General features: G+C 66.2%; 56 protein-coding genes (2 of these 56 cut by a window edge). 23 read left to right on the plus strand and 33 right to left on the minus strand.

Annotation, left to right across the window (positions count from 1 at the left end; all coding sequences use genetic code 11):
• On the minus strand, positions 1 to 233 hold the beginning of the coding sequence (locus R4P95_RS04035) for a hypothetical protein (RefSeq protein WP_213573465.1). The gene continues 355 nt to the left of window position 1, outside the view; 233 of the gene's 588 nt are visible here — the first part of the coding sequence; the start codon lies at positions 231 to 233; its stop codon lies off the left edge, out of view.
• A 485-nt stretch (positions 234 to 718) separates the two neighbouring features.
• On the opposite strand from R4P95_RS04035, the gene R4P95_RS04040 reads away from it, so the two are divergent.
• From R4P95_RS04040 to phoU, 4 genes are all read left to right on the plus strand, one after another.
• Complete coding sequence (locus R4P95_RS04040) at positions 719 to 1675, plus strand: acyl-ACP desaturase (RefSeq protein ID WP_109327265.1); 957 nt, start codon at positions 719 to 721, stop codon at positions 1673 to 1675.
• A 78-nt stretch (positions 1676 to 1753) separates the two neighbouring features.
• Positions 1754 to 2896, plus strand: coding sequence for a tRNA dihydrouridine synthase DusB (gene dusB / locus R4P95_RS04045; protein ID WP_109327263.1), 1143 nt, complete (start codon positions 1754 to 1756; stop codon positions 2894 to 2896).
• A gap of 118 nt (positions 2897 to 3014) precedes the next feature.
• On the plus strand, positions 3015 to 5042 hold the full coding sequence (locus tag R4P95_RS04050) for an LCP family protein (protein WP_317743660.1): 2028 nt from the start codon (positions 3015 to 3017) through the stop codon (positions 5040 to 5042).
• 81 nt (positions 5043 to 5123) lie between these two features.
• A complete protein-coding gene (gene phoU / locus R4P95_RS04055) occupies positions 5124 to 5819 on the plus strand; it encodes a phosphate signaling complex protein PhoU (RefSeq protein WP_109327259.1) in 696 nt (231 codons plus the stop codon).
• Positions 5820 to 5878: 59 nt separating this feature from the next.
• On the opposite strand, the gene pstB is transcribed toward phoU, so the two are convergent.
• The 6 genes from pstB to R4P95_RS04085 form a co-directional block, all read right to left on the minus strand.
• Positions 5879 to 6655 carry a phosphate ABC transporter ATP-binding protein PstB gene (gene pstB, locus R4P95_RS04060; protein WP_109327254.1) on the minus strand — a complete coding sequence of 259 codons (777 nt, stop codon included), beginning with the start codon at positions 6653 to 6655 and terminating at the stop codon, positions 5879 to 5881.
• Between the two features lie 31 nt (positions 6656 to 6686).
• Positions 6687 to 7595: a phosphate ABC transporter permease PstA gene (gene pstA, locus R4P95_RS04065; protein WP_109327250.1), complete on the minus strand. Its 909-nt coding sequence runs from the start codon at positions 7593 to 7595 to the stop codon at positions 6687 to 6689.
• Positions 7596 to 7599: 4 nt separating this feature from the next.
• Positions 7600 to 8679 (minus strand): phosphate ABC transporter permease subunit PstC, encoded by a 1080-nt coding sequence (gene pstC / locus R4P95_RS04070; RefSeq protein ID WP_159919661.1) that lies wholly within the window; start codon positions 8677 to 8679, stop codon positions 7600 to 7602.
• Positions 8680 to 8743: 64 nt separating this feature from the next.
• Positions 8744 to 9862, minus strand: a complete 1119-nt coding sequence (pstS, locus tag R4P95_RS04075; RefSeq protein WP_159919659.1) for a phosphate ABC transporter substrate-binding protein PstS — start codon at positions 9860 to 9862, stop codon at positions 8744 to 8746.
• Between the two features lie 218 nt (positions 9863 to 10080).
• A complete protein-coding gene (mshD, locus tag R4P95_RS04080; RefSeq protein WP_317743662.1) occupies positions 10081 to 10992 on the minus strand; it encodes a mycothiol synthase in 912 nt (303 codons plus the stop codon).
• Positions 10992 to 11747 carry a winged-helix domain-containing protein gene (locus tag R4P95_RS04085; protein WP_109327247.1) on the minus strand — a complete coding sequence of 252 codons (756 nt, stop codon included), beginning with the start codon at positions 11745 to 11747 and terminating at the stop codon, positions 10992 to 10994. The genes mshD and R4P95_RS04085 overlap by 1 nt, the downstream gene beginning before the upstream one ends.
• 204 nt (positions 11748 to 11951) lie before the next feature.
• On the opposite strand from R4P95_RS04085, the gene R4P95_RS04090 reads away from it, so the two are divergent.
• The 5 genes from R4P95_RS04090 to R4P95_RS04110 all read left to right on the plus strand — a co-directional run bounded on the left by R4P95_RS04090 (position 11952) and on the right by R4P95_RS04110 (position 15101).
• A complete protein-coding gene (locus R4P95_RS04090; protein ID WP_109327246.1) occupies positions 11952 to 12731 on the plus strand; it encodes an LmeA family phospholipid-binding protein in 780 nt (259 codons plus the stop codon).
• On the plus strand, positions 12728 to 13207 hold the full coding sequence (locus tag R4P95_RS04095; RefSeq protein WP_317743664.1) for a thioredoxin family protein: 480 nt from the start codon (positions 12728 to 12730) through the stop codon (positions 13205 to 13207). The genes R4P95_RS04090 and R4P95_RS04095 overlap by 4 nt, the downstream gene beginning before the upstream one ends.
• Positions 13208 to 13443: 236 nt before the next feature.
• Positions 13444 to 13896: a DUF4395 domain-containing protein gene (locus R4P95_RS04100; protein ID WP_317743666.1), complete on the plus strand. Its 453-nt coding sequence runs from the start codon at positions 13444 to 13446 to the stop codon at positions 13894 to 13896.
• A 60-nt stretch (positions 13897 to 13956) separates the two neighbouring features.
• Entirely contained in the window at positions 13957 to 14793 is an 837-nt protein-coding gene (locus R4P95_RS04105) for a sulfurtransferase (protein WP_109327243.1), read from the plus strand.
• Positions 14794 to 14795: 2 nt separating this feature from the next.
• Positions 14796 to 15101: a DUF1416 domain-containing protein gene (locus R4P95_RS04110; RefSeq protein WP_159919651.1), complete on the plus strand. Its 306-nt coding sequence runs from the start codon at positions 14796 to 14798 to the stop codon at positions 15099 to 15101.
• Between the two features lie 63 nt (positions 15102 to 15164).
• On the opposite strand, the gene R4P95_RS04115 is transcribed toward R4P95_RS04110, so the two are convergent.
• Positions 15165 to 16454 carry a cutinase family protein gene (locus R4P95_RS04115; RefSeq protein ID WP_397517661.1) on the minus strand — a complete coding sequence of 430 codons (1290 nt, stop codon included), beginning with the start codon at positions 16452 to 16454 and terminating at the stop codon, positions 15165 to 15167.
• Between the two features lie 325 nt (positions 16455 to 16779).
• On the opposite strand from R4P95_RS04115, the gene R4P95_RS04120 reads away from it, so the two are divergent.
• Complete coding sequence (locus tag R4P95_RS04120; protein WP_213578283.1) at positions 16780 to 17421, plus strand: FABP family protein; 642 nt, start codon at positions 16780 to 16782, stop codon at positions 17419 to 17421.
• A gap of 19 nt (positions 17422 to 17440) precedes the next feature.
• Here the strand turns inward: R4P95_RS04120 and R4P95_RS04125 are convergent, their stop codons facing one another.
• The 6 genes from R4P95_RS04125 to R4P95_RS04150 form a co-directional block, all read right to left on the minus strand.
• A complete protein-coding gene (locus R4P95_RS04125; RefSeq protein ID WP_317743667.1) occupies positions 17441 to 18493 on the minus strand; it encodes a hypothetical protein in 1053 nt (350 codons plus the stop codon).
• Positions 18494 to 18861: 368 nt separating this feature from the next.
• Entirely contained in the window at positions 18862 to 20541 is a 1680-nt protein-coding gene (gene cydC, locus R4P95_RS04130) for a thiol reductant ABC exporter subunit CydC (RefSeq protein ID WP_317743668.1), read from the minus strand.
• Entirely contained in the window at positions 20531 to 22234 is a 1704-nt protein-coding gene (gene cydD, locus R4P95_RS04135) for a thiol reductant ABC exporter subunit CydD (protein WP_317743669.1), read from the minus strand. The genes cydC and cydD overlap by 11 nt, the downstream gene beginning before the upstream one ends.
• Positions 22231 to 23268: a cytochrome d ubiquinol oxidase subunit II gene (gene cydB, locus R4P95_RS04140; protein WP_317743670.1), complete on the minus strand. Its 1038-nt coding sequence runs from the start codon at positions 23266 to 23268 to the stop codon at positions 22231 to 22233. Before cydB ends, cydD begins: the two co-directional genes overlap by 4 nt.
• Before the next feature lie 11 nt (positions 23269 to 23279).
• Entirely contained in the window at positions 23280 to 24776 is a 1497-nt protein-coding gene (locus R4P95_RS04145) for a cytochrome ubiquinol oxidase subunit I (protein ID WP_317743671.1), read from the minus strand.
• Between the two features lie 165 nt (positions 24777 to 24941).
• Entirely contained in the window at positions 24942 to 25814 is an 873-nt protein-coding gene (locus R4P95_RS04150) for an aminodeoxychorismate lyase (protein WP_317743672.1), read from the minus strand.
• Between the two features lie 61 nt (positions 25815 to 25875).
• On the opposite strand from R4P95_RS04150, the gene R4P95_RS04155 reads away from it, so the two are divergent.
• The 4 genes from R4P95_RS04155 to R4P95_RS04170 all read left to right on the plus strand — a co-directional run bounded on the left by R4P95_RS04155 (position 25876) and on the right by R4P95_RS04170 (position 29009).
• Positions 25876 to 26997 carry a folate-binding protein YgfZ gene (locus R4P95_RS04155; protein ID WP_317743674.1) on the plus strand — a complete coding sequence of 374 codons (1122 nt, stop codon included), beginning with the start codon at positions 25876 to 25878 and terminating at the stop codon, positions 26995 to 26997.
• Positions 26994 to 27677 (plus strand): MOSC domain-containing protein, encoded by a 684-nt coding sequence (locus R4P95_RS04160; protein WP_317743675.1) that lies wholly within the window; start codon positions 26994 to 26996, stop codon positions 27675 to 27677. Before R4P95_RS04155 ends, R4P95_RS04160 begins: the two co-directional genes overlap by 4 nt.
• On the plus strand, positions 27674 to 28627 hold the full coding sequence (locus R4P95_RS04165) for an asparaginase (RefSeq protein ID WP_317743676.1): 954 nt from the start codon (positions 27674 to 27676) through the stop codon (positions 28625 to 28627). The genes R4P95_RS04160 and R4P95_RS04165 overlap by 4 nt, the downstream gene beginning before the upstream one ends.
• Positions 28628 to 28808: 181 nt before the next feature.
• The gene (locus R4P95_RS04170) at positions 28809 to 29009 is read left to right on the plus strand and encodes a DUF3073 domain-containing protein (protein ID WP_109327228.1); all 201 of its coding nucleotides are present in this window, start codon (positions 28809 to 28811) and stop codon (positions 29007 to 29009) included.
• 109 nt (positions 29010 to 29118) lie between these two features.
• Here the strand turns inward: R4P95_RS04170 and purM are convergent, their stop codons facing one another.
• Both purM and purF read right to left on the minus strand, forming a co-directional pair.
• Entirely contained in the window at positions 29119 to 30198 is a 1080-nt protein-coding gene (gene purM / locus R4P95_RS04175; protein ID WP_109327226.1) for a phosphoribosylformylglycinamidine cyclo-ligase, read from the minus strand.
• 118 nt (positions 30199 to 30316) lie between these two features.
• Positions 30317 to 31900: an amidophosphoribosyltransferase gene (purF, locus tag R4P95_RS04180; protein ID WP_109327225.1), complete on the minus strand. Its 1584-nt coding sequence runs from the start codon at positions 31898 to 31900 to the stop codon at positions 30317 to 30319.
• A gap of 293 nt (positions 31901 to 32193) precedes the next feature.
• Here purF and R4P95_RS04185 point away from each other — a divergent pair, with 293 nt between their 5' ends.
• Both R4P95_RS04185 and R4P95_RS04190 read left to right on the plus strand, forming a co-directional pair.
• Complete coding sequence (locus R4P95_RS04185) at positions 32194 to 32649, plus strand: class I SAM-dependent methyltransferase (RefSeq protein WP_317743678.1); 456 nt, start codon at positions 32194 to 32196, stop codon at positions 32647 to 32649.
• Positions 32621 to 32800 (plus strand): hypothetical protein, encoded by a 180-nt coding sequence (locus R4P95_RS04190; RefSeq protein WP_317743680.1) that lies wholly within the window; start codon positions 32621 to 32623, stop codon positions 32798 to 32800. The genes R4P95_RS04185 and R4P95_RS04190 overlap by 29 nt, the downstream gene beginning before the upstream one ends.
• On the opposite strand, the gene R4P95_RS04195 is transcribed toward R4P95_RS04190, so the two are convergent.
• From R4P95_RS04195 to malQ, 9 genes are all read right to left on the minus strand, one after another.
• Positions 32801 to 33184, minus strand: coding sequence for a sterol carrier family protein (locus tag R4P95_RS04195; protein ID WP_213573481.1), 384 nt, complete (start codon positions 33182 to 33184; stop codon positions 32801 to 32803).
• 4 nt (positions 33185 to 33188) lie between these two features.
• Positions 33189 to 33833 carry a CPBP family intramembrane glutamic endopeptidase gene (locus R4P95_RS04200; RefSeq protein WP_317743682.1) on the minus strand — a complete coding sequence of 215 codons (645 nt, stop codon included), beginning with the start codon at positions 33831 to 33833 and terminating at the stop codon, positions 33189 to 33191.
• Complete coding sequence (locus R4P95_RS04205) at positions 33830 to 35599, minus strand: alpha/beta hydrolase (protein WP_213573483.1); 1770 nt, start codon at positions 35597 to 35599, stop codon at positions 33830 to 33832. Before R4P95_RS04205 ends, R4P95_RS04200 begins: the two co-directional genes overlap by 4 nt.
• Positions 35600 to 35602: 3 nt before the next feature.
• A complete protein-coding gene (purL, locus tag R4P95_RS04210) occupies positions 35603 to 37912 on the minus strand; it encodes a phosphoribosylformylglycinamidine synthase subunit PurL (RefSeq protein WP_317743683.1) in 2310 nt (769 codons plus the stop codon).
• Positions 37913 to 38058: 146 nt separating this feature from the next.
• The gene (locus R4P95_RS04215) at positions 38059 to 39345 is read right to left on the minus strand and encodes a M18 family aminopeptidase (RefSeq protein ID WP_317743685.1); all 1287 of its coding nucleotides are present in this window, start codon (positions 39343 to 39345) and stop codon (positions 38059 to 38061) included.
• A gap of 25 nt (positions 39346 to 39370) precedes the next feature.
• Positions 39371 to 39724 carry a VOC family protein gene (locus tag R4P95_RS04220; RefSeq protein ID WP_213573486.1) on the minus strand — a complete coding sequence of 118 codons (354 nt, stop codon included), beginning with the start codon at positions 39722 to 39724 and terminating at the stop codon, positions 39371 to 39373.
• 56 nt (positions 39725 to 39780) lie between these two features.
• Positions 39781 to 39945: a hypothetical protein gene (locus R4P95_RS04225; protein WP_213573487.1), complete on the minus strand. Its 165-nt coding sequence runs from the start codon at positions 39943 to 39945 to the stop codon at positions 39781 to 39783.
• A 54-nt stretch (positions 39946 to 39999) separates the two neighbouring features.
• Positions 40000 to 41178: a glutamate--cysteine ligase gene (locus R4P95_RS04230; RefSeq protein WP_317743686.1), complete on the minus strand. Its 1179-nt coding sequence runs from the start codon at positions 41176 to 41178 to the stop codon at positions 40000 to 40002.
• Between the two features lie 394 nt (positions 41179 to 41572).
• Positions 41573 to 43723 (minus strand): 4-alpha-glucanotransferase, encoded by a 2151-nt coding sequence (gene malQ, locus R4P95_RS04235; RefSeq protein ID WP_317743687.1) that lies wholly within the window; start codon positions 43721 to 43723, stop codon positions 41573 to 41575.
• A 179-nt stretch (positions 43724 to 43902) separates the two neighbouring features.
• Between malQ and R4P95_RS04240 the strand changes: the two genes are divergently transcribed.
• The 3 genes from R4P95_RS04240 (at position 43903) to R4P95_RS04250 (ending at position 45902) form a co-directional block, all read left to right on the plus strand.
• Entirely contained in the window at positions 43903 to 44550 is a 648-nt protein-coding gene (locus tag R4P95_RS04240) for a HemK2/MTQ2 family protein methyltransferase (protein ID WP_159919613.1), read from the plus strand.
• 471 nt (positions 44551 to 45021) lie between these two features.
• Positions 45022 to 45330 (plus strand): ANTAR domain-containing protein, encoded by a 309-nt coding sequence (locus tag R4P95_RS04245; protein ID WP_213573491.1) that lies wholly within the window; start codon positions 45022 to 45024, stop codon positions 45328 to 45330.
• Between the two features lie 203 nt (positions 45331 to 45533).
• A complete protein-coding gene (locus tag R4P95_RS04250) occupies positions 45534 to 45902 on the plus strand; it encodes a hypothetical protein (RefSeq protein WP_213573492.1) in 369 nt (122 codons plus the stop codon).
• Positions 45903 to 45917: 15 nt separating this feature from the next.
• Here R4P95_RS04250 and purQ read toward each other — a convergent pair whose 3' ends face one another.
• Positions 45918 to 46595, minus strand: a complete 678-nt coding sequence (gene purQ, locus R4P95_RS04255; protein ID WP_213573493.1) for a phosphoribosylformylglycinamidine synthase subunit PurQ — start codon at positions 46593 to 46595, stop codon at positions 45918 to 45920.
• The gene (gene purS / locus R4P95_RS04260) at positions 46592 to 46831 is read right to left on the minus strand and encodes a phosphoribosylformylglycinamidine synthase subunit PurS (RefSeq protein WP_109327158.1); all 240 of its coding nucleotides are present in this window, start codon (positions 46829 to 46831) and stop codon (positions 46592 to 46594) included. The genes purQ and purS overlap by 4 nt, the downstream gene beginning before the upstream one ends.
• A 115-nt stretch (positions 46832 to 46946) precedes the next feature.
• On the opposite strand from purS, the gene R4P95_RS04265 reads away from it, so the two are divergent.
• The gene (locus R4P95_RS04265; RefSeq protein ID WP_213573494.1) at positions 46947 to 47594 is read left to right on the plus strand and encodes an MBL fold metallo-hydrolase; all 648 of its coding nucleotides are present in this window, start codon (positions 46947 to 46949) and stop codon (positions 47592 to 47594) included.
• 50 nt (positions 47595 to 47644) lie between these two features.
• On the opposite strand, the gene R4P95_RS04270 is transcribed toward R4P95_RS04265, so the two are convergent.
• From R4P95_RS04270 to R4P95_RS04280, 3 genes are all read right to left on the minus strand, one after another.
• Positions 47645 to 48349: a DUF2334 domain-containing protein gene (locus R4P95_RS04270; RefSeq protein WP_213573495.1), complete on the minus strand. Its 705-nt coding sequence runs from the start codon at positions 48347 to 48349 to the stop codon at positions 47645 to 47647.
• A 96-nt stretch (positions 48350 to 48445) separates the two neighbouring features.
• Positions 48446 to 48940 (minus strand): glutathione peroxidase, encoded by a 495-nt coding sequence (locus R4P95_RS04275; protein WP_317743688.1) that lies wholly within the window; start codon positions 48938 to 48940, stop codon positions 48446 to 48448.
• An 85-nt stretch (positions 48941 to 49025) separates the two neighbouring features.
• Entirely contained in the window at positions 49026 to 50411 is a 1386-nt protein-coding gene (locus R4P95_RS04280) for a cation:dicarboxylate symporter family transporter (RefSeq protein ID WP_317743690.1), read from the minus strand.
• Between the two features lie 160 nt (positions 50412 to 50571).
• Between R4P95_RS04280 and R4P95_RS04285 the strand changes: the two genes are divergently transcribed.
• Together R4P95_RS04285 and R4P95_RS04290 are read left to right on the plus strand one after the other, a co-directional pair.
• Positions 50572 to 52155 carry a sensor histidine kinase gene (locus tag R4P95_RS04285; RefSeq protein WP_317743691.1) on the plus strand — a complete coding sequence of 528 codons (1584 nt, stop codon included), beginning with the start codon at positions 50572 to 50574 and terminating at the stop codon, positions 52153 to 52155.
• On the plus strand, positions 52152 to 52841 hold the full coding sequence (locus R4P95_RS04290) for a response regulator (RefSeq protein ID WP_213573499.1): 690 nt from the start codon (positions 52152 to 52154) through the stop codon (positions 52839 to 52841). Before R4P95_RS04285 ends, R4P95_RS04290 begins: the two co-directional genes overlap by 4 nt.
• Positions 52842 to 52865: 24 nt before the next feature.
• On the opposite strand, the gene R4P95_RS04295 is transcribed toward R4P95_RS04290, so the two are convergent.
• Together R4P95_RS04295 and R4P95_RS04300 are read right to left on the minus strand one after the other, a co-directional pair.
• Positions 52866 to 54149 (minus strand): NADH:flavin oxidoreductase/NADH oxidase family protein, encoded by a 1284-nt coding sequence (locus R4P95_RS04295; protein WP_249353999.1) that lies wholly within the window; start codon positions 54147 to 54149, stop codon positions 52866 to 52868.
• Positions 54150 to 54176: 27 nt separating this feature from the next.
• Positions 54177 to 55742, minus strand: coding sequence for an MFS transporter (locus tag R4P95_RS04300; protein WP_317743944.1), 1566 nt, complete (start codon positions 55740 to 55742; stop codon positions 54177 to 54179).
• Positions 55743 to 55968: 226 nt separating this feature from the next.
• Between R4P95_RS04300 and R4P95_RS04305 the strand changes: the two genes are divergently transcribed.
• The gene (locus tag R4P95_RS04305; protein WP_317743692.1) at positions 55969 to 56583 is read left to right on the plus strand and encodes a TetR/AcrR family transcriptional regulator; all 615 of its coding nucleotides are present in this window, start codon (positions 55969 to 55971) and stop codon (positions 56581 to 56583) included.
• Here R4P95_RS04305 and R4P95_RS04310 read toward each other — a convergent pair.
• Positions 56580 to 57671, minus strand: partial view of a M20/M25/M40 family metallo-hydrolase gene (locus R4P95_RS04310; RefSeq protein ID WP_317743693.1) — the 3' portion only. Its footprint extends 255 nt past the window's final position; only the last 1092 of its 1347 coding nucleotides appear in the window; the start codon falls outside the window, past its right edge; it ends in the stop codon at positions 56580 to 56582. The genes R4P95_RS04305 and R4P95_RS04310 overlap by 4 nt on opposite strands.

The following is a 57671-nucleotide window of genomic DNA, read 5'->3' on the forward strand; positions in this document are numbered from 1 at the left end:
GGAATGAGAGTGCACAGGAATCCGAACAACAAGCCCCAGAGAATACCGGCACCGAAGCTGCCGTCGGCCAGCCCACCGACGTTCTGCGCCCACGCCCGCGGAAGGTAGGCCGCCAGAATGAAATAGGCGATGACCAGGACTACGACGACCGCAGCGACAGCGATAGCCTTCTTCGCCCAGGCGGGCAAGCCCGGCTTCGCTGGTGTGGTGGAACCGCTGATGTCTGCCGTCATCGTTCGTCCCCCTGCGTCGGCACAGTTGCCATGACCCGATTGTTGGCTGTGCCGGGGTCCAGCGCAACCACGTGCGCCGACGTCGTGACGAAGCCTGTTGTTTCGTGGAGAAGCTGCACGGCGTGTCGGGATTCACATCACGGCACGACACACCGAAGAAATCGGACACGGAACGGTCAACGAGAGCACCGCCCACGACTCGGGCACGTAACGACGACCTCGGCAAACGCCGCAATCTGTGACCGCCCACAGTGCCGGGCAGCCGACGTGATGACCTTTCCCGCATAACCGCGCAGGTCACTGCCCATCGGCGTCTCCCAGTACACTGTCTGTAACGGTCGGCCGTGTCGCGGCGACAGACCCCGGAGATTCGATTACGGATCGGTAACTTCCTCGGTCTCCGGCGCACCGAAAGCGTTTACCGACGTACTTACGGTGCCGTAGGCTGAACGACAGTCACAGTGAGCTATATGGAGGCTAAACACATGGCGAGGGATCTGACCCAACTCGAGCTGCTGCAGGAGCTGCTGCCGGTCGCAGAAGAGAACGTCAACCGCCACATCTCCATGGCCAAGGAATGGCATCCGCACGACTACGTTCCGTGGGACGAAGGCCGCAACTTTGCTGCGATGGGCGGAATCGACTGGGATCCGGAGCAGTCACAGCTCGACGAGGTCGCCAAGGCCGCCATGATCACCAACCTGCTCACCGAGGACAATCTTCCCTCGTATCACCGTGAGATCGCCGAGAACTTCTCCCAGGACGGCGCGTGGGGCACCTGGGTCGGCCGCTGGACCGCCGAGGAGAACCGTCACGGCATCGTGATGCGCGACTACCTCGTCGTGACCCGCGCCGTCGACCCCGTCCAGCTCGAGCGCTTCCGCATGGAGCACATGACGAACGGCTTCGCCTCCCCCGCCGACGTCGATGCCGGCTTCCTCCACTCGGTGGCATATGTCACCTTCCAGGAGCTGGCCACCCGGGTGAGCCACCGCAACACCGGTAAAGCCTGCAAAGACCCCGTCGCCGACAAAATGCTGCAGCGCATCGCGGCCGACGAGAACCTGCACATGATCTTCTACCGCAACATGTGCGGTGCAGCCCTCGATCTCGCGCCCGACCAGGCACTCGAGGCCATCAACATGATCGTCCAGAACTTCCAGATGCCGGGCGCGGGAATGCCGAACTTCCGCCGCAACGGCGTGCTCATGGCCAAGCACGGCATCTACGACCTCCGTCAGCACCTCGAAGAGGTCGTCATGCCGGTCCTGCGCAAGTGGAACATCTTCGAGCGGTCCGACTTCACGGCACGTGGCGAAGAAATCCGCGAGTCGCTCGGCGCCTTCCTCGAGAACCTCGAGGGCCAGGCCACCAAGTTCGAGGAGCAGCGCGACCGCATGCTTGCTCGCGAGGCCAAGAAGCGCGAGCAGAAGGCTTCCTAGCCGAAACAGCTATCCTGTGCCCGGTACCGGATTCGGTGCCGGGCACGCTTTTTGTCAGCACATTCCCAGAGGTCGTCAATGTCTACCCTTCGTATCGGTTCGCTCGAGCTGCGCAGCCCGGTGGTGCTCGCCCCCATGGCAGGCATCACCAACGTCGCGTTCCGCACGCTGTGCCGGGAACTCGAGACGGAGCGGGCGGGGAGCACGTCCGGCCTCTACGTCTGCGAGATGGTGACCGCCCGGGCACTCGTCGAACGGCAACCCGCAACTCTCCACATGACCACGTTCGGGCCGACGGAGACGCCGAGGTCGCTGCAGCTGTACACGGTCGATCCCGACACGACATACGCGGCGGCCAAGATGATCGTGGACGAGAACATGGCCGACCACATCGACATGAACTTCGGCTGCCCGGTGCCCAAGGTGACACGCAAGGGTGGCGGCGCGGCCTTGCCGTATAAGCGCAACCTGTTCGGCCGGATCGTCGCGGCCGCCGTCAAGGCCACCGAGGGCACCGACATCCCGGTGACGGTCAAATTTCGTGTCGGCATCGACGCAGAGCACCACACGCATCTCGACGCCGGCCGCATCGCCGCGGCCGAGGGCGCCGCCGCTGTCGCCTTACACGCGCGCACGGCGTCCCAGCGGTACTCGGGTACGGCCGACTGGAACGAGATCGCACGGCTCAAGGAACACGTCACGGACGTTCCGGTGCTCGGAAACGGTGACATCTTCGACGCCGGGGACGCGGCCCGCATGATGGACCAGACCGGGTGCGACGGCGTCGTCGTCGGCCGCGGATGCCTCGGCAGGCCGTGGCTGTTCGCCGAGCTGAGCGCCGCGTTGAACGGACTACCACTGCCGACGCCGCCCACCCTCGGTGAAGTCGCGACCATCATCCGGCGCCACGCCGAACTCCTCGCTGCTCACCACGGCGAAGACAAAGGCCTCCGGGAGCTACGCAAGCACGTCTCCTGGTATCTGCGCGGATTCCCGGCCGGCTCCGATCTGCGCGTGGCCATGGCCCTCGTCAGCACCCTCACCGAACTCGACGGGCTCCTCGCCCAGCTCGATCCGTCGATCCCCTTCCCCAAGGACGCCGAGGGACCCCGGGGCCGACAGGGCTCGCCGGGAACCGTGGCCCTCCCCGAGGGCTGGCTCGACGATCCCGAGGACTGCCTGGTTCCGGCTGGAGCGGACATGATGCACTCGGGCGGTTAGCAGCAGGGGGCGAGTCGCATCGCTTCCCGAGTGGAGCGCCGACGTTCGATAAGTACTATGACTGGAATCCGTCGGCCCCGACGGAGGTCCGGGTCGGCGGAAAGGGCAGGTTGTATCGGTGGGTGATGATCACAGTTCGGACGCCCCGGCGCCCGAATCGCGCGCCCCCTGGGAACGCCCTCTCGCCGATCAACGCTATCGGGAAGCGCAGTCGGGACGACAACGTCGGCTGCCTCCACGCCAGACACCTCCGGAACAGCGGCCTCCCGAACGTCCGGCTCCGTCGGACCGTCGTCCCCCGATCGAGCGCACGGACGCCATCCGCCAGGACAGCGGGCGCATCGGCCGGCGCGCGGCCGGCGGACCCACCGAAGGCCTCTCCGTTGCAGACCTCGTCAAGAAGGTCGCCGGAGACGAACCACAGCGACCGGATGATCCGGACAAGACCGAGACGATCGCCCCCGTCGACGAGCGACATCCCCCACCCGGTGCCGTCGCGCCACCGGAGCCGACGTTCAGTCCTCCGCCCTCACAGCTCGCCACCGGCGACGCAGAGACCGGCTGGCATGTCGACGCCGAGACCACCGCGACTCCTCAGGTGGTCGGTAATCCGGGATTGACTCGTCTGGCGTTGAGCAAGAGCCGTCGACGCCGCCGCCTGCGGGCGGTGGGGCGCGCGTTCGTCGCGTTGGTGGCAGTGATCGCGCTCGCCGGAACAGGAATCGTGTGGGGCTACCTGCGTTCCACCGAAGGCAAGTTCGATCAGATCGCCGCCCTCGACACCGAGTCGACGGACATCGTCGACGCAAGTGGGCAGACCGGTGACGAGACTTATCTCATCGTCGGCACCGACACCCGAGCCGGTGCCAGCGGCACGATCGGCGCCGGAACGGTCGAGGACGCCGAGGGTTCGCGCGCCGACACCGTGATGCTCGTCAATATTCCTGCTGATCGCAGCCGCGTCGTGGCGGTCTCCTTTCCCCGCGACCTCGACGTCGAGCGCCCTGTCTGCCAGGGCTGGGACAACGCCACCGGGACGTACACCGAGGAAACGTTCCCCTCCGCCGAGGGCGACAAGCTGAATGCCACCTACGCCCTGGGCGGGCCGAAGTGTCTGGTGAAGGTGATCCAGAAGATGTCGGGCCTGAAGATCGGCCACTTCGTCGGCATGGACTTCGCCGGTTTCGAGTCGATGGTGAACGAGATCGGTGGCGTCAAGATCTGCACCACACAGCCGCTCGAGGATTTCGTCCTCGGCACCGTGCTTCCCGAGGCCGGCACCCAGGTGCTCGACGGAAAGACAGCGCTGAACTTCGTCCGCGCCCGCCACGTGGAGGCGGAGGGCAACGGTGACTACGGCCGCATCAACCGTCAACAGCGGTTCCTGTCTGCGCTTCTCAGGGGAGCACTGTCCAGTCAGGTTCTCCTCAACCCCGGCAAGCTCAACGGGTTCATCAACGCCTTCACGCGGGACACGTTCGTGGAGAACATCGACACCAAGTCCCTGGTCACACTCGGCCGTTCGCTACAGAACGTCGACGCCGGCGCGGTCACCTTCCTGACGGTCCCGACCGCAGGAACTACCGACTGGGGAAACGAGATTCCCCGTACCGATGACATCAAGGCCATCTTCCGCGCCATCATCGACGACGCCCCGCTTCCCGGGGAGAAGCGGGCCGAACCGATCGAGGCTGCAGCCTCGGCCCCCACTCCGACGCCGAGCGCACCACTTTCCGTTTTCGCGGTCGACCCGACCAGCGTGTCGGTGCAGGTATCGAACGCTTCCGGCGAATCGGGGCTGGCCGCGACCACCGCGGACGCGCTGGCCGCGCAGGGTTTTCAGATCTACAACGTCGGAAACTACACCGCCACCAGTGCCGAGACGGTCGTCCGGTTCTCCCCCGGGCACGAAGCCGAAGCCGCCACCCTCGCGTCGGCTTTCCCCGGCGCGATCCTCGAGTCGACCTCCGGGTTGGGCACGGTGACCGAGGTTGCCGTCGGGTCGAACTTCTCCGGGACCGTGCAGGCACCGAGCGCGATCGACACCCCGCTGGACATGTCCGGGGTGCGTGTCGGCCAGCCGGAGGACGTCGAGATCCCCGCCGATCTTGCGGTGGTCAATGCCGGCGACGCGTCCTGTGATTGAGCGCTGATCAGGCACGTCGTTCACCCCGCGTTCACCCTGCGATCGTGACTTGGACTCCCGTGCACCGTAGGCTGTGACCTCATGCGCGTGGCTTACAACGAACAAATGACCGAGCTTGCCGACCTGCTCGGTGAGATGGCGGGGCTTGCGGGGGCCGCCATGGAGCGGGCCACCCAGTCACTGCTCCAGGCCGACCTCTCCCTTGCCGAGCAGGTGATCGGAGAGCACGACAAGATCACCGATCTCAGCACCATCTGCGAGGAGCGTGCGTTCGCCCTCCTCGCCCTTCAGGCACCTGTTGCCGGCGACCTCCGCTCCGTCGTCAGCGGAATTCAGATCGTCGCCGATATCGACCGCATGGGAGCCCTCGCCCTCCATGTCGCCAAGATCGCGCGCCGCCGACATCCCAATCACGTTCTGCCCGAAGAGGTCAACGGATACTTCGCCGAGATGGGGCGCATCGCCGTCTCCATCGGTGCAGCAGCCCGTGAGGTTCTCGAGACCCGGGACCCCGAGCGGGCCGCACGCCTCCGCGAGGAGGACGAGGCGATGGACGACCTGCACCGCCACCTGTTCACCGTCCTGATGGATCGTGAATGGAAGCACGGCGTAGCCGCGGCCGTCGATGTCACGCTGCTGGGCCGTTTCTACGAGCGTTTCGCCGACCATGCCGTCGAGGTGGGCCGTCGCGTCATCTTCCTGGTCACCGGCAAGCTGCCCGACGAGACCGGGCCTGTGGCCGATGCCGACAACCTGACCACCTACCCTGATCTGTAAGAGCCTTTCCAACACGAACGCCCCGACCGAGTTACGGTCGGGGCGTTCGTCTTCGAGCTCTACCCGAAGCGGCCGGAGATGTAATCCTCGGTGGCTTTCTGCGTCGGGTTCGAGAAGATCTTCTCGGTGTCGTCGATCTCCACGAGACGGCCCGGCTTGCCGGTCGCCTCGAGGTTGAAGAACGCCGTCTGGTCACTCACCCGCGCTGCCTGCTGCATGTTGTGGGTGACGATGACGATGGTGAAGTCCTTCTTCAACTCGGTGATGAGGTCTTCGATCGCGAGCGTCGAGATGGGGTCGAGAGCGGAGCAAGGCTCGTCCATCAACAGCACGTCGGGCGATACCGCGATGGCACGGGCAATGCACAGACGCTGTTGCTGGCCACCCGAAAGGCCGCCACCGGGCTTGTCGAGACGGTCCTTCACCTCGTTCCACAGGTTTGCGCCGCGCAGTGAGCGCTCCGCCACCTCGTCGAGTCGCTTCTTGTTGCGCTCGCCCTGCAGTTTGAGACCGGCCACCACGTTGTCCTTGATGGACATCGTCGGGAACGGGTTGGGACGCTGGAACACCATGCCGATGGTCTTGCGGACACCGACCGGGTCGGTACCGGAACCGTAGATGTCCTCACCGTCGAGGAGGATCGAACCCTCAACGCGCGCACCGGGAGTCACCTCGTGCATACGGTTGAGGGTGCGCAGGACAGTCGACTTGCCGCAGCCGGACGGTCCGATGAAGGCAGTCACGTTCCGCGGGGGAACCGACAGCCCGACATCGGCGACGGCATGGAACTTGCCGTAGTAGATGTTGACGTCCTTGAGATCCAGACGCTTGGCCATTACCGGCTCCCTACTGATGTATGTGTATGTGTCACTTGCTACGAACCTGTGAGAAGTGGCCGATGACCTTGGCCAGAACGTTGAGGATGGCGATGAGCAGGATCAGCGTCAGCGCCGCGCCCCAGATGCGGTTGGTGCCCGCATCGGTGGGGTTGTTCATCTCGGACACCATGACGCCGGGCAGCGTCCCCATCTCACCACCGAACAGATCGAAGTTGATGAACGGTGCGTAGCCGACGAGGATCAGCAGCGGAGCCGTTTCTCCCATCACGCGGGCGAGGGCCAGCATGACACCCGTGATGATGCCGGGAAGCGCAGTGGGAAGCACGATCCTGGCGATCGTCTTCCACTTGGGAACACCGAGTGCGTAGGACGCCTCCCGCAGGTCCTGGGGGACGATGCGGAGCATTTCCTCGGTACTGCGGATGACGACGGGAACCATCAGCAACACCAGCGCGAGCGACACCGCGAATCCCGACTTCGGGAAGCCGAAGGTGGCGATCCACAGCGCATAGATGAACAGGGCGGCCACGATCGACGGGACACCGCTGAGGATGTCGACCATGAAGGTGGTGAGCTTGGCCAGCCGCGACTGCCGGTCGGCGTACTCGACGAGGTAGATCGCCACGAAGAGGCCGAGCGGGATGGACAGCAGCGCGCAGACGAGTCCTTGCAGAATCGTGCCGATCAGCGCATGGTAAACGCCACCGCCGGCCGCCGAGGACGTCAGGCCACTGAGCGAGTGGGTGAACCAGGTGGCCGAGGTCAGGGCGGGAATTCCCTTGGCGATCGCGGTGAACAGCACCCACACCAACGGAATCAACGCTATGAGCACGGCCAGCGTGACGAGCACGGTAGCGGTGACGTCCGTGATACGGCGCCGGGTACCGACACCCCGGAAGGTGGGCGCCTTGACCGGCTTGTCGAGGGTCGCGGTCATGGGATCAGTCCTTCTTTCCTGCGATCACGGCGCGCGCAGCGGCGTTCACGACGAAGGTGAGCACGAAGAGCACGAGACCGGCGGCGATGTAGGCGCCGGCCTGGATGTCGTTGTTGAACTCCGCGTAGCCGAGAGCGATCTTGGAGGCGATGGTGGCGCCACCGTCGAACAAGGACCAGGAGAACGACTGCGAGGTGGTCCGCAAGATCAGGTACAGCGCCATGGTCTCACCGAGAGCGCGGCCGAGGCCGAGCATGGAACCACTGATGTAACCGGACTTGCCGAACGGGATGACCGTGGTCCGGACGACCTCCCACCGGGTGGCACCGAGCGCGAGCGCCGCCTCGATGTGCGCGGTGGGCGTCTGGACGAACACTTCCCGGGTGACCGCGGTGATCACCGGCAGGATCATCACACCGAGAACGATGCCCGCGGTGAAGATGGTGCCGCCGCCGAGGATGGATCCGCTGCCGGTCGCGAACAGCGGAAACCAGCCGAGGTTTTCGTTCAGCCAGATGGCGAACGGCTTGATGGCCGGGGCGAAGACGAGGAGGCCCCACAGCCCGTACACGATCGACGGCACCGCGGCCAGCAGGTCGATGACGTATGCCAGCGGGCGCTTGAGCCAACTCGGTGAGTACGCCGTGAGGAAGATCGCGATTCCGAGAGCAACAGGCATTGCGAGCACCAGCGCGAACACCGACACCAGCAGGGTCACCTGGAAGAGGTCGAGCACACCGAACGCCATCGCATTGATGTCGACGGTGACCCACTCACGGCTGGTGAGGAAGTTCACCTCGTTCCGGCTCAGAGCAGGAACCGCGCGCCACACGAGGAAGATGCCGATCGCCCCGATGAGAACGGAGACAAAGATCGCCGAACTGGTCGCGAGCGAGCGGAAGACCCGGTCTCCGGGCCTGGTGACCGCCTTGCCGGGGGTCCCTCCCGCCGAAGTCGGGGTCGGGGTCTCGGCCTGGGTAGAACTCAACTCGGCCTCCGGGGTGCCGTTCGGACCGCCCACCCCGGCCCCGCCTGAAGCGGAGCCGGAGGTGCGAGGTGCTGATTCGGTGGGCGCTTCACTCATCTGCGCTCGCATTCTTTCTCGTCAGGATATAGAGACATGAGCGGTCCGAACGAACTGCGTGCTATCAGCCGATGGCGGCGATCGACGCGTTCAGCTTCTCCTTGAACGTGTCGGGCAGCGGCACGTAACCCTGCTCGGCCAGGTCGGCCTGACCCTCGTTCGCGGCACTGGTCAGGAAAGACTTGATCGCAGCCGAGGTGTCGGCGTCGTATCCCTTGGAGCACACGATCTCGTAGGTGGCGAGCACCAACGGGTACGCGCCGGACTCCTGGGTACCGAAGATCGAAGCGAGGTCGAGGGTCAGGTCGCCCGTGCCCTCACCCTTGAACTGCGCACCCTCGATCGCCTTCGCCGCGGACTCGTCGGACAGCGTGACGGGGCCGGAGCCGTTGTCGATCTGCGCGGCCGACAGCTTGTTCTGGTCGGCGAAGGACTTCTCGACGTAGGTGATCGAACCGGGGGCGGAGGCCACTGCCTGCGCGACACCGGCCGAACCCTTGGCACCCTCACCGATACCACCGGTGAAGTCGGAGCCGGCACCGGTGGTCCAGGCGCCGTTCGAGGCGGCCGTGAGGTACTGCTGGAAGTTGTCGGTGGTGCCCGACGAATCCGAGCGGATGATCGCGGTGATGTCCTGATCCGGCAGGGTGGCGCCCTCGTTGAGCGCGGCGATGGCCGGGTCGTTCCACTTCTTGATGGTGCCGTTGAAGATCTTGGCCGTCACCTCGCCGTTCAGCACGAGGTCCTCGACGCCGTCCAGGTTGTACGCGACGGCGACGGGCCCGAAGACGAGAGGAAGGTTCCAGGCCTCGCCGCCGACACAGCGGGCCTTCGCCTGCTCGGCCTGCTCGGCCTTGATTGCCGAGTCGGAACCGGCGAAATCGATCTGGCCGGCGATGAACTGCGTACGGCCGTCACCGGATCCGCTGGGGTTGTACGCGAGGTTGACGGTCTTGCCCTTTTCCTGGCAGACGGAGATGTAGGTGGACACGAACTGGTCCATCGCGTTCTTCTGCGCCGAGGAACCAGCGGCAGAGAGGTTGGCCTTGCCCTCGCACGTGGCGTTGGACGCCGACACGTCGACTCCGCTCGTTGCGGCATTGTTGTCGCTGCCACACGCGGCCAAGGTCATGGCACCCAGGGCCACTGCACCGAGCAGGGCACCATTGCGCTTGAAATTCACCTAGTCCTCCGGAAATATCGTCTCGCCCACGATCGGGCGGCGACATGAGGCGCGGATCGCTGGTTGAATCCTGCACCAGGCAACACGGCGCTGCCCATGGAGAAACCTAGGGGTAGTGAATGTCCAGTAGGACCATGATCGGTGAACGGAAAGTGAACAGACCACGCATTCGCCCAGATTTCCCGGACGTACGGCCGACCGGAACGTAGTGGAGGCCGTCAGCGGCGCGCGTAGGCCACGTCGACGTGGAACGGCGCGAAGCCCAGACGCTCATAGGTATGGAGGGCAGCAGCGTTGTCGCCTTCCACATAGAGCATTACTGCACCGATTCCCCGGTCGCGCAGATAATGCAGTCCGGCGAGCGTGAGGAATCGGCCGAGTCCACGCCCCTGCGCCGACGGGTCGATCGCCACGACGTAGACCTCACCGATCGCCGGATTCTCGCCCTGCGCCGGATGCACCTTCGTCCAGTGGAATCCGAGCAAGGTGCTCTCGTCCGACGCCTCGAAGGCCATGAACAGCCCCGCGGGATCGAACCAGTCCTCGGCGCGACGCTCCGCGATCTCGCGCGCGGTCCACGAACCCTGCTCGGGATGCCAGGCGAATGCGGCGGCGTTGACCCGCAACACCTCGGAGTCGTCCTCGACTCCACGGTAGGCGCGCAGCGTAATACCCTGCGGCGCAACGAGTTCCGGCAGATCGGCACCCTCAAGCGGGCGCCTCAACTGCAACAATTCACGTGCACCGGTCAGTTCGAGACGCCGCGCTACCGCCTGCGCGGCCGGCAGATTGCCGTGAGCCCAGACCCGCGAGTCAGGGCCACCCTCGTCCAGCGCCTCGACGACCAGGCGGCCACCGATCCCGCGGCCACGGGCCTGCGGGTCGACCGCGAGTTCCGCCATTGCAGGGTGCTCGCCGTGACCCGGCTGCAACTGCGCGTACCCGAGCACACGATGTTCGTCGGTCCATACGAGATGCCGCGCCTCGCCGACACCGGCCAGCGCGTGGATTCCCTGCTCCGACACCGCGGCGGTCCCATCCGTCTCCGCTGCCCGCTCCAACAGCGCGGACACTTCGACGGCCTGCGTCGCGTCGAGTCGATCCTGCCAGGACTGCACCGAAGCACTCATCAGATCGCCGGCCCCTCGGCCGACTCGAAGTCGATGTCGTCGGCATCCATGTCGTCGACGGGCACGACCGGTGTACCCGACTTGGTCCTGGCGGGTCGAACAGCCTTGTAGCCCACGTTGCGGACTGTACCGATCAAGGATTCGTACTCGCTGCCCAGCTTCGCCCGAAGACGCCGCACGTGGACGTCGACGGTGCGGGTGCCGCCGAAGAAGTCGTAGCCCCACACTTCCTGCAGCAACTGCGCGCGGGTGAAGACGCGTCCCGCGTGCTGCGCCAGGTACTTGAGGAGCTCGAATTCCTTGTAGGTGAGGTCGAGGGGACGGCCACGAAGCCGGGCCGTGTAAGTGCCCTCGTCGATGACGAGTTCGCCCAGCGTGATCTTGCCCGAGGCCTCCGGGCTGGCAACTCCACCGCTGCGCCCGACGAGCAGACGCAACCGTGCGTCGACCTCGGCAGGTCCGGTGCCGGGCAGAAGGATGTCGTCCAATCCCCAGTCGGAATTGACGGCCACCAGGCCACCCTCGGTCAGCACGGCGACCACCGGTACGGCAGAACCGGTACTTCCCAGCAGCCTGCACAGGCCACGGGCGGCCGCAAGATCAGTCCGCGCGTCCACCAGGGCGATATCAGCGGAGCTCGCTTCCAGAAGCGAAGACACCTCCGTCGGAGCAGGCCGCACCGAATGCGCCAACAGGGAGAGGGCCGGTAAGACCGCCTCCGGGTTGGGGTCGGAGGTAAGAAGCAGTAGCTCCACACAGCCTCCCATCTCGTCACCGTCGTACCCGACCGGCCGACTGGTGAGACAGCCGGTGCAGGTAGATCGACCCTGAAGGTATCGACACTTTTGTCGGTGACAGAGTAGCGCGCCACCAGAGCTGTTCGTTGCACCGAACCCCCGCGGCCCGGCGCCGATGGCTGCACCGGCGCCCACGGTCACCGTGTCGGTCACAATGGGGCCGTGCGGAAACTCATCATGGGAATCGTCTTCCTCGTCGCCCTCGGTCTCGTCGTCGACTTCGGGGCGGCGGCCTACGCGGAGTACCGGGTGTCGAGGGAGCTGCGGGCGGGCGCCTCGCTCACGGCGGATCCGGAGGTCACCGTTCACGGGTTCCCGTTCCTCACCCAGGCCTGGGAGGGCGAGTACGACAACATCGAAATCCGCGCACAGGGGGTACAGAGTGATGTGGTGGGCGAGGTGACGATCGAGTCCACCCTCCAGGGCGTCTCGGCCCCGCTGTCCGATCTGGTGGACGGCTCGGTCCAGGCGCTTCCCGTCGATCACCTGACAGGCCGGATGCTGATCGACGCCACCGACCTGGGCAGATTCCTCGGCATACCTGACCTGCAGGTGTCGGCACCGCCGGCGAGCAAATCGGACGGCACCGGCGGATCGGGCGGCTCGGGCATGCCCACGGCGGGGGGCGTGGTCCTCACGGGCACGGTTCCGGTCGGGCCGATCGAGACGACGGTCAGCGTGCAGGCCGACCTCGTTCTCGAGGGCGGCCAGGTGAAGATCGTGGCCAGCGACTTCTACTTCGGACCGGAAGGTCACGCCGACTTCAGCATCCCCGATCCCCTGGCTCCCGCCATCCTCGGACTCTTCACCCGGACGATCGACCCCAGGGAACTACCCTTCGGGGTCCAGCCCACAGAGGTATACGCCGAGGGTTCACAGATAGTCATCGAAGGCGTGGGCAACGACGTGACGATCGACCTCGACGAACTGCAGAACAGATGACCGGAATCACATTGTTGATCGTCACACTGCTCGTCGCTGTCGCGTTCGGGCTCTGGTGGCAACGCAGGCAAGGCAAGGTTCGCACCACGAGCGGGTCGACTGATTCCCCCGTGACCGATGAACGGCGACGGCTCCTCGGGGCCGCCGGCGTGGGCCCCGAAGCGGCAGCATCTCACCATTCGGCGACCGTGCTGCATTTCTCCGCAGACTGGTGCGGCCCTTGCGCCGCCGTGCGCAGGGTGGTGGGACAGGTCGTCCAGGACCTCGGCAACGAGCCGCACCCACCGGCCGAAGTGGAACTCGACATCGACGAATACCCCGCTCTCGCCAAGGAACTGGGCGTTCTGTCCCTGCCGACGACGTTCATTCTGGACAGCGACCTGCGCGAACGTTTTCGGGTGTCCGGTGTGCCTGCCGCAGCCGACCTGCGCGCCGCCTTGGAACCCCTCTCCCGGCCCCCCGCTTCAAATTCCTGAGGAACCGGGTAAACTCACCGACGTGCAATCCAGCCACGAGCTCATGCTCACCCGACGCCGCACGGTTGACCTGTGCCGCCTCGGGGCTTGTTGCTGTACCTGCTGCTGATCACCAGGGCTGTCACTTTCTGCTGACACCGCGGACTCCGCTCACGTGATCGAAACCCGATGACGACGATGTTCGTCGCCCGTCGGAGCCAGGCAAGCATTCAGCACTCACCGCAGGAGCACTTCTGATGTCCACAACCCTCGAAGTCGAGCAGGTCGACGTTCGTGGCCCCCGGTTCGCCGCCTGGGCCACCACCGCCGTCCTGGTCGCCGTGTTCATTCTCTCTGCATTTTCGCTGCTCGCCGCGGGCGTCCTGCTCGCCCTGCAGGCCGTCGTCTTCGCAGTCGGTGCGGCCACCGGGCCGCGCCGCAGCCCTTACGGCCGCATCTTCGGCGCACTCGTTGCTCCCCGGCTCGCCCCGGTGACCGAGAAGGAACCCGTCGCACCGCTGCGATTCGCGCAGCTCGTCGGTTTCGTCTTCGCAGCAGTCGGAACCATCGGCTTCCTGGCCGGATCCGGCATCGTCGGCGCCGTGGCCACCGGTTTCGCCCTGTTCGCGGCGTTCCTCAACGCGGCGTTCGGCTTCTGTCTGGGCTGCCAGATCTATCCCCTGGTCGCACGAGTGCGCGCCAGCGCCTGACCGCCACACACCACTGCACCATCCACCCGAACCGAGTAAGTACACATCGAAAGGAACACCATGGCTCGCTCCGATGTCCTAGTCTCCGCCGACTGGGCTGAGCAGAACCTCAATGCCCCCAAGACCGTTTTCGTCGAGGTGGATGAGGACACCAGCGCATACGACGGCGGCCACATCGAGGGTGCCATCCGCCTCGACTGGCGGAAGGACCTGCAGGACGGCGTCCGTCGTGACTTCCTGAACCAGCAGCAGTTCTCCGACCTCCTGTCCGCCAAGGGCGTCGCCAACGACGACACCGTCGTCCTGTACGGCGGCAACAACAACTGGTTCGCCGCCTACGCGTACTGGTACTTCAAGCTGTACGGCCACCAGGACGTCAAGCTGATCGACGGCGGACGCAAGAAGTGGGAACTCGACGGACGCCCCCTGTCCAAGGAGACCGTCACCCGCCCAGCCACCCAGTACAAGGCCGAGGCCCCCGACCTGTCGATCCGCGCGTTCCGTGACGAGGTCATCGACTCGATCGGCAACAAGAACCTGATCGACGTTCGTTCCCCCGACGAGTTCTCCGGCAAGATCCTCGCCCCGGCGCACCTTCCGCAGGAGCAGGCGCAGCAGCGTGGACACGTCCCCGGCGCCCTGAACATCCCGTGGAGCACCACCGCCAACGAGGACGGCACCTTCAAGTCGGACGACGACCTCGAGAAGCTGTACTCGGAGAAGGGCTACGACGAGTCCAAGCCCACCATCGCGTACTGCCGCATCGGTGAGCGCTCCAGCCACACCTGGTTCGTGCTCAAGGAAATCCTCGGCAAGTCCGATGTCAAGAACTACGACGGCAGCTGGGTCGAATACGGCTCACTCGTCGGCGCCCCGATCGAGTTGGAGGTTCACTGATCATGTGTGGAGCACCCGTACAGACCCAGACCCTGCCCGCAGGCGTGGACGTGGAGAAGGAAACGGTCATCACCGGCCGTGTCCTCGCCACTGACGGTCAGCCGATCGGTGGAGCGTTCGTGCGCCTCCTCGACGGCAGCGGCGAGTTCACCGCCGAGGTCGTTGCCTCGGGTACCGGCGACTTCCGCTTCTTCGCCGCTCCCGGCGACTGGACCGTGCGTGCACTGTCCAGCTCCGGCAACGGCACCGCCACGGTGAGCCCGAGCGGCGCAGGCGTTCACAACGTCGACGTCACCGTCGGCGAGTAGTTTCACCGCACCACGAAGGCCCCGCTCCGTTCACGGAGCGGGGCCTTTCCCGGCTGCGGGGGCCTAGCTGCCCGGGTTTGCAGTGTCCGGCTGCGCTGCTGTATCGCTGCCTTTTTCGGCGTGGGCCAGGTCGGTGATCCAATCGACCAGTTTCTCGCTCTCCCAGTACCAGGGGTCGTTCGGATTGTTGTTCCAGTAGAGCAAGTGCTGGATGAACCCCAGGAAAATGTACGGCTTGACCACCAGGTCGAAGATGTCCTTGTTGTCCTCGAGGAATCCGGCGCCTTCGTCGGCCAGCTTGGCCTGTACCACGTCTGCGCCGGGCCCCGTCGCCCAGTTCAGCGCCTCGACAACCTGCTCGTCGGTCAGCTGAATGTCACGGTCGGGACCGTCGGGGTCATAGCTGAGGTCGGCCACCTTTCGCAGCACATCGAGAAATGATTCCTCCGAAGCGAACCAGTCCCCATGGGTGATGATGTGCACGATGGAGCGCGCAGCCATGCCCGACACCGCGGTCGCGAAGTCGGAGAACGTCTGGCCCGGGTTCAGCACCGTGAAGTGCATCTGACCGAGCACTCCCAACGCGAGCTCGAGAACCGCGATGTCCTGAGGCGCGTCGCACGCGATGTCGTACGGCCTGCAGGCGTAGGTGATCTTCCCGTCCAGCGCGCCGTAGTCGGCGGGCTCGGACGCCATGAATCCCCCACCCGCCGGGCCGGTATCACCGAGCGACGGAGTTCCCGCGGGCCGGTACGGGTCGCCGATCAAGGCCACGCCGGCGATGTCGTCCGCGGTCACCAGCGCGGTGGAGTCGCGGTGACCGAGTTCGCGGGCCACCCTTTCCACCACCTCGGCGCCGACGCTGTACCCGACGAGAACGTACTCGGTGGCGTCACCACACTTCTTCTTGTTCTCGTCGAGGATCCGATTGGTCGCGGCAACACCCGCCGCCATCGAATCCTGGTACGTAGGAACGGGTTCGAGGAGCCCGACACCGTAGGTGGAGGGATAGGGGACGTACATCCATCCCACCTTCCCCGGTTCGTCGGCGTTGCGCGCCCCCGTCGGAACCGTCACGTTGCCCACCCAATTCGACCAGAGCTGTCGCTCCTCGTCCGTGAGCGGGTTGCGGTCCTCCGTCGAATCGGTGGCGCCCGACACCGCAACGATCAGGACGTCCGGGCACTCGGTGGCGTAGTTGTTCGGATCCACCCGGTTCGTGTCGGCACTCCCCGAGCCGACACTTCCGGTGTCCGGCGCCGCCACCGCGACCACCGGCATCGCCGACGCGAGAAGAGTTGCTGTGGCGATGATCACACCTTTTATCAGTAGATCAGGGCATGGGCGCAGCATGAAACCTCCATGAATATTGCGGAACGACCTGGCCGGATAGAGAAAGGAGAATCCCGGCCACGAAGGCCGGCGACGCGAGAACGGTACTAGCCGTCCGCGAACGCCGCTCCCGTTTCGACCGTTCGAATGCGTCGGTTTAAGATGGCAGCGTGGTTATCTTCTTCGAGGTACTTCTTGTCCTTGCCGCCGTGTTGATCACGTGGTTCTCGCTGTACACGATCTACCGCCTGGTCACCGACGAGTCGTGAGTTCCTCCCCGGACGCAGGCGCAGATCCGTCTCCCGACCGGCCGGCTTCCGACGAGCAGGCCGGCGATTCCGCGACCGTGCGTCGCGGAAGTGGAGACGCAGCTGTCGCGGCCGCCATCGAGCGCTCCAAGTCGACGGCGTCACGCAACATTCCCCTGCTTCCGGATCTTCCGCTGCCCGAGGACACCGCGAATCTGCGGCTCGGGCCGGACCTCAACAACGAACTCCTGGCGGTACTGCCCCTCGTGGGTGTGTGGCGCGGTGAAGGCGAAGGCCACGACCCCGAAACCGGCGACTATCGATTCGGGCAGCAGATCATCGTCTCTCACAACGGCGGCAACTACCTGAGCTGGGAGTCCCAGTCCTGGGTGCTCGACAGCGAAGGTGAATACGTCCGTCCCGATCTCCGCGAATCCGGTTTCTGGCGCATCAGCGGTGACGGCATACCCGGCAGCACCAACGAAGAAGTCGTCGAGCTGCTTCTCACCCACAGCTCCGGCATCGTCGAATTGTTCTACGGTCGCGCCCTCACGCAGTCGTCGTGGGAACTCGCCACCGATGTCGTCATCCGCAGCACTTCCGGTGCCCTCGTCGGCGGCGCCAAGCGTCTGTACGGCATCGTCGAAGGCGGCGACCTGGCGTACGTCGAGGAACGCATCATCGCCGACGGAGAACTTCTTCCCCGCCTTTCGGCGCGTCTTACCCGCTACATCGGCTGACCCCACCCGTGAGTACTTGTTAACACTCCGCGGTTGATAAGTGCGCACAGTGCGGGCACGGGTTGGGGGCACTCCAGCCACCGCGTCCGAGCACCGTTCGAACCTCCGCGGCGACGACGCACGGACGCCGAGTCACTTCTTCCCAGCCGTACACCAGCGTCGGCTTTCCTGCGATTTCCGCCGCGTTGCCGCGGCGCCGGTCGCGCAGAGCAACCACGCGTGAGGAGTGGTACCGCAATCCATCGAGTCGCACGATCAGTGGAATACCGATGTCCGAGTAGTCCACGTCCTCGTACAGGGTGCGATCGTCGACGAGAATGGGTGACTGTCGACGCGCTGCCGGTAGCCCGTGCGCCTTCTCCACGTCTGCGGCGTAACGGTGTTCGAGGAGCGATTGAACACCGCCGTCCGACACGGACACGAGCGCTTCGGTCAAAGCCCGACGATATCGGCGCGGTGGCCGCTCCTCGATCCGTCGGAGCAGATCGTGCACCGGAACACCGCCAGTCGTCGCTGCTGCCACGACCACCCGGGCACCAGTTGCTGCCGACGGTTCGGAAACGGCGAGGTCGAGGATGGTGTCCGCTCGCGAAGTCCGAGGTGGCACTGTCGGCACAGTGATGTGGGTATGTGCTCGGGAGCGATGCACGACGACACCGGGATGGAGTAGATCGCCCTCCCTCGGGACGAGCCGTTCGGACCGGCTACCGGCCTGCCGATACCTGGGCGCCTGCGACTCCGCCGACAGTCCGTAGGGCACGGTCACATGGATGGGCGCAGTGGCGTCCACGGACTCGAGCGCCCACTCCTCTGCCGCCGTGCGATGGCTGAGGACCGCCCTCGGACCACCGAACAGCAGGGCCGCCCACAGAGTCATGGAGCGGTCGAGTGGTCCGTTGGTCACCGCATACACGCCGTGGAGCACGGCCGGCCACTGCCCCGACTCGACGCGATGCTGGATCTGGCGGGTCGAAAAACCCAGGTCATGCACCTGCTTGGCGGTGACGACCCCGTGCTGGTAGTCGAGAACGCGCTGAAATTCGGGTGTGCAGTCGGATGTCGCGGTGGTCATGGTCCGAACGGTGCGCAGCGTCACCGACAGAGCTACGGGCGAAAGCCGACGATCGGAACTGGCCTGTGGATAGATGTGAGGTTGTGGATAACCGCCTGTGAGTACTTATTAACAATGGATTGTTAATAAGTACTCACAGGCGCGGAACGCAGAACGGCCCCCGAGCCTTCCGGTGCGGGTGCACCGGTCCCGATCTGGACCAGACCGGGGGCTCGGGGGCCGGGTAGCTGCCTGGGATTCGCTCGCCGCTCGCGCGGTCAGTGAATTCCGTCAGCGGTAGCGGCTAGCTGGCAGCCACCTCACGTGTCCGTTTGTCATTCAACTTCAGACCACCTCCTTCCTCGTGTACTCAAGAAAGTACGCCGCCCTCAGAGCGTCGGCAACGTATTTTCGCTCTCGGCGTTCTCGACGTGAATCACCACGTCAGCGCTGGTATCCTCCGGCAGCTGATGAGTGACCACGACGACGGTGCGCTCTCCCGACACCAGCTTTGCGTCCCGCGCGAGGAGATCCCGCAGCAGCTGCGCTCCGCTTTCCGCGTCGAGATGTTCGGTGGGTTCGTCGAGCAACAGCACGTCGGCGGGTGAGAGGAGGGCGCGGGCGAGCAGCAGCCTGCGACGCTGCCCGCCCGACACCGCCCGGGCGCCGCCGGCGAGCGTGGTGGCCAGGCCCTGCGGCAACCGCGAAACCCAGTCACCGAGTCCCACGGACTCCAGGACGTCGAGCGCCTCATCCTCCTGGAGATCGCCGCGTGCGACGCGCAGATTCTCGAGGACGGATGTGTCGAAGAGGTGCGCGTCTTCGGCGAAGAATCCGATCCGGCGCCGCAGGGAGTCGGGCCGGATGTCGGCCGGCGCGGCACCGTTGACGTCGATCGCCCCCGACACCGGAGGTAGCAGTCCCGCGAGTGTCATCAGCGCCGTGGTCTTACCGGAGCCGCTGCCGCCCACGATCGCGACCCGGGCGCTTGGCGGAAGGTCCAGGTCGATCGGTGCTGTTGTCCTGCCGCCGGGCCATCCGCATCGGAGACCGGTCGTGTGTACGTGCACGGGCCCGTCCAGTTCCCGATTCCCGGGATGTGGGTCCGGGGTGGCGGCATCGAACAGCGCGAGGATCCGACGTGACGCGATCCTGGCCCGGGTCAGCGCGACCGCGGCCGCGGGAAGGGCGCTGGTCGCCTCGAACGCCGACAGCGGCACGAGGACGAGGATGCCCAGGGCCATCGGGCTCATGGTCCCCGACGAGTACAGGGTCATGCCGATCAGCAGTGCCCCGATCACGCTGGCCCCGACCGCGAGCGGGGTCGCGGCGTCGGCGAAGGCACCGGGCACAGCGGCCCGGTCGGTCGCGGCGACGGCGGTCCGCTCGGCAGCGATCGCACCGTCGACGGTGCGGTCGAGTCGACCTGCCACTGTCAGTTCAGCGGCGTGATCGAGCACCGTGACGGCCTCTTCGCTGAAGCGTGCCCGCGCTGCGGCGCTGTCCCTTTCGGACATCAGCGCGGCGCGGGCGGACAGCACCGGCGCCGCAATCCCGGACACGGCGAGCGAGACCGCCAGGATCAGCGCCGCGGCGGGCGAGATGACAGCGAGGATGCCCACGGCGGCCACCGACAGGACGACCGCGACAGCGATCGGCACCAGCGCACGCACGACGACATCGCCGAGAGTGTCCACGTCGGCCCCGGTGCGAGCAAGGAGGTCGCCGCGGCGCAAACCCGCCGCGGCTGCGGGATTGCCGGCGGCCAGCCGCTGGTACAGCCGACTCCGGGCGGACGTCGTTCCCCTCAGGGCGGTGTCGTGGGTGGCCAGCCGCTCGAGGTAACGGAACACGCCGCGGGAGATTCCGAGGGCACGGACCGCCACCACGGCGACGCTCAGATCGAGGACGGGCGGCATCTGCCAGGCTCTGGTGATCAGCCACGCCGAGAGCGCGGCGAGTGCCAACGCGCTTCCCAGGGTGGCTACGCCGGCGGCGACGGCCCGCAGCACTCTCTTCGGCTCGAGTTCGAGGAGCGGGAGAGCTCGCAGGAGCGGGTCATTCGACATCGGCGCGCACCTCGATCACAGAGTCGGCGGCTGCCAGCACACTGGCCCGGTGCGCGATGACGACGACTGTCTTTCCCGCCGCCGCGAGTCTGCGCAGTGAGTGGAGCACGGTGTCTTCCGACCTGTCGTCGAGGTGCGCTGTCGGTTCGTCGAGGATCAGGACGGGACGGCGGGTGGCGAGCACACGGGTCAGCGCGAGCCGCTGACGCTGGCCCAGCGACAAGCCGGCTCCGCCTGCCCCGACACGGGTGGCCCACCCGTCCGGAAGCTCGGCGAGAACCGCATCGAAACCGGTTGCAGCGCAGGCTTCCTCGATATCAACCACGTCGCCGATCAACCGAAGGTTCTCCTCGAGGGTGCCGGGTACCAGGACGGGACGCTGCGGCAACCAGGCCACCTGCGCCCACCACGCGGTCCGGTCGAGTTGCGGGACAGGCGTTCCGGCCACCCGCACCTCACCTGCATCCGCGTCCGTGAGGGCCAGAAGTACCTGCACGGCCGTCGACTTCCCGGAGCCGTTCGGTCCGGTCAGCGCGGTGACCCGAGCAGGCTCGAGCACTCCCGACAAGGCATGCGGCGCCATCCCGCGGCGCGACTGCACACTGACGCCGTCGAACTCGATGCTCGCCCCTCGTGCGTCGATGCGGCCGATGCCGCCACCGTTGCCGGGCAGTTCGGTATCGATCACCGCGAATGCCCGGTCGGCGGCCGCCATTCCGTCTTCCGCGGCATGAAAGCGTGTTCCGACCATCCTCAGTGGGAGATACACCTCGGGCGCGAGGATGAGCGCCACAATTCCTGCCTCCAGGCTCATCTCGCCGTATACCAGACGCAGACCGATACTGACGGCGACCAACGCGACGCACAGTGTCGCAAGCAGTTCGAGCACCATGGACGACAGGAACGCCACCCGCAGGGCGGACATCGCGGTGCGGCGATGTGCGTGACCGAGTTCGCGCACGCGTGCGGCGGGGCCCTGCTCACGCCCCAGCGCGCGGAGCGTCGGCAGACCGGCGAGTAGGTCGAGCAGCTGCGACGACAGTGCCGTCATCGCGGTCAACGTCTTCGCAGCCTTGCCTCGGGTCAGTAGCCCGATGAGGATCATGAAGATCGGGATCAACGGCAACGTGACGAAGATGATCGCCGCGGACGTCAGGTCCTGAAAGGCGATGACCGCCAGGGTCGCCGGCGTGAGCGTGGCGGCCAGAACCAGGGCGGGGAGATACCCCGTGAGATAGGGCAGCAGACCGTCGATCCCGCGCGTCAGTACGGTTGCGATCTCGTCCCGACGCACGTCGAGGTCGCGGGGCCGAATCCGGGCGGCGACACCGAGCACTTCACCCTTCAGTTCTGCCACGACCCGACTGGCCGCGCGATGGGCGAACCTCGACTGCAACCAGGTGCCGAGGACCCGAACTCCCATCGCCAACAGGAGAACCGACAGTTCGGTGGTCCATCGGCGAACGTCGGTGACTTCGTCGACGATGATTCCCGCGAGTATCCGCCCGAGGGCCAGGGCCGAGATGACGACCATCGCGACATTGACGACCGACAGGCCGACGGTCAGGACGAGATAACCGCGAGCCGCGGCGGAGTAGCGCCACAACCGGGGGTCGATCGGCGGCCGTGAACCGGCCTTCCCGGTGGGACGCTCACCGGGAAGACTAAGTTCGCTTCCTGCGTCGACGCTCATCTGCGCCCGAGTGGGAGACCGATCGACGGCGGGATCTGCTTGGTCGAAATACGTTGCCGGAAAACCCAGTACGTCCAGCCCTGGTAGAGGAGGACCACCGGAGTGAGGAAGGCAGCCGCCCAGGTCATCACTGTCAGCGTGTACGGAGTCGAGGACGCGTTGTCGACAGTCAGGCTGTACGCGGCGTCGAGGGTGGACGGCATGACGTCGGGGAACAGCGAACCGAACAGCAGCACCACGCTCGCGATGATGGCGATCGACGTCAGTGCGAATGCCCAGCCCTCACGTCCGGCCCGGGTGAGCGCGACCACCCCGGCGAGAGCAGCGGCTGCCGCGGCCACCAGGATCCAGGTCCATCCCTTGCCGTGCGCCAACTGTGTCCACAAGACGAACGCCCCGGCCACCGGAACTGTGGGCAGTGCCAGCTTCGCTGCCAGTTCGACGGCGTCGACGCGGACCTCGTCGGCGGTCTTCAGCGCCAGGAAGACGGCACCATGCAATGCGAACAGGAGCGCCGTGGTCAGGCCACCGAGCAGCGCGTAGGGATTGAGCAGATCGAGAAGACTGGAGGTGACCACCTTCTCGGCATTGATGTCCACTCCCCGCACGATGTTCGCGAAGGCCACACCCCACAGCACCGCGGGGACCCACGACCCGAAGACGATGCCCCAGTCGCAACGCCGGCGCCAGGTGTCGTCGTCGATCTTGCCGCGGTACTCGATGGCACAGATCCGCACGATGAGGGCCACCAGAATGAGCAGGAGCGGCAGGTAGAAACCGGAGAACAAGGTGGCGTACCACTCGGGGAACGCTGCGAACAAGGCACCGCCCGCCGTGATGAGCCACACCTCGTTGCCGTCCCACACAGGACCGATGGTGTTGAGGACGACTCGCCGGCGAGTGTCGCTGTCGGCATCCTTGCGCCTGCCGAGCACCGGCATCAGCATCCCGACGCCGAAGTCGAATCCCTCCAGCACGAAGTAGCCGGTGAAGAGCACCGCGATCAGGATGAACCACACTTCTACCAGTCCCATGACCGTCTCTCCTAGTAGGCGAACGAGAGTTGCTTCGGCGTGCCCGGTTCTTCGGGTTCCTCGTCGTCGTCACCCGGCGGATGGGCGTCGTGCTCGAGTGGCCCCTCGACGGCGTAGCGACGAATCAGCATGAACCACACCACACCCAGCGCGCCGTACAGGAGCGTGAAGGTGATCAGCGAGAACCACACCGTCCACACCGAGTGATGCGACACGCCCTGGTCGACCGTCAGCCGGATCATGTCCACCCCGGTGGGATTGGGCGCGACCACCCAGGGCTGGCGGCCCATCTCGGTGAAGATCCAGCCGGCGCTGTTGGCGAGGAAGGGTGTCGGGATCGCGGCGATGCTGAGCCACGAGAACCACTTCTGGTCGGGGACACGGTTGCCGCGGGTGAGCCACAACCCGGCCACCGCAAGCAGAGCGGAACCGGCGGCCAGACCGATCATCGCGCGGAACGACCAGTAGGTGACGAACAGGTTGGGGCGATAGTTGCCCGGACCGAACTGCTCCTCGTACTGGGCCTGCAGATCCTCGACGCCCTGCAACGTCACTCCGGTGAACTCGCCCTCGGCGAGATACGACAGGACGAAGGGCACTTCGAGCACATGCTTCACACCGTCGCAGTTGTTGTGGGTGCCGACCGTGAGAATGGAGAAGTCGGGGTCGGTCGCGGTGTGACACAACGATTCTGCCGACGCCATCTTCATGGGCTGCTGCTCGAACATCAGCTTGCCCTGCACGTCGCCGGTGTAGACGAGTCCGACACCGGCGGCAATCACCACCAGGAGCGACAGGCGCGCGGCCGGACGGAACATGCTCCGTGCGTCACCTTCGAGCTTCGCCGCCTCGGGTGCGGTGGCCGTCCGCGCCCGTCGCATGTTGCGCACCATCCACCATCCGGAGATACCCGCGACGAACGTTCCGGCGGTCAGGAACGCCCCTGCCACCGCATGCGGGAAGGCTGCCATCGCCGTGTTGTTGGTGAGAAGCGCCCAGATGCTGGTGAGCTCGGCGCGACCGGTGTCGGGGTTGTACGTGGCGCCGACCGGATGCTGCATGAAGGAGTTGGCCGCGATGATGAAGTACGCGGACGCATTCACCCCGACCGCGACCAGCCAGATGGTCGCCAGGTGGACGAGCTTCGGCAGCCGGCCCCAGCCGAAGATCCACAGCCCCAGGAAGGTCGACTCGAGGAAGAATGCGACGAGCCCCTCGAGCGCCAGCGGGGCGCCGAACACGTCTCCCACGAAGCGCGAGTACTCGCTCCAGTTCATGCCGAACTGGAATTCCTGCACAATGCCGGTCGCGACCCCGAGCGCGAAGTTGATCAGAAAGAGCTTGCCGAAGAATTTGGTGAGCCGATACCAGTGGGCCTTACCGGTGACCACCCACATCGTCTGCATTGCAGCGATCAGAGGCGCGAGCCCGATCGTCAGCGGGACGAGAATGAAATGATAAACGGTGGTGATGCCGAACTGCCACCGGGAGACATCCAGGGTATCCATGGCTACTCCGAAACTGGGCCCTAGGACAGGCTTCGGGTTCGAGGCGTGGGCATCCGCTCGATCCCTGTGCGCGTGATCCTGTCGAGGCAGTCCTTTTTTTGCGAGACGCTTCCCTCGCACGACTTCCCCGACGGGACCTAGCTACTACTGAATGTAGTAGGCCTGTCAAGCCTCGGCGGACCCCGAGCCGGCGGTCTCGACCGCAAGGTCCACCAGCTTCACGATCTCGTCAGCGAGAGGGGGCTCCGGAAGCACCAGTCCGTCGATCTTGCGCACCCGCGCTGCCATGGTGACGCTGGAGATCAGCCAAACACCTTCTGCGGTAATAAGATCCGCGGGACGCAGCGCGGCATACTCACAGCGGAAGCCTTTCTTGGACGCCACGTCGTACAGCGCCTGCTGCGTGGTCCCCGGCAGTATGCCGTGCTCCGGCGGCGGCGTGAGGAGCGTTTTCTCCCGGGCGATGACGACGGTGGAACGTGGCCCTTCCAACACATTGCCTTCACTACTGACGAAGATCACATCGTCGGCGCCCAACGTCGCCGCATAGCGCAGAGCCGCCATGTTGGTCGCATAGGACAAGGTCTTGGCCCCGAGCAGCTGCCACGGCGCACTCGCCGACAGGTCCACGGAGTACCCACGCGCCAGTGTGAGAACCGCCACGCCGTCGCGACGAGCGTCGAGAATGCGATCGGACACCGCACCGATCGTGACGAACGCCGTCGGGTCACCCCCGGATTCCCTCCCCCGGCTGAGCACCAGACGCATCGCACCCTCACGTTCGGAGCCCCACTGTTCCACGGCAAGCTCGATGGCGAGGCGCCACTCGTCGAGATCCAGCATCGGCAGGGCGAGGGCCCGGGCGGACGTCACGAGCCGGGACAGATGCGGTTCCACCTTGAGCGCCCGGCCGCCGCGGACGAGCAGCGTCTCGAAGACACCGTCGCCGCGCACCACCGCCAGATCGTCCGCGTACAGGAGCGGGGCGTTCGCATCGCGTACCTCGTGGTCCAGCGTCACCAGCACTGCATCAGACATGGAGCCAGCCTATCCACCCTGCCTGCCGCCCTACCCCCTCCGTGGTCCCTAGACTGGGTTCGTGGTCGACAAACTGCCCGTTTCACCCAGTCCACTTCTCACGACCCCGGGCGCTGTCCGCGCGCCCGACGACTCGCCGGACGCCGGGGTCGCATGGCACCACGGCGACCCCCTCGGGGAACAGCGCAGCGCCGAGCGTTCCGCCGTGGTCATCGATCGGTCCCACCGTTTCGTCCTCGCCGTCGCGGGTGCCGAACGACTGACCTGGCTGCACACCATCTCCAGCCAGCACATCGCCGCCCTCGCCGACGGTGAGGGCGCGGAGAACCTCAGCCTCGACGTCAACGGCCGCGTCGAACACCACTTCGTGCAGACCGAGCTCGCCGGCGTCACCTGGATCGACACCGAGACCGGTCGCGGACCCGACCTCCTGTCGTTCCTCACCAAGATGGTGTTCTGGGCCAAGGCCGACCCCCGCGACGGGAACGAGCTGGCGGTCCTCACCGTGATCGGACCGGACGCTCCCGCCACACTCGAGGGGGCCGGAGCCCCCGCACCCACCGAGCCGTACGCCGCCGTCGCACTGGCGGGCGGCGGATTCGTTCGCCGCATGCCATGGCCCACCGACTCCTCGTTCGACCTGCTGGTTCCCCGCGAGCAGCTGACCGACTGGTGGGCCCGGCTCACGGCGGCGGGAGCCGCACCAGCCGGAACGTGGGCCTTCGAGGCGCTCCGGGTCGCGGCCCTGCGGCCCCGCCTCGGACTCGACACCGACGAACGCACCATCCCGCACGAAGTCCGGTGGATCGGCGGTCCTGCCGAGCATGGGGCCGTCCACCTGGAGAAGGGCTGCTACCGCGGGCAGGAGACGGTGGCCCGTGTGCACAATCTCGGCAAGCCGCCCCGACACCTCGTGCTGCTGCACCTCGACGGGAGCGCCGAAGGTCGCCCCGAAACCGGTGACCCTGTCACCGCAGGCGGCCGCACAGTGGGCCGTGTGGGCACGGTGATCGACCATCACGAATTCGGTCCCATCGCCCTCGCCCTGATCAAACGCTCCATTCCCGTCGACACCGAGTTGGTCACGGGACCGTGCGCCGCCTCCATCGATCCCGACTCCGTTCCCACCGAGGAGACCGTGCAGGCCGGCCGGGCCGCCGTCGAGCGGCTGCGCGGACGGTGAGCGCAGGCGCCGGGGCGGCCGGCGAGGTGCTGGCCGTCTGCGTCTTGCACACCGAGCGGGACAGTGGTGTCCGACGCGTGGAACGCACGGCTATCGACAAGCGTCCCGTGGACGGTCCGATACGGGTGACGGCCACGGGGCTGGCAGGCGACTACGTCTGCGACACCAAGTACCACGGCGGCCCGTTCAAAGCCGTGTACGCGTATCTGGAAGACGAGGCGCGGCGGTGGGAGGCGGAGCTCGGCCGCGAATTACCACCGGGCTGGTTCGGCGAAAATCTGCGGCTACGCGGCGTCCCGACGAGCGACGCGGTGATCGGGGAGCGTTGGCGGATCGGCACCACCGTCCTGGAAGTCGACAGCCCCCGAACGCCCTGCCGCACCTTTGCGGTGTGGGCAGGCGAGGAGCACTGGGTCAAGCGCTTCACTCGGCGCGGGGACACGGGTGCCTACCTGCGGGTGGTGACGGAAGGGTCGATCAGTGCCGGTGACACCGTGCACCGCCACCACGTACCCGCGCACGGTGTCACCGTGCGCGATCTCTTCACCGGCCGCGACGCCGAGCGCTGCGCCGCTCTGCTCGCGCAGCAGGAGGACCTCTCGCCGGCCGCCGCCCAGATGGCCCGGCGCATCGTCGAGCGAGCGGGCATCGCCGAACCGGAGGACAAGGTGACGACGTGAGCATCGAACTCGTCGAGGTGGTTCGATCAGGGTTCCGCGAGTGCGTCCATCGAGGATCCGCGGTGATCCTGCGTCCGGACGGCGATATTGCCGTCGCGGTCGGCGAGGTGCACACGCCGATCTACCCGCGCTCGTCCAACAAACCCTGGCAAGCGGTGACGCTCCTCAAGAACGGCTTCGCGCCGACGAGTGCGGAGGAACTCGCGATTGCGACCGCCTCGCACGAAGGGGAATCGGACCACGTCGAACTGGTCGAGGAACTACTTCTCCGCCACGGACTCGACGAGGATCAGCTCCGCTGTCCCGCGGACCTCCCGTCCAACGAACTCGCCCGCGCCGAACTGCTGGCGGCCGGAGAACTCCCCCGGCCGGTCTACATGAACTGCTCGGGCAAGCATGCCGCGATGCTCGCCACCTGCCTGGTCAACGACTGGCCGCTGGACAGCTACCTCGAGCCGACGCACCCGTTGCAACTCGCGGTCGTCGAGACCCTCGGGTCGATCAGCGGTGAGGTCGACGCGGAGTTGGGGATCGACGGTTGCGGCCTCCCGATCGTCCCGCTGTCGTTGACACATCTGGCGCGGGCTTTCGCGCGGCTCGTCACGGCCGAGCCCGATTCACCGGAGCGCGCCGTCGCCGACGCCATTCGGGAGCACCCCTATCTGATCTCGGGCACCGGAAAGGACGACGCCCGGCTGATGCCGGTGGTGCCCGGCCTGGTGTCGAAGGCCGGCGCCGAGGGCGTCTACGCCGGAGCACTGCCGGACGGTTCGGCGTTCGCGTTCAAGATCGAGGACGGCCACGAGCGGGCCCGCCTGCCGCTGGCGGCAGCCCTGCTGCACAGGATGGGCGCGGAGTGGACGGAGGACCTCGCTGCCCTCGCCTCGCAGCCCGTGCTCGGTGGCGGCGTCCGGGTGGGGACGGTCCGCGCGATTCCCGGAGTGTTCTGAGCCGAATAATTTCGGCATTCTGGCTGCTCGCGCACTGGGTGAGACACAACAGACACCACGACAGGCGGTGGATGGAAGCGCGAGCGACTTTTCCACGCTAGAGTGTGGGCAGGAACTTACACACTCAAACGGGGCCGCCAAATTCCCCAGGCCGCCCCGCGAAAGCGCGAGGGGGTCAGCCATGGGCCGCGGCCGGGCTAAGGCAAAGCAGACCAAGGTTGCACGCGAGTTGAAGTACAGCGTACCGACCACGGATTTTGACAGCCTGCAACGAGAGCTCTCAGGTGGGTCGTCCAACTCGCATCGGGACGAGGTCTTTGCTGACCAGCGTGCCGACAGGGAGGGGTACTCCTTGGAGGACGATGACGACTGGCGGCGTTGATAGTAGCGACAACGAAATGAGGGGGAGCCGAGTCCGGCTCCCCCTCATTTCCACATCTTCAGCCGGACAGGGCCGCTAGCTCGCCCCGTCCGGCTTTGTCAGATCGTCGTCAGAATCGCGGGTGGTCCCCGGCGAGCTGAGCCCGCAGCTCCGAGGCGTCGTGCGACTTCTTGATGCTGCCCAACGTCCAGCAGTCGATGTGCCGTGCCGTCAGGACGGCCAGCGCACGATCGACGTCCTCGGGAGCCACGATGGCAACCATGCCGACACCCATGTTGAACGTCTGCTCCATCTCACTGCGCTCGACGCGACCGCGCTGCGCGATCATCGCGAAGATGGGAGCGGGGCTCCAGGTTCCGCGATCGAGTTCCGCGACGAGCCCCTTGGGCATGACTCGTGCCAGGTTGTTGGCGAGTCCCCCGCCGGTGACGTGGCAGAACGTGCGCACGTCGGTCTCGGCGGCGAGAGCCAGGCAGTCCTTCGCGTAGATCTTCGTGGGCTCGAGCATTTCTTCGCCCAGCGTGCGGCCGAACTCGTCGACGTGTGCCGTCAAGCTCATGTGGTCGATCTCGAGCAGCACCTTGCGGGCGAGCGAGTAACCATTGGAATGCAGCCCGGATGAGCCCATGGCGATCACGACGTCGCCGGGCCGGACCCGGTCGGGACCGAGTACCTGGTCGGCCTCGACCACGCCGATGCCGGTCGCCGACAGGTCGTAGTCGCCGTCGGCCATCACGCCGGGGTGCTCTGCCGTCTCGCCGCCCAGCAGCGCGCAGCCGGCCTGGATGCAGCCCTCGGCGATGCCGCTGACCAGCTCGGCGACCCGCTCAGGGACGACCCGTCCGACAGCGATGTAGTCCTGGAGGAACAGCGGCTCGGCACCGCACACCACGAGATCGTCGACGACCATCGCGACCAGGTCGAGTCCGACCGTGTCGTGCTTGTCGAGCGCCTGGGCGACGGCGAGCTTGGTGCCGACACCGTCCGTGGAGGCCGCGAGCAGCGGCTCCTTGTAATCACCCTTGAGCGCGAACAGACCCGCGAATCCACCCAAACCACCGAGAACCTCGGGACGGCTGGCCTTCTTGGCCAGGGGCGCGAAGAGTTCCACCGCCCGATCGCCTGCGGCGATGTCGACTCCCGCGGCGGCGTAGGACGCTCCAGGGCGACTTGTCGGATCCTCGGTCATGTGGTTGTTACTCCAGCCTTCTGTTGCTCGTCAATGTGGTGTCGGTCGGGCAATCGAGTGCTGTGATTGCGCCCTTACGGTACCGGAGCACATTCGACGGCCGACCCGATGTACTGGCCTAGGGTCGGCTGAGCGCGTGCGCGTTGTCGTTGTCCCGGGTGGCGGGACCGCCGGCCGCGCTCTCGAGCATTCCCTCGAGGACGTTCTTGCCGATCGACGTTTCCGTCGGGAGTGCGATGGGATAGGTGCCGGTGAAGCACGCCGTGCACAGCCGCGTGGCGGGCTGCTCGGTGGCCGCGATCATCCCGTCGGTGGAGATGTAGCCGAGGGTGTCGGCGCCGATGGATCGGCGGACGCCTTCGAGCATCTCGTCGAAGCTTCCGGGTTCGGCTCCGCCACCGGCGCCGTTGGCGATCAGCTCGGCAGGCGAGGCGAAGTCGATGCCGTAGAAGCAGGGCCATTTGACCGGCGGTGAGGCGATCCGGACGTGGATTTCGAGAGCACCCGCCTCCCGCAGCATCCGGATGAGTGCGCGCTGCGTGTTGCCGCGGACGATGGAGTCGTCCACCACGACGAGACGTTTACCTCGGATGACTTCCTTGAGCGGGTTGAGCTTGAGCCGGATACCGAGCTGACGAATGGTCTGGGACGGCTGGATGAAGGTACGGCCCACGTAGGCGTTCTTCATCAACCCCTGGCCGTACGGAATTCCCGACCCCTGCGCGTACCCGACCGCGGCGGGGGTGCCCGACTCCGGAACCGGAATGACGAGGTCACCGTCGGCCGGATGCTCGGTGGCGAGTCGACGGCCGATCTCGACGCGGGTGGAGTGCACCGAACGACCGGCGATCACGCTGTCCGGGCGCGCCAGGTACACGTACTCGAACACGCAGCCCTTGGGCTCGGGGTTCGCGAAGCGAGAGGAGCGGACTCCGTCGGCGTCGATGGCGAGAAGTTCACCGGGCTCGATGTCGCGGACGAAGGATGCACCGACGATGTCGAGGGCGGCGGTCTCGCTGGCGACCACCCAGCCGCGGTCCAGGCGGCCGAGACAGAGTGGGCGGATGCCGTGCGGGTCTCGCGCCGCGTAGAGAGTGTGCTCGTCCATGAAGGTGAGACAGAACGCTCCGCGCAGCGTCGGCAGCAGCTTCATGGCCGCCTGCTCGATGGTGCTGTCCGTGGCGGCATGCGCGAGGAGGGCACCGACGACATCCGAATCGGAGGTGGCGCCGCCCGGGCGCTTGTCGTTGACGAGCCCGGCTTCCCGCGCCCGTCCGGCCAACTCCGCGGTGTTCACCAGGTTGCCGTTGTGTCCGAGAGCGATGCCGCTGCCCGCGGCGGTGGTCCGGAAGATCGGCTGGGCGTTCTCCCACGTGGTCGATCCCGTGGTCGAGTACCGGCAGTGCCCTACGGCGACGTGCCCGGGCATGGCGGCCAGCGTTTGCTCGTCGAACACCTGACTGACCAGACCGAGGTCCTTGAACACCAGCACCTGGGAGCCGTCCGCGACGGCAATGCCTGCCGCTTCCTGTCCACGGTGCTGCAGAGCATAGAGCCCGTAGTACGTGAGTTTCGCCACATCCTCTCCCGGCGCCCAGACGCCGAAGACGCCGCATTCTTCGCGGGGTTCGTTCTCGTCCTCGTCGGACGGGTTCGAAGAGAGGAGATTAGGACTGTTGACCGACAGATCGGCTCTGGTCACCGGGGTGCTCCCTGGGGATGGGCGTGTGAGGGGCACCCACAGTCTACGTGCCGTTGGCGGTCGGCTCGGCCACGGTGCCCCATGCGTGTGTGCAGATCCGGGATGGACGGGCCCACATCGGTTAGTTTCGGTACCGATCGAAAGCTGGGATCGACAGAATGGGGGTCTTCCGTTGACTGTCCGCACCACGGCTCCGACCGCGGCCACACGCCTCCTCGACGCCTTCGAGGGCGTCATCGGAATACCACTTCCGGTGCGCGTCCGATGCTGGGACGGCTCCGAGGCGGGGGCCGATGCGAACCTCACCGTCGTGTTCCGGAATCGCCGGGCGGTCACTGGCCACGTTCCTCCGCCTCGCCGGTCCCGGCCTGCCACCGCGGCCGCCGTCCCTGGAGGTGTCGCGACGCCGCGGCGCCAAGCACACCAAGGCGCGCGACGCATCATCCGTCTCACACCACTACGACGTGGGCAACGACTTCTACCGGCTCTTCCTGGGCCCGACGATGGTGTACTCGTGCGGGTACTGGGACCGGCAGCCGGAGAGTTCCGGCGACACCGGAACGCTCGACGACGCGCAGATCGACAAACTGGATCTGGTCTGCCGCAAGCTCGGACTCGGACCGGGCATGCGACTGCTGGACGTCGGCTGCGGCTGGGGGTCGATGGCGCTCCGTGCCGCCGAGAAGTACGACGTGTCCGTCGTCGGGATCACGCTGAGCCGTGAGCAGTGCCAATGGGCGCGGCGGTGAACGCGCCCGTACCTGGCTGCCCTATCTCGCCACCAGCGCGCTGGGCTTCGAGGAGAAAGACCAGCTGACGATTCATCAGGTGCTCGCCGTTCGTCCGTCCGACGACGGGTCGAGCGGGCTGCCACGCACCCGTTCGTTGTGGCTGGGCTGACTACACCCGCAGCAGCGGCAACCAGTGGGCGATCTCGCCGGCGCGGGCTCCGGACACGGTGACCCCGCCGCCCTGAGTCGCCTCATCGAAGTCGATCAGGCCCGTCACGAGGAGCAACCAGGTCCGCGGGTCGGTTTCCACCACGTTGGGTGGTGTGCCCCTCGTGTGGCGCGGCCCCTCGATGCACTGCACCGCCACGAACGGGGGAACCCTCACCTCGACACTCGATCCGGGGGCCACCTGCTCGAGAGTTCGGGCGCTGAGCCGGACCGCCGCAGCGAGGACGGTTCGGGACGGCTTCTCGGCGGTGTCCTCGCGTAACCACGGGCCGATTTCCAGGACGGCCGCCCTCATCTCGGCTGGGTTCACGGCTCGACGCGGCATGCCTTCAATCTACTGGTCCGGGTTCCGCGGCCCGGGCGGCCACCGCGCCGGCGACGTTGACCGAAAGGTGCAGCAGTGCGGGCGCTACGACGCTGCCGCTCCGGCGCCTCAGCTCTTCGAACAACACCCCCGATGCGGCGGTGACGATCACCGTGCCGAGGACACTCTCGTGCGCGAGTCGGGCGGCCCGAAGGTGCCAGAGTCCGAACGTCACCGCGTGCAACGCACGCGCGGTCCGCGGTGACCACACCCGTTGCAGAACGGCGCTCAGGACGCTGCGGAACAGCAGTTCCTCGGCGACCACCGTGCCCACGGGAATCCGAAAACCGACCCAGCCGTAGAAGTCCGCGGAATGCGCTGCGCGCGGTATCCCACTTCGCCACGGCTGCGCCACTACGGCCGTGGCACCTGCGACCACCGGGATCAGCGCCGCCGCCGCGCCGTATCGCAGTCCCGCAGGCACTGCGGAAGGGGACAGCCCTAGTTCGTTCCGGTTGTACCCGGCGGCGCGCGCCACTCCCACCGCTGTCAGCGCCGTTGCGGCGCCGGCGACCGCGCGCCCGTACGGCCCCCACCCGCACCGCGGAAGTATCCCGTTGTTCCACACCACGACCGCCGTTGCCACCAACACGGACGAGGATCTGCTCACTTCTCGGGACCCTCGCTACCGGCAAGCATGTCGAGAGCCGTCCGGACCCGCATGGTGTCGAGCGGTGTCCATCCCTCGGGCTGAGCAACGGTGACCCACCCGTCGAGCACCAGCGTCCCGTAATTGTGACCGTGCCCGTCCGGTACTCCGGCCGCGTTGGTGAGATCGGCCGACACCTGCCAGAACGTCACGAAGGGAAACCATTTCATCGACGGTGAGCGGTCGTCGCCCGGCGGTTCCTTCAACCAGTCCGGTCTGGTGAACGCGAGGTCCGGCGACCACCACACCACCGGATCGGATGCGTGTTGCACGTACAGGATCCGGGGAGAAAGCCACTCCCCGGTGTTGTCGACCATGTCGGCGGCGTCGTCGGCGAATCGCACCACCAGACCCGCGGCGTACTCCGGATCCACCTCAGAAGTGCCGGGGTCACGACGCTCGATCAACTGCCCCCACAAGCGGTTTGCATTCGGCGGGCCCACCCAGAGCACACCGTCGACGGTCTGCCGGATGTCGGTCAGCGTGTCGAAGGCACCCTCCCCCGCCTGAGTCCCGAGACTCTCGCCGTAGACGAGCAACTTGGGACGGGTCGCCTCGGGCTCCTGGAGCCAACGTTCGTGAACCCGGCCGATGAGTTGTCGTCCCGCCTCGGCGGCCTTGTCTCGGTCGGCGAGGAAGGACACCCAACTCGGCAGGAAGGAATACTGACTGGCCACCAACGCGGTGTTTCCGTTGTGGACGAGCTCGATAGCCTGCGCTGCAGTGGGATTCACCCATCCCGTTCCCGTGGTCGGGATGACCACCAGCACCTCGCGCTGGAATGCCCCGGTCCGCTCGAGTTCGTCGATGACGATGTCCATGCGGGCCTCCGCGTCCTCGGCCGTCTCGAGGCCGGCATAGACACGGATCGGGTTTACGGCCGGTGTGCCGTTCGCTGCAGTGAGACCGGCTGCGTCCAACCCCCGGGAGACGAAATTGCGGCCCTCGTACCCGAGCGTGTCCCACGGCGCGAACGACGCCGGGCTGCCCGACTTTTCGGGGTCGACCGGCTGGACGACACCGTCCCGGGTGGACGAATTCTGCAGGCTGAACCCTAGATTGGCGACGGAATAGATGCCGCGTACCAGAACCCCGTCGACGAGGAGGAGAAACAACACCGTGACGATGAGGATGCCCGCTGTCGTGGCGGTGGGAATGGCGAGGTGCCAGCGCCGGATCAGACGGCCCGCTATCCATCGCACCAACTCGCGCAGCAGCCGCCACCCCGAGACGATGGCCCCACCGACCAGCAAGCTGAGCCCACCGGTGCGGATGTATCCCGTGGTCGTGGTGCCCTCGGCGCCCATCAGGCCCGCGATCTCTCGCTGCCACGCCGCCGAGTACCCGAGCATCACCAGGCTCACCACCACGGAGGTGACCGTGACGAATACCGTGATCGTGGTGGACCGTGATTCCGGCAGCGGCCACCAGGTCTTGCGTCGCAAAAAGTACCGGCGCACGGCCCAACCCAGCGCCGTACCGAACGCATAGCCGATCGCGGCGTTGATCCCCCCGATCAAACCCTGGAACAACCAGTCACGAGGCAGCAACGACGGCGTGAGCGACCAGCAGAAGAACAGCGTCGCACAGGCGATGCCGGTGACGTCGAGACGCAGGAGACGCCACAATCTTTCGAGCCGGGAGTCGCGAAGACGGATCGATCCACCGAGCCGCGGGCGTTCCCGCGGCTCGGTGTCAATCCTGTCCAGCGCCCCCGATTCGACCACGCATCACCCGAACAACGCCGGCAGGGTCGCTTCTGACGTCGCGCGCAGTTCGGCAAGGGTGATCGAGAATTGTCCCTGGATCTCCACGGAGTCGGAGCCTTCGTCCACCACACCGATGCGCACCCACGGGAGGTTACGTGCCGTGCACATTCCGGTAAAGCGAGTTTCTTCCGTACGCGGAACGGCGACGAGCACGCGACCCGACGACTCGGAGAACAAGGTGACGAACGGATCGGCGTCGTCGGGAAGCAGGATGCGGCAACCGGTTTCACCGGCAAGCGCGGCCTCGACGACAGCCTGCGCGAGGCCACCCTCCGACAGGTCGTGTGCGGCAGACACCAGGCCGTCACGCGAAGACGCCAGGAGGATGTCGGCGAGAAGCTGCTCGCGGTCGAGGTCGACCCGCGGGGGAACGCCGCCGAGATGTCCGTGCTCGACCTGCGACCAGATCGAACCGTCGAATTCGTCGCGGGTTTCGCCGAGCAGGATCAGCGTTTCACCGGGCTCGAGACCGAGGCCCGTGGGGATGCGCCGGTGCACGTCGTCGATGACGCCGAGCACTGCGACCACCGGGGTGGGCAGGATCGGTGTGGAACCGGTCTGGTTGTAGAAGCTCACGTTGCCACCGGTGACGGGAATGCCCAGCTTGGCGCAGCCATCGGCCAGACCGCGCACGGCCTGCTGGAACTGCCACATCACGCCCGGGTCTTCCGGGGATCCGAAATTGAGGCAGTTGCTGACGGCCTTCGGGGTGGCTCCGGTGACGGCAACGTTGCGGAACGCCTCGGCGAGTGCCAGCTGCGCTCCGGTGTACGGGTCGAGTGCTGTGTAGCGGCCGGACGCGTCGGTGGCCAGGGCGATGCCGCGGCCTGTCTTCTCGTCGATGCGGATGACACCGGAATCGGCATTTTCGGCCAGTACCGTGTTGCCGCGGACGTAACGGTCGTACTGCTCGGTGATCCACTTCCGGCTGCACAGCGCCGGCGACGCGATCATCTTCAGCAGCGTCGCCTTCAGCTCCTCGGCGGACTCGGGCCGCTTCAGCCCCGCCGTGGTGTTCCCGACCAGCGCATCCTGGCTCGCGGGCCGCTGCACCGGACGCTCGTACACAGGGCCCTCGTGGGCGACGGTGCGCGGCGGCACGTCGACGACGGTTTCGCCGTGCCAGGAAATGGTGAGACGGTCACCGTCGGTGACCTCACCGATCACCGTGGCGAGAACGTCCCACTTCTTGCACACGGCCATGAACGCATCCACGTTCTCGGGCGTCACGACGGCACACATACGTTCCTGCGACTCGCTGGAGAGCACCTCCGCCGCCGTCATACCCGTCGCGCGCATCGGGACCTGTTCGAGGTCGATGTGCATGCCGCCGTCGCCGGCCGCGGCCAACTCGGACGTGGCGCAGGACAGTCCGGCACCGCCGAGGTCCTGGATACCGACCACGAGCTTGGCGGCATACAGCTCGAGACAGCACTCGATGAGCACCTTCTCGGTGAACGGATCACCCACCTGCACCGCCGGGAGCTTCTTCCGGCTTTTCGATGCTCCGCCGTCGGCTTCCTCCCCGCTCTCGTCGCCGTCGAACGTCTCCGACGCGAGCACGGACACGCCGCCGATGCCGTCGAGTCCGGTGCGGGCACCGAACAGAATGATCTTGTTACCGGCGCCCGAGGCGAAGGCGAGATGCAGATCCTCGACGCGCATGGCACCAGCACACAGCGCGTTGACCAGGGGATTTCCCGCGTACGACTCGTCGAACACGGTCTCGCCGCCCACATTGGGCAGCCCGAGCGAGTTGCCGTAGCCACCGACACCGCGCACCACACCGTCGACCACGCGCCGGGTGTCGGGTGCATCCGCCGCACCGAAACGCAGCTGGTCCATGACGGCGATGGGACGCGCGCCCATGGCCATGATGTCGCGGACGATGCCGCCGACACCGGTGGCCGCACCCTGGTAGGGCTCGACGTAGGACGGATGGTTGTGGCTCTCGACCTTGAAGGTGACGGCCCAGCCGTCACCGATATCGACCACTCCGGCGTTCTCCCCGATACCGGCGAGCATCGAGGAGCGCATCTCGTCGGTGGTGGTCTCACCGAAGTACTTCAGGTGCACCTTGGAAGACTTGTACGAGCAGTGCTCACTCCACATCACCGAGTACATCGCCAGCTCGGCCTCGGTGGGGCGCCGGCCCAGGATCTCCTTGATACGGGCGTACTCGTCGTCCTTGAGGCCGAGCTCCTTGTAAGGCTGCGCGACTTCGGGGTTCGCGGCGGCGGCGGTGACGGTATCGACCGGGTGTGCTGACACTGGAGGTGTGGTCCCTTCCCTACGGGAGTCAAGAGCGGCAAGCCGGAGTCAGGGCCGGCCGGTGAGCCGGGTGGCGACGAGCCGTACGTCAGTCTATCCGGCACCTTCTTCCGCCATCGACCTGGCGCTCACCGGCCTGCCCGGCGTCAGGCTGTCGGTGTGAGGAACGCCGCAAGGGCGTCGGAGTATGCCCGCACGTCGCGGGCACCCATCAGTTCCCGCGACGAGTGCATGCCCAGCTGAGCGGCACCGACGTCGACGGTGCTCAGACCGGTTCGTGAGGCGGTGATCGGGCCGATGGTCGACCCGCACGGCAGGTCGGCGCGGTGCACATACCTCTGCAACGGCACGCCGGCCTGATCGCACGCCAGCGCGAACGCTCCTGCGCCCGCCGCGTCGGTGGCGTAGCGCAGATTCTGATTGACCTTGAGTACCGGCCCGGCGTTGACGGCGATCTGGTGTGCGGGTTCGTGGCGGTCCGGATAGTTGGGGTGGGTGGCGTGCGCCATGTCGCCCGACGCACACACCGAGCCGGCCATCGCCTGCAGGAACTCTTCGCGCCCGCCACCCCGGCCGAGCACGATGCGCTCGAGAACGGTGTTGAGCAGATCCGAGAACGCCCCGCGATCCGACATGCTCCCGACCTCCTCGTGATCGAAGAGCGCGAGCACGGGCACGTGATCACCTGCCGGGTACTCGGCGGCGGCGAGCAGCGCCTGGGTTCCGGCGTAGCAGGTGCCCTGGTTGTCGAGCCGCGGCGCGCTGACGAGATCTTCCTCCGTCCCGACCACCGCACTGGGCGCGAGATCGTGGGTCATCAGTTCCCATCCGAGCACCGAATCCGCGGTCACCTCGGCCCGGTCCGCGACGAAGTCGATGAAGGATCGACGCTCCGAACCGACACCCCAGACCGCGTTGAGGTGTCGTTGCGGGTCGAGGTGCACTCCCTTGCGATCCTCCGACAGGTGGATTGCGAGCTGCGGGACCCGCAGGATCGGTTGGTCGATGCGGACGAGTTTCTGTTCCACCACGTTGCCGACCCGCACGCTCAAGCGTCCCGAGATACCCAGGTCGCGGTCGAGCCACGAATTGAGCCACGCACCCCCGTACGGCTCGAGACCCACCATCTGCCACCCGGCCGACCACAGATCGGGATGCTGCTTGACGCGCAGGTTCGGGCTGTCGGTGTGCCCGCCGACGATGCGGAACGGCGCCGTCCGCCCGACCCGCTCGGTGCTCCAGGCGATGAGTGATCCGCCGCGAACCAGGAAGTAGCGGCCAGGTTCGCCGGGCCACGAGTCCGTCTCGTGCAGCTCCGTGAATCCGTTGCCGGACAGCAACATCGACACCGTCGCGCACACATGGAAAGGCGACGGTGACGCATCGACGAAGGTGCACAGGCCCTGGGCGTCGGCCCACGTAGTGGAATGCATGGAGCCAATCATGCAGGACGCGGTGCTAGCTGTGTGGACCCGAGACGCAGAACTGATTGCCGTCGGGATCGGCGAGGGTGACCCAGCGGAATCCGTCCATCTCGCGTTGCGCCACCTCCGTCGCGCCCCCGGCGGTCAGTCTTCCGACCTCGCCGTCGAGATTCTCGGACGTCAGGTCGAGGTGAATGCGGTTCTTCCCCGGCGTGGGGTCGTCCACCTTCTGGAAGGCGAGCTTGTACGGCGAGTTCGGAAGCGTGACGACATAGAACCATCCGTCGTTCTCCTGCTCGACCGTGCCCGCAGTCTGCTCCGCCCACCACGTGGCCAGCGGTCCGGGATCTGTGCTGTCGAAGGTGATCATGCCGAGTTCGAGTGCCATGGGCGCACCTATCCCCGCTCACCGACACGTTTTCGGCTCCTGCGCGAGCCGCGGGGTCACTCGGGAGCCGGTGTGATGTGCAGGATCCCGAGGATCGACAACAGATCCTTGCAATCGTGGGCATCGCGCGAACGCGACGCGACCGCCCGCTGCGCCTTCCGGATCGTGTCTGCATCGACTTCGTGCTCCACCTCGAAGACGGAAGCTTTACGTTCGGCCACGTCGAATTCCTTCCCCGATGTCACCGTGTGGTGTATTGCGTGCGGTGTCGGTCTTCAATGAACGGTGTCGCGTTCGCGGATCGCAGCGGGCCACGAACCCGCGAGCATGTGGCGAGCCGCAACCGACACCACGTCAGCCTCGTCCTGTCGCCGAGAGAACGCCTCCCGCTGCCGCGTAGCGCCGTTGCCCTGAGCCAGGATCTTCTTCACCATCTTCTCCACCCTGCTGCGCTCACCGAACTCGTCGAGTTCCGTCTGCACGTGACGGATCAGCGAGGACAGCTGGCGCGCAGGGGTGATCAACCGCGAAGAGGTGACGTCGAGCAATTGTCCGCTGACGCCTTCGCGCGCGGCGCGCAGATATGCGGCCCGCAGCACCTCGGGCGCCACCGGAAGCGCTAGCCGTCCGGCATGTACCGAACGCTCCGCTGCTGCGACCAGGGCACGAATCAGCGTGGCCACGACCACTGTTTCGTCGACGGTGCCGGGCACGTCACTGACCCGGACCTCGACGGTGGGAAGGTGCGCGGAGGGGCGGACGTCCCAGTACACCATCGCCTCGTCGAGAATGCCCCCGGATTCGATCATCACGCCGACCACCGAGTCGTAGTGATCGGCCGATGTGAAGTACGGGGGTGCCCACGAGCACGCCCACCGGCCTCCGAGCACCGCCCGCCAGCTCGCGAATCCGGTGTCGCGGCCTCGATGGATCGGAGAGTTCGCGGTCAGCGCGAGGAGAGTCGGCAGCCAGAGCCGCAGATAATTGCACACTTGCACCGCGGTCTCGCGGTCACTGATCGCCACATGCACGTGGCAACCGCACACCTCGTGCTCGGACACGAGAGACCCGTACCGCTCGGCCATCCGCTGGTAACGGGGTACATCGGTGACCGTCGAGAACTCGCCGCACACCGGCGGCACCCCCGAGGACAACAGGGCCGCCCCGTGCTGGGTCGCTGCAGCCGCCGCAACCGCGCGAGCCCCCGCGATCTGCTCGTACAACTGGCGCATTCCCCGGCAGACCGGGGTGTTGGTCTCCACCTGGCTCGTCTTGAGCTCCAGATCGAGCGTGCCGCCCAGGCTTCGGGCACTGTCGACGACCTCCCGATTGCACTCGAGCATTCGGTTCGTCGACGCATCGACGAGGAAGAACTCTTCCTCCACGCCGACCGACGGACCCCGGCTGGAGCCGGGTACGTCCGATCGTGCGCTGTCGAGTGGTCGCAAGCTCATCGTCGCACCCCCACGACGAACCGCGGAATGTCTATCAGCACGGCCGCACCCCACTTCCTCCGCGGTGAGGCGTGGGGCGGCACACGCACCCAACGCCTCTCTTTCGGCGTCGGCGCACTTCCTGACCGACCGGTGACAGAATCCGAATACCCCGGCGCCGGTATTTGAATCACTGCCGCAATCGCAGGTTCGCCAACCTTTCACGAGTTTTCGCCCACGGATGCGTACCGCGCCCCGAGCGGGGCACTCATGACCGGTCCGCACCGGACACTCGTCACCAGAGACCGTCGCCGAAGACCGTCGCTCTCACCATCCCGCGAGCCGCCGAGGCGGCCCCCGTTCAGGCATCACCGCAGCCCCCGTCAAGGAACGCACGTGTTGACGCAGGCCAGAGTCAGGAGTGCCCTTGTGCTGTGACCGCCTCGCATTCGACGTAGCTGTAGTCGGCCCGCGCCAGGTCCTCGAGAGGAACCGCCTTACCTGAGGCGTCGGCCAAAGGAATCTTCCAGTTCGGGTACTGGGCATCGCCCGTGCCCGGTTGATTCTGGATGCGGTGCTCGCCGACGAGGTCGACGAGTGCAACTCCCAGCAACATGGAGGGACTCCGGCCGATCAACGCGTACAACGCCTTCACGGTGTCCTCGATCGACGCGCCGTCCTCCGACAGCCCGCGGTCCCGGGCCATCTGCAGAACGGATTCACGCTGACGCGTGTCGTGTTCCTTCTCCGATTCGAGGTCTCGTTCGAGAAGGCCCAGTCGCGAACGCAGTTCGATGTGCTCGCCCGCGAGATACCCGGCGGTCGGTGGAAGATCATGCGTCGTCACGGAAGTCAGACACAGGGAACGGTATTTCTCGGGCGGAATGGGGCCGTCCTCGTCGCGCTCGAACCACAGAATCGAGGTCCCGAGCACGCCGCGCTCGGCGAGATACTCCTGCACCATCGGCTCGAAAACACCCAGGTCTTCGCCGATGACGACGGCCCCCGCGCGTTCCGCCTCGAGAACCAGGATCCCGATGAGGGCTTCGTGGTCGTAGGTGACGTAGGTCCCCTCCGCCGGTGACGCCGCACCTTTCGGTATCCACCACAGTCGGAACAGACCGAGTATATGGTCGACGCGCAGCCCACCTGCATGCTTGAGCACGGTGCGCAGCATGTCGCGGTAGGGGGCATAGCCCAATTCGGCGAGCCGATCGGGCCGCCATGGCGGCTGATCCCAGGACTGGCCCTGCTGGTTGAAGTCGTCCGGTGGAGCGCCGACCGTAATGCCTTCCGCAAGAGCGGATCCGAGCGACCATGCGTCCGCTCCGCCATGCTGGACACCGACCGCCAGGTCGTGCACGACACCGATGTCCATGCCTGCCGCGCGGGCAGCGTGCTGAGCCTCGGCGAGTTGTTCGTCGCAGATCCACTGCAACCAAGAATGGAATTCGATCCGGTCGGAGAGCTTGTCGCGTTGCGCTCGCACCCATTCGGTTTCGGGCGAGGCAGCCTTCGTCTGCCATCGCGGGTCCCGCGGAGACAATTTCTCGGCGAGGGCGCACCAGGTCGCGAAGTCGCGGAGCCCGTCCCCCTCGGTGCGGCGGAATTCGTCGAACGCCTGCTGACGACTCGCGCTGCGCTCGACTCGGAACACCCGCTCGAGTGTCCGGAGTTTGGCGCGGTAGGACCTGTCCCTGTCGATCCGATCGGCCTTGCCGTTGGCCCGCTCGAAACGGGCCGCCGCCTCACGCATACGGGCGTAGTGCGAACGGGGCAGGTACGCGGCCTCCCGGATGTTCTCGACGCGGATGTACAGCGGATTGACGAACCTGCGCGTGGTCGGCAGATAGGGAGACGCCTCGACCGGTGGTTGCGGTTGCGCCGCATGCAGCGGATTCACCAGAACGTAGTCGGCGCCGTGCACGGAACCGAAGATCGTGGCCAAGTCCCCCAGGTCCCCCAAGTCGCCGAGACCCCACGAACGACGGGAACGCACCGAGTACAACTGGGCAAGGACTCCCCACCGTTGCCGGTCGCTGAGAGAATTCGATGTCGACAACCGGGCCGGCGTGACGACGAGCGTGCACGACTCGGACGTAGCGTCGGACGGCTCCGTCCCGTCTCTCCATGTCGACGCGCGGATCTCGTGCCACCCCGAGGGTACGTCGGCGGGGACGGCGAAAGTCGCCCGGCCGATCAGGGCGCCATCGACCTCTCGCGGATCGACCCACACGTCGAGCTGCCGCGCCGCGACCTCGTCGCCGGATTCGGTGACGATCGTGACGGTGACGGGGTCACCGTGCGGCACGTGGACGACGAAGCGTGTCTCGGTGCCCTGCACTCCGACGACGACCGGTGGCAGTGCCCGTCGCCAAGGAGCCAGTTCGCACTCTGCGAGCGCATCCTCGACCTCGACGTCGGTGTCGGCCGGGACATCCATCGCCGCGAGGACGGTGCGCAGTGTCTCGTCCCCGACCTCGTGACGTTGCTCGTCCCATCCCTCGTACGACGTCGCCACGCCGTGCCGGGCCGCTAGATTCCGCAACTGCTGGCTGTAGCTCACCTTGTCGATCGTGCCAGGTCGACGGTGCGCTCGCGCGCCGCGGACACGGAACTGATTGATTCGGACGCGTCCCGGGTAATTGGACCCCAATCGACACTGCCGTTCGACTCGACATTGCCGAGAGTGCCCGGTGACAGAGTTCGGACTCACCTCGTACTCTCACCGACCAAGGAGCCCAGATGCTGCTACGTCTTCCTGGAGTCTATCGCCCACAGGACGATACGGAGATGCTGGCTGACGTGATCGCAGCCGAGGAGCTAGGGCCTTCCTCACGCGTTCTCGACCTCTGCGCAGGCACCGGCGCCCTGAGCGTCCGGGCAGCTGAGGCCGGTGCCGGATCGGTCACCGCGGTGGACGTGTCGCTCCGGGCAGTACTCAGCATCCGGCTCAACGCGCTGACGAGGAGACTCCCGATTCGCGTTCTCCGCGGCGACCTCACCGAGTCGATTCGGTCCGAGCGATTCGACCTCATCGTGTCCAACCCGCCGTACGTTCCCGCACACGACGACGCCCTTCCCGCGCGCGGTGTTGCCCGGGCGTGGGACGCGGGCAAGAACGGTCGCGCCCTGCTCGACAGGATCTGCGCTCAATCACCGGACGTGCTGGCGCCCGGTGGGGTACTCCTCCTCGCCCAGTCCGCGCTCAGTGGGATCGAGAAGACCCAGACGATGCTCGAAGAGCAGAATCTGAGGGTCGAGTTAGCAGCCACGGCAGAAATTCCCTTCGGGCCGGTTCTCGAGGGACGGCGGAAGATGCTCGAGGAGCGCGGTCTCATCGAGCCCGGTCAGTCCCGCGAGCAGATCGTCGTGTTTCGAGCCGCGAAGTAGTCGGCGACAGAAGTTGTCACTCAGCAACCGGCATGCCGGTTGCTGAGTGACAACACATTTCCACTCGTTACTCGGCAGTTTTCATTGCCGAAACATGCGCGGCACGCTACCCTGAGCGAAGGTTGAGCACGCAGCCGACGCCGGGATTCGCCGCCGCGCGGGAATTTCAAGACTCAACCCCACTCGGCTTCCGCGATTTTCGCGCCTTCCTTCCCGAGGCAAGGTAGGACCACACTATGGGTGTCGCGGTGGACGATGTTGCCCTCACACAACCTCGACGACGCCTGCAGCGAATCGGCCGGAATGTCCGGTCGGATCCTCACACCACTATTCGCTGCTCGATGTACTTGTCTCCGTCCGGATTCGACCGGACATTCAGTGGGAATACTGCTATCACACGATGATTCGGCATCGAGTCGAGGCAATTCCTCGATCGGCGCTCGATTGCAACCAATCTTGAAGAGAGAACCGATGTCCCACAACGTAGTCGATCTACGATCACAGCCCCTACGACAGCAGCGCACCGAACGTGACGTACTGGCCACGGCGGAGCACATCCTGATCGAGTGCCGCGGATACAGCGGCGACGCAGCGTTCGACGAACTGATGGATGTGGCGCGCAGGCACCACGTCGATGTTCGCCGCGCCGCGGAACGTCTCATCGATCTCGCGGCGACGGATTCTCGCGCAGTAGCAGAGGCCAGTCGGCTCCACGGCGCCGAGACGGCCGCCCTGGACGAGACCTGGGCACCCATGCTCGCCAACCGGCACGCAAGTTGAGAGAGCCGATACCGACAATGACCGGACCGAAGACGCACACCGTGCCCGCAACGGCGACCCCGGCGAAAAGCAGGTCGTCGATGAGTACCGAAGAGATCAAATCACGTATCGAAGCGATGTTCGCGCAGGACGAAGCCCCCGAGAACCGTAGCTGACAGAGAACCGCAACTGACAGAGGGCCGCAACTGACAACGGAGGGGCGTGTGACGTCGAGAGTGAAGCATCCTGTGCGGCGGTTGTTGTTCATCGGCAACCCCACCCAGTTCATCGAGGTGATTCATTGGGCCGCGATGCGGGTGTGGGCGACCGGCCACGGGCTGGAAACCACCAGGACGTTCGCCGGCGGGCCGGTGGTGTGTGCGGTCGCCACCGAAGACGTTCTCGATGGCCTCTGTCTTCCTTCCGAGGCCACCATGTTGCAGCGAGTCCGCAGAGAAGGCATTCCGTGCATCAGCGTGCACGACGCTCCCGAACGCATCATCGATGAGATCGGTGCACTGACGCCGTTGACGGCCCTGCACACCGAAGCCGACGCCGAGTCGCTCATCGAGAGCGACAAGGCATCGGCGTAGGGCGAAACGTCCAGGTCAGGCGGAAATGACGCTGTCGAGGACGGAATAGAAGATGCCGAGCCCATCGTCGCTGGGACCGGTGAGAGCTTCGGTGGCGTGCTCCGGGTGTGGCATCAGGCCGACGACGCGTCCGTTGGCTGAGGAGATGCCGGCGATTGCGCCCTGAGACCCGTTGGGGTTGTCGCCCGCGAACCGGAAGACGACCCGGCCTTCACCCTCGAGCTCGTCCAGGACTTTCTTGGGAGCCTGGTAACGGCCCTCACCCGACTTCAGCGGAATGAGAATCTCGGCACCCGACTCGTAACGCGAGGTCCACGCCGTCGATGTGGATTCCACCCTGAGCCACTCGTCACGGCAGATGAAATGCAGGCCTTCGTTGCGGGTGAGTGCGCCCGGCAGCAGACCGGCCTCGCACAGCACCTGGAAACCGTTGCAGATACCGAGGACGGGCATGCCCCCCTGAGCTGCCTGAACGACCTTGCCCATGACGGGCGCGAAGCGCGCGATCGCCCCTGCCCGCAAATAGTCACCGTACGAGAAACCACCCGGGACGATGACCGCGTCGACGCCCTTGAGGTCGGCGTCTCCGTGCCAGAGGTTCACGGCCTCGCCGCCGGCGAGTTTCACCGCACGGACGGCGTCGACGTCGTCGAGGGTGCCGGGGAAAGTGATGACTCCGACGCGTGCACTCATGCTTCGACGCGCCTCACGGTCCAGTCCTCGATCACCGTGTTGGCCAGCAGGGCCTCGGCGATCTTTTCGAGCTGCGCGTCGTCGACGCTGCCGTCGACCTCGAGCTCGAAACGCTTCCCCTGGCGGACATCCGAGATTCCAGCAAACCCGAGCCGCGGCAGGGCCCCGGCAATGGCCTGCCCCTGGGGGTCGAGAATCTCGGCCTTGGGCATGACTTCGACGACGACACGGGCCACGTGCTGCTCCTCGTTAGTAGTGCGCGAGCCCAGAGTGGAACACCGGGCACTAGGGAGTTTACCGGGCCACCGGTGTGCAGCCCGCATCGGACGGAGGGCGCGCATACTCGAATCCATGCGACTGACTCACTTCGGCCACAGCTGCGTCCTCGTCGAGTTGAACGGTTCCACCATCCTGTTCGATCCGGGCAACTTCTCGCACGGATTCGAGGGTCTCACCGGGCTCGACGCAATCCTGGTCACGCATCAGCACCCCGACCATGTCGACCAGCAGCGTTTGCCGGCTCTCGTCGAGGCGAACCCCGACGCAGCCCTGTATTCGGATCCACAGACCGCGGCGCAGCTCGGCGGTAGATGGACGGGGGTGCATGCCGGCGACGAGTTCGACATCGGCAACGTCCATGTCACCGGCACCGGCGGTACGCACGCCGTGATCCACCCCGACATCCCGATGATCGACAACACCGCTTACCTACTCGGTGACTCCGGCGATCCAGCACAGCTCTTGCATCCGGGCGACTCGCTGTTCGTCCCGGAACAGAAGGTCGACGTGCTGGCTCTGCCCGCCGCGGCGCCGTGGTTGAAGATATCCGAGGCGATCGACTACCTGCGTGCCGTCGCGCCGCGGGTCGCCGTGCCCATTCATCAGGCGATCATCGCCGACCAGGCCACCGGCATCTTCTACGGTCGTTACACCGACATGGCACCGGCGGGCACCGAATTTCGCACCCTTCCCAGCGAGTCGAGCGTCGAGGTGGCCTAACGCCCCTGTGAGTACTTCTCAACCGCCCGCTGTTAAGAAGTACTCACGGGTCAGGCGGCGCCCACCCGGGGATGTCGCGGCTGCCACCGGTAGACCGTCGGCTCCGCGCCGTACTGAAGGGCCAGGTCGACGGCGTCGAGCAGCGCCTGCCGCGGGCCGGGGGTACCCAGCTGTTTGGCCGTGACCGCGAGTCGGACCACTCCCCCGCGCTTCGCCGCGCGCCCCGAGCCGTGGACGAGCGCCCGACACCACCACGGTTCCGCCCGGAACCCCTCGCCGATGCCCAGAACGCGCGACCGTACGGATGACCCCCGTTCGAGGTCGTGGATAGCGGTCATGTTCGCGAGGAGGCGGAACCCCGCGGAAGGCAGGGCCGCGACGGCACCCTGCGACGCCAGCCAGCGCGGCGGTGCGAACACCCGGGTGCGCAGGCCGGTCTGCTCCATCACGCGGTCGGCGGCGATCAACCGCAGTCGGGCTTCATGTTCGGGGAGTGCCGCGAACTCTGCGCGACGACGTTTGGTGGCGGCTTGGTCGTAGCCGTGCAGGACAACGGCGTCGCCCCGGGAACGGCGCAGACGCAGCCAGTCCTGCGTCGCCGAGTCGTTGACCAGGCGGTATTTGTCTTTCAGGCGCGGAGCGACCAGCAGCGACAGCGGCACACCCCGCGCGTCCATCTCGTCGGCGAACGCGGCGGCGAAGTCGCGCGTTTCCTGTCGAAGTCCTGACACCGACACGAGCAGCTGTCCGGTCATGGCTTCCAGGGTGACAGCCCAAGGTGAACGCCAGGCAAAGGTCGTGCGCCTTTCTGGTCGCCTGGGCCACCAGAAAGGCGCACGAGCCCGAAGGGCCTACTTCGGCAGGACAGCCTCGATGGCGGCGACGACCTCGGGGGCGTCGGGTTCGGTGCGCGGACGGAACCGGTTCACGACGGTGCCGTCGGGTGCGACGAGGAACTTCTCGAAGTTCCATTGCACGTCCCCCGCCTCCCCGTCGGCGTCGGCAGCCCTGGTCAGCTCCTCGTACAGCGGATGACGGTTCTCGCCGTTCACCTCGATTTTCTCGAGCAGGGGGAAGGTGACGCCGTAGGTGGTGGAGCAGAACGTCTCGATCTCCTCGGCAGTCCCGGGCTCCTGTCCCATGAACTGGTTGCACGGAATCCCGATGACGGTGAGACCGCGGTCGGCGTAATCGGTCGCCAGCTTTTCGAGGGTCTTGTATTGGGGGGTGAGCCCACACTTGGAGGCCACGTTCACCACGAGAACTGCGCGCCCGTCGTATTCGCCGAGGGAGGTGGGCACGCCGCCCAGGGTGTTGATGGCAATGTTCTGCACAGGAGTCGTCATGACACCCAACGTAGCGACAACAAGCGCTGTGCGCCCAAGCGGAGATCCGCCCGGGCGCACAGCGCTTCCGTGTTCGTTCGTGGTGTCAGTGGGTGAGCAGCACGCGGGAGTCGTCTTCGCGGGCAGGGGTTGCCTTCTCCTGCTCGACGACTTCACCGTGACCGTCGTCGACCATGGTCTCCTCGTCGAAGGGCAGCTTCCCGTCGAGGACCGTGCGGACGCGGTCGTTGTCGACGGTGTCCGTCCACGAACCGACGAGCAGCGTCGCGACGGCGTTGCCGGAGAAGTTGGTGACGGCGCGCGCCTCGGACATGAACCGGTCGATGCCGACGATCAGTCCGACGCCGTCGAGCAATTCGGGGCGGTGGCTCTGCAGCCCACCGGCGAGGGTAGCGAGACCTGCACCGCTCACCCCGGCGGCGCCCTTGGACGCGATGATCATGAACAGCAGCAGCGACAGCTGCTCGGGAAGCGACAGCGGCTGGCCCATCGCGTCGGCGATGAAGATCGATGCCATGGTCAGGTAGATCGCGGTGCCGTCGAGGTTGAACGAGTATCCGGTCGGGACCACGACGCCGACGGTGGTGCGCTCGACGCCGATGTGCTCCATCTTCGCGATGAGGCGGGGCAGGGCCGACTCGGACGAGGACGTGGCGAAGATCAGCAGGTACTCGCGGGCCAGGTAGCGGACGAGCTTGAAGATGGACACTCCGGCGACGACGCGCAGGATCGATCCGAGAACACCGAAGACGAAGATCAGGCAGGTCAGGTAGAAGCCCAGCATCAGGGTCGCGAGCTGAACGACTGCGCCGAGTCCGGTCTGTCCGACGACGTTGGCGATTGCGCCGAATGCACCGATCGGGGCCAGCCACAGGATCATCGACAGGATCTTGAACACGAGCTTCTGCACGTAACCGACCCCGCGCAGGATCGGCTCACCCTGCTTACCCAGCGCCTGCAGACCGAAGCCGACGAGCAGGGCCACGAACAGGGTCTGCAGGACGTTGCCCTCGGTGAGCGCGGACAGCAGTGACGTGGGAATGATCGACCCGATGAACTCGACGGTGCCGCCTGCGCCGTGCGCCTTCTCGGCCAGCTGGGCACCGGTTCCGGCGGTGTCTGGGCTGACGTTCAGGCCGCTGCCCGGGTCGAGGAGGTTGCCCACCACCAAGCCGATGCCGAGGGCGACGGTCGACATGCCGATGAAGTAGGTGAGCGCGAGCCCGCCGACCTTCCCGACCTTGGCCGCTGCCTTCACCGACCCGATTCCCAGCACGATGGTGCAGAAGATCACCGGGCTGATCATCATCTTGATCAGGTCGACGAACATCGTGCCCAGGACACCGAGCGATTTGCCTGCCCCCGGCGCGAGCCATCCGACGAGTACGCCCGCGACCACGGCGACGATGACCCCCATGTACAACCAGTGGGTACGGTCGCGTTTCTTCGTTTTCCCTGTCGCAGTACTCATGGGGTGGTCCTCCAGTTCGAATGGCAAGCTGATCGATAAGCCGGGTAGTGACCGCGATCACGTCTTGGAGAGAATCTTGTAAGCGATCACTCGGTTGGAGAAGTTTGTGTTCATTACGTTCAGGAGAGCTGCGGTGCGAGGACAACTGCCGAGACGGCCCATGAGCGTGGCGCGTCAGCTCTTCCTCCTGCAATTGGTGGTCTTGACACTGGTGATTGCTGCGGGAACTCTGCTTGCCGTCCTCGATCAGCGACGCGACAGCGACGACAGCACCCGGCGTTCGGTGACGGCGGTGGCCACGGCGCTGGCCCTGTCCGACGGAACCGTCGCAGCCCTGCGCACTCCCGACCCCAGCGCGATTCTCCAACCGCAGACCGAACGGATCCGCACGGCCACGGGAACCGACTTCATCGTGGTGATGGCCCCGGACCGCACGCGTTTCACGCACACCAGCCCGGAGCTCATCGGTGGGACGTTCTCCGGAAACATCGAGCGTGCGCTCGCCGGGGAAACGTTCACCGAGACCTACGCCGGTTCGCTCGGTCCGTCCATCAGGGCGGTGGCCCCCATCTACGACGGCGGCCGCATCGTCGGTCTCGTCTCGGTGGGTGTCACCCGCGAGAAGATCGGCGGCCAGGTGGCGAAGAGCCTGCCCACCATCTTCGCCGTCGCCGCTATCGGGCTGGGCGTGTCCGCGGTCGGCTCGTTCCTGCTCAGCAGGCGTCTACGACGGCAGACACTCGGCATGGCGCCCGACGAATTGCGCCGCATGTACGAGCACCACGCCGCCGTTCTGCATTCGATCGGCGAGGGTCTGGTGGTTCTCGGTCGAACCGACGGCGACGACGCGACCGCCGAGGTGGTGAATGACGAGGCCCGCCGACTACTCGACCTACCCGACGGCCCGGTGCCCGTTTCGGCCCTGCCACCATCGCTGCGTACGGCCACCGCCCCCGCCCCGTCGGACACCGGCGAGCCGCGCGACGAGATACATCTGACCACCGACCGCGTTCTCCTCGTCAGCCGTGAACCCGTCGAATGGGAGGGAAAGCGCATCGGCACGGTGCTGACCTTGCGCGACCGCACCGAAATGCAAAGCGTGATGGGTGAACTCGACTCGGTGCGCGGGTTCGCCGAGTCCTTGCGTTCACAGGCCCACGAGTCGGCCAACCGGCTGCACACCATCATTACGATGGTGGAACTGGGCCGCTACGACGACGCGATCGCGTTCGCCACGGATGATCTGCGCCTGTCCCAGGAGCTGATCGACCGGCTGATGACGGCGGTACACGAACCGGCACTGGCAGCGCTGCTGCTCGGCAAGGTGGGCGTTGCGGCGGAACGGGGCGTCGACTTGATCGTCACCGAGGACACCGCACTGGGTCCCGTCACGCCGCTCACTGCGCGGGAACTGGTCACCCTGGTGGGTAACCTCGTGGACAATGCCATCGACGCCGCGCGCGGATCTGCGGAGCAGACGGCCGACGAACCCTGGGTGGAAGTCACTGTATGCGAGGAGGATTCGTTGATGGTCGTGCGTGTTGCGGATAGTGGTCCGGGCATTCCCGCGGAGGAGTTCGACAAGGCCGTCACCCGTGGCTATTCCACGAAATCCGGCCAGCGTGGGCTGGGACTCGCCCTCGTCGTGCAGGTCGTGACACGCCACGGAGGAACGATCCGCACCGAACCGTCACTGGGCTCGATGATCGTCGTCGAGATACCGATCGCCGGAGCGGCTTCGTGATTCGAGTGATGATCGTCGAGGACGAGCCGCTGATCGCCGAGGCTCATCGTGCGTATGTCGAGCGGGTGCCCGGGTTCTCCGTGCATACCGTCGTCCATGACGGCAGCAGTGCGATGCGCGCCGTGGCGGAAGCCGGCAGCACCGAGGATCCGATCGACCTCGTCTTGCTGGACTTCGGTTTGCCGGATTCGAGTGGTCTCGATGTTGCGGCCGCGCTGAGCGGGATCCGGCCCAGCCCCGACGTCATCGCTGTCACCTCGGCCCGCGACCTCGAGTTGGTGCGTACCGCAGTGGCCCGCGGGATCGCGTTGTATCTGCTGAAGCCGTTCACCTTCGCCGCGTTCCGCGACAAACTCGAACGGTACCGCGAGTTCCGGGACGCGCTTCCGGCCGGCAGTAACGCGTTGAGCCAGCAGGACATCGACCGGGCAATGTCTGCCCTGCGCACCTCCGATGAACGCGCGAGTGTGCCGAAAGGTGTGGCTCCGCAGACACTCGACCACGTCTCCGCGTGCATCCGGGACGCAGCAGGACCCCTGACTGCCGCCGAGGTGGCCGCCGCGATCGGCGTGTCCCGCGTGACCGCATGGCGGTACCTCGAACGATTGGCCGACGACGGTGTCCTCGCCCGGCACACGGAGTACGGCCGGGCGGGACGACCGCAGATTCGGTACGCGTTGCGCTGAGGAAACCGTATCGGTGCTCCTCCGTCAGCCACCCCGCTTGCTGCGGAGAGCGCCGACGCCGTTCCGGTTGATCATCGACGCCGCGGTCTTCCACCACGGCCGATCGACGTCGGGGTCCATGCCGGCACCCAGCCGCTCCAGCTGGTCGGTGTGCCATTGCAGATCCAGGGCGCCGTCCAGTGCCCGGAGGTTTGCGATTCGGGACAGTCCGCCGCGCAGACCGAAAGAGACCGGGATCGCGTCGACTCGGTCACCGCCCGCCACGAGAAGCGCCGATCCCGCGTCGGGCGTGGTCACCGTCGGACGGCCGAGACCGATCACGTCGCACACTCCGGAATCGACGGCACGGGCCATGGCGGAGCGCGACCGGAATCCGCCGGTGACCGCAAGCGGTACGTCACCCGCCGCCTTGCGCACCGACGCGGCGTAGTCGAGGAAATAGGCCTCCCGCTGCCTCGTACTGGTGGATACGCTCGCATTCCGGCCCATCATGGCCGGGGATTCGTAGCTGCCGCCACTGATTTCGATCAGGTCGATGCTCTCCGAGGACAGCTGCTCGACCACCGAGCGTGACTCCGTTTCTGTAAATCCACCGCGCTGGAAATCTGCCGAGTTCAGTTTGATGCCGACAGCGAAGCTCGGTGCCACGACGGACCGGATCCGACGGACAATTTCGAGAACGAACCGCATCCTCCGTTCGGAATCGCCGCCCCAACGGTCGGTGCGCTGATTGGAGAGCGGTGAGAGGAACTGCGAGACCAGGTATCCATGCGCACCGTGTATCTCGACACCGTCGAATCCCGCCGTTTCCGCTATTCCCGCAGCCGCGGCGAAACGATCGATGATGTTCTCGATTTCCGATTCGGTGAGTGCACGTGGTGTGGTCATTCCCGGGATGTTCGACGCCACCGCCGAGGGAGCGACGGGGCGAGTGCGAGTGACGAGTGGATTCGCCTGCCGTCCGGGATGATTCAGCTGCATCCAGATGGGTGCGCCGCCGTCCTGGGTGGCCTTGGCCCATTTTTGTAGCCCGTCGAGGTCTCGGTCGTCGTCGAGGACCACATTGCCCGGTTCGCCCAGGTGGCTGCGATCGACCATGACGTTTCCGGTGACGACCAGTCCGTAGCCGCCACTGCCCCAGCGGGTGTACAGGCGTTCGAGGCGCGGGTCGGGACCGTGGTCCTTGTTCGCGAGTCCCTCACTGAGTGCCGCCTTCATCAGCCGGTTGGGCAAACGCTGACCACAAGGAAGCTCCAGTGGGTCGATCAGGTCGGCGCTCATGTTCTTTCCCGTGGGGTCGTTGATCATACGAGGTTCCTTCTGTTCGAGGCCCTACTACTTCGCGGACGGTTCTTTCCAGACCAGCAGGACGGATTCGGCGGCCGGCTTCCACGGAAGGAAGACGGCCACCGCGACAGCGACGAGTAGCGAGACCGACACGGTGACGTAGGAGGCCAGTTGGAAGCCCTCCAGCGACGCCGCCTTCATGGCGTAGACGAGGTCGGCCTTCTGCTGCGCGAACGCGGGAACGGTCGGTCGCTTTACGATTTCGAGCACACTGATCACCGTTTCGCGCGCAAAGCTCTTCTCGTAGGGCGTCATCAGGAAGTCGGGGATGGCATCGATGCGCGGTCCGACCTTGGTCGTATACACCGAAGCGACGATCGACCCCAGTACTGCGACGCCGAGGGTGCCGCCCGCCTCACGAGTGGTGTCGTTGACAGCGGAACCGGCTCCGGCCTCCTCGAGCGGCACCGAGGACATGATCGATTCGGTGGCCGGCCCCTGCACGATGGCCAGGCCCAGCCCCATCAACACCATCGAGACGACCACCGCCCCCAGGTAGGGGGTTTCGACCTTTACCTGCCCGGCGATGAACATTCCGACACTCATCACGACGAGACCGAACACGATGACTGCGGTGGTGCCGATCCGTTGCGCGATCAGCGTGGCCAGCGGGGCGCCGACGGCGATCGCCGCGGCGAAGGGCAACGAGTGGATCCCGAACTGCAGCGGCGTCAGTTCCATCACGCCCTGGAAGTACTGGGTGATCATGAAGAGGAATCCGAACATGCTGAAGTAGGCAACCGCGATCGCCAACGCCGGCAACGAGAAACGCCGGATGCGGAAGAGTTGCATGTTGAGGACCGGAGAGTCGGTGCGCAACTCCCACCACACGAACGCCGCGAAGAACACGACCGACAGGGCGTAGCCGGACAGGCTGATCGCCGAAACCCATCCTTGGTGCGGCGCTTCGATGATGGTCCATACCAACGTGGTCACACTGAGCAGCGAGAAGGCGATGCCGAGGAGGTTGAGCCTGCCGACGTGTGTGGTCTTCGACTCGGGAATCAGGAGCCGAGCGAGAACCAGCACGACCACTGCCACCGGCACGTTGATCCAGAACACCGAATGCCACGAGAAGTGCTCGAGGAGCCAGCCACCCGCGGTCGGGCCGATCGCGATCGCGATTCCCGCCATTGCCGTCCAGGCGGCGATGGCAACCGCCCGTTCCTTCACATCGGTGAAGATGTTGATGATCAGCGCGAGTGTCGCCGGGAACACGGCGGCGGCGAACACACCCATGGCGGCCCGGGCGGCGATCACCTGCCCCAGATCGGTCGCGAGCGCGCCGCCCACGGACATGACGGCGACACCGGCCAGCCCGATCATCATCACCCGCCGCCGCCCGTACCGGTCGCCGAGGTGGCCGAACGCGAGCAGCAAGCCCGCGAAGGTCAGGGTGTAGGCGTCCACCACCCACTGCAGGCCGCTGATGTCGGTATGCAACTCGACGCCGAGTGAGGGCAGTGCGACGTTGACGATGGTGTTGTCGAGAACGACGAGCAGTTCGGCCAGGCAGATGACGAGAAGCGCGAGGTAGCGCGCTCGACGACTCAGGCCGCTGTCGGTAGTTCGGGGCGCGGCTGGATGAACCGCCGTGGTGTGTGGCACTGGAATCGACTCCTCGTCGCTGTTATGCGGAACTGCATATTTCCTGCGGCGAGGATATGCGTTACGCCTAGTTACAGTCAATGGGTAGTTTGCGGTGTTACCCCACAAAGCCCGGGAGGAAGTTCGAGTACGACTTCCGACAGCGGGTCGAAGAGCTATGCTGGTCGACATAATGAGTAAGCGAACGACAGCACGCGACCGAATGCTGCTGAGTGCCGTCACCCTCTTCCGCAAGCGGGGAGTGGACGCGACGTCGCTGGCCGACGTCGTCGCGCACGCGGACGCGCCCCGCGGGTCCATCTACCACCACTTTCCCGGCGGTAAGAGTCAGCTGGCCGAGGAGGCCACGCATCGGGCCGGCGGCCTGATGGGCTCTCTCATCAGCGAGAGCCTGTCGAACAAGGGCCCCGTCGAGACACTCGTCCTGATCATCGATCTGTTCCGCCGGGAACTCGTGGAGACGGACTTCTCGTCCGGATGCCCGGTCGCCGCCGGCGCATTGTCGGGCGGCGAATGCCCCACCGCCAAGGATGCGGCGGGTGAAGCCTTCAGTTCCTGGGAGGCCACCATCGCTGCCTCACTCTGGCAGCACGGCGTACGGATGTCCCGTGCCCAATCGGTCGCCACCATGTCGATCTCCGCGATCGAAGGCGCACTCGTGCTGTCGAGAGCGCAACGCAGTACTCAGGCGCTCGATCGGGTGGCCGCCGAACTCGTGGCGATGGCCGAGGACGTGCTCGCCCACGCGACCTCGACCGGCCGGCGAGCCGACGCACCGGAACGTTAACGCCAGTCGCGGATCAGCCGGCTGAAGAACTCGATCCCGTGCCGTAACCCGGTAATCGACAGGCGTTCGTCCGTGGAATGAATGAGCGCCCGGCTCCGGGCGTCGAGCTCGAAGGGATAGAAGCGATAGACGTACTCACTGATCCGGGCCATGTGTCGGGCGTCGGTGGCACCGACCAGGAGAAACGGTGACACGATCGCTCCGGGAAACGTATCGGCTATCACCTGCCGGAGTCGGGCGAACACCTCGTCGTCCGTCCGCGACACCGGTGACGGTTCGGTGGCGCCGAGGACATCGAGCTGTATGTCGTTGTCGCGAATCGTCTTCCGTATCCGTTCCACGGTGCCGTTCACGGTGTCGCCCGGCAGTATGCGAATATCGAGCACTGCACGCGCCGTCTCCGCCATCACGTTGTTGGCGGAACTGCCTTCCAGGACGGTAGCGACTGCCGTGGTGCGGCACATGGCGTTCATCAGGGCACCGGCGCGCGGCAGGACCCTCGCCAACAGTGGTCCGAACGTGTCGGTCCGGGAGAGCACCGTGCCCAGCGGACCTTTCGCATGGACGCCTACGTTGGTGAGCAGGTCGACGGTGGGTTCGGTGAGCCGGGCCGGGAACTTGTGGTGGTCGACGCGGGTGATGGCGCGGGCAAGCCGGGCGGTAGCGGTCTTCCTCCCCGGCATCGACGCGTGACCACCAGGGTCCTTCGCCGTCAACTGCAGGTCGAGGATCCCTTTTTCGGCAGTTCCGAGGACCGCGAGCGTCGCGTCGACTCCGGGAAACGCGTCGCCGGCGACTCCACCGCCCTCGTCGATGACCACACCCGGCACGATCCCCCGCTCCCGGAACGTGTGCACCACCTGCGGAATACCGTCTCCTCCGACCTCCTCGTTGTGGCCGAAAATTAGATAGACGTCACGGGCCGGGACGACACCACTGCGCAGCAACCCTTCGACCGCTTCGAGAATGCTGACCAGCACGCCCTTGTCGTCGATGGCACCGCGCCCCCAGACGGCGTCGTCCGCCACGACCCCGCCGAACGGTGGATGAGTCCATCCCTCGTCGTGTGCGGGCACGACGTCCTGGTG

The organism is Rhodococcus sp. IEGM 27 (genome assembly GCF_033142305.1).
In the GTDB taxonomy this organism is placed as follows: domain Bacteria; phylum Actinomycetota; class Actinomycetes; order Mycobacteriales; family Mycobacteriaceae; genus Rhodococcus_F; species Rhodococcus_F oxybenzonivorans.

Bases quoted from the DNA above. Each gene is read 5' to 3' on its own strand.
- R4P95_RS04040 (WP_109327265.1), top strand. From the start codon at position 719: ATGGCGAGGGATCTGACCCAACTCGAGCTGCTGCAGGAGCTGCTGCCG.
- dusB (WP_109327263.1), top strand. From the start codon at position 1,754: ATGTCTACCCTTCGTATCGGTTCGCTCGAGCTGCGCAGCCCGGTGGTG.
- phoU (WP_109327259.1), top strand. From the start codon at position 5,124: ATGCGCGTGGCTTACAACGAACAAATGACCGAGCTTGCCGACCTGCTC.
- pstB (WP_109327254.1), bottom strand. From the start codon at position 6,655: ATGGCCAAGCGTCTGGATCTCAAGGACGTCAACATCTACTACGGCAAG.
- pstA (WP_109327250.1), bottom strand. From the start codon at position 7,595: ATGACCGCGACCCTCGACAAGCCGGTCAAGGCGCCCACCTTCCGGGGT.
- pstC (WP_159919661.1), bottom strand. From the start codon at position 8,679: ATGAGTGAAGCGCCCACCGAATCAGCACCTCGCACCTCCGGCTCCGCT.
- mshD (WP_317743662.1), bottom strand. From the start codon at position 10,992: ATGAGTGCTTCGGTGCAGTCCTGGCAGGATCGACTCGACGCGACGCAG.
- R4P95_RS04095 (WP_317743664.1), top strand. From the start codon at position 12,728: ATGACCGGAATCACATTGTTGATCGTCACACTGCTCGTCGCTGTCGCG.
- R4P95_RS04100 (WP_317743666.1), top strand. From the start codon at position 13,444: ATGTCCACAACCCTCGAAGTCGAGCAGGTCGACGTTCGTGGCCCCCGG.
- R4P95_RS04105 (WP_109327243.1), top strand. From the start codon at position 13,957: ATGGCTCGCTCCGATGTCCTAGTCTCCGCCGACTGGGCTGAGCAGAAC.
- R4P95_RS04110 (WP_159919651.1), top strand. From the start codon at position 14,796: ATGTGTGGAGCACCCGTACAGACCCAGACCCTGCCCGCAGGCGTGGAC.
- R4P95_RS04115 (WP_397517661.1), bottom strand. From the start codon at position 16,454: ATGCTGCGCCCATGCCCTGATCTACTGATAAAAGGTGTGATCATCGCC.
- R4P95_RS04125 (WP_317743667.1), bottom strand. From the start codon at position 18,493: ATGACCACCGCGACATCCGACTGCACACCCGAATTTCAGCGCGTTCTC.
- cydC (WP_317743668.1), bottom strand. From the start codon at position 20,541: ATGTCGAATGACCCGCTCCTGCGAGCTCTCCCGCTCCTCGAACTCGAG.
- cydD (WP_317743669.1), bottom strand. From the start codon at position 22,234: ATGAGCGTCGACGCAGGAAGCGAACTTAGTCTTCCCGGTGAGCGTCCC.
- cydB (WP_317743670.1), bottom strand. From the start codon at position 23,268: ATGGGACTGGTAGAAGTGTGGTTCATCCTGATCGCGGTGCTCTTCACC.
- R4P95_RS04145 (WP_317743671.1), bottom strand. From the start codon at position 24,776: ATGGATACCCTGGATGTCTCCCGGTGGCAGTTCGGCATCACCACCGTT.
- R4P95_RS04150 (WP_317743672.1), bottom strand. From the start codon at position 25,814: ATGTCTGATGCAGTGCTGGTGACGCTGGACCACGAGGTACGCGATGCG.
- R4P95_RS04170 (WP_109327228.1), top strand. From the start codon at position 28,809: ATGGGCCGCGGCCGGGCTAAGGCAAAGCAGACCAAGGTTGCACGCGAG.
- purM (WP_109327226.1), bottom strand. From the start codon at position 30,198: ATGACCGAGGATCCGACAAGTCGCCCTGGAGCGTCCTACGCCGCCGCG.
- R4P95_RS04185 (WP_317743678.1), top strand. From the start codon at position 32,194: ATGCGAACCTCACCGTCGTGTTCCGGAATCGCCGGGCGGTCACTGGCC.
- R4P95_RS04195 (WP_213573481.1), bottom strand. From the start codon at position 33,184: ATGCCGCGTCGAGCCGTGAACCCAGCCGAGATGAGGGCGGCCGTCCTG.
- R4P95_RS04215 (WP_317743685.1), bottom strand. From the start codon at position 39,345: ATGCATTCCACTACGTGGGCCGACGCCCAGGGCCTGTGCACCTTCGTC.
- R4P95_RS04220 (WP_213573486.1), bottom strand. From the start codon at position 39,724: ATGGCACTCGAACTCGGCATGATCACCTTCGACAGCACAGATCCCGGA.
- R4P95_RS04230 (WP_317743686.1), bottom strand. From the start codon at position 41,178: ATGAGCTTGCGACCACTCGACAGCGCACGATCGGACGTACCCGGCTCC.
- R4P95_RS04240 (WP_159919613.1), top strand. From the start codon at position 43,903: ATGCTGCTACGTCTTCCTGGAGTCTATCGCCCACAGGACGATACGGAG.
- R4P95_RS04245 (WP_213573491.1), top strand. From the start codon at position 45,022: ATGTCCCACAACGTAGTCGATCTACGATCACAGCCCCTACGACAGCAG.
- purQ (WP_213573493.1), bottom strand. From the start codon at position 46,595: ATGAGTGCACGCGTCGGAGTCATCACTTTCCCCGGCACCCTCGACGAC.
- R4P95_RS04265 (WP_213573494.1), top strand. From the start codon at position 46,947: ATGCGACTGACTCACTTCGGCCACAGCTGCGTCCTCGTCGAGTTGAAC.
- R4P95_RS04270 (WP_213573495.1), bottom strand. From the start codon at position 48,349: ATGACCGGACAGCTGCTCGTGTCGGTGTCAGGACTTCGACAGGAAACG.
- R4P95_RS04275 (WP_317743688.1), bottom strand. From the start codon at position 48,940: ATGACGACTCCTGTGCAGAACATTGCCATCAACACCCTGGGCGGCGTG.
- R4P95_RS04280 (WP_317743690.1), bottom strand. From the start codon at position 50,411: ATGAGTACTGCGACAGGGAAAACGAAGAAACGCGACCGTACCCACTGG.
- R4P95_RS04285 (WP_317743691.1), top strand. From the start codon at position 50,572: ATGAGCGTGGCGCGTCAGCTCTTCCTCCTGCAATTGGTGGTCTTGACA.
- R4P95_RS04295 (WP_249353999.1), bottom strand. From the start codon at position 54,149: ATGATCAACGACCCCACGGGAAAGAACATGAGCGCCGACCTGATCGAC.
- R4P95_RS04305 (WP_317743692.1), top strand. From the start codon at position 55,969: ATGAGTAAGCGAACGACAGCACGCGACCGAATGCTGCTGAGTGCCGTC.